Raw genomic sequence first — 52,791 nt, forward strand, 5'->3', positions numbered from 1 at the left:
AGCTGCTGGTGGAGATGGACGGCTTCGGTGCAAACGAGGGCGTTATCGTTATCGCGGCCACAAACCGCGCGGATATCCTGGATAAGGCGCTGCTGCGCCCGGGCCGGTTTGACCGCCAGGTATATGTGGGCCTGCCTGACATTAAAGGCCGTGAGGAGATCCTCAAGGTGCACACGCGCAACAAGCCGCTCGCGCCGGACGTGGTGCTCAAAACCATTGCGAAATCAACAGCTGGGTTCACAGGCGCAGACCTGGAGAACCTTGTCAACGAGGCGGCGCTGCTTGCAGCGAAGCGCGGGCGCAAAGCCATCACGGAGCAGGACATCGAGGAAGCCAGCATCAAGGTGGTGGCCGGCCCCGAAAAAAAGAGCCGCGTCGTTACCGAGCGGGAAAAGCGCCTGACATCCTACCACGAAGCAGGGCATGCCATCACGCATTATTACTGCGAGACGGCAGACCCCGTGCATGAAATTTCCATTATTCCCCGCGGTGCGGCGGGCGGCTATACCATGAGCCTGCCTGAAGAAGATAAGAACTACGTTACCAAAAAGCAGATGGAAGACAATATCGTTACGCTGCTGGGCGGACGCGTGGCCGAGAAGCTGGTTCTGGACGATATCTCCACAGGCGCGTCCAACGATTTGGAGCGCGCCACGGCCATTGCGCGCAGTATGGTGATGCGTTATGGCTTTTCAGAGCGGCTGGGACCCGTCGTATATGGGAACGAGCCGAGCGAGACGTTCCTGGGCCGAGACCTGAGTGCAGGCCGCGGTTATTCCGAAACAGTTGCTTCTGAGATAGACGCCGAGATCCGCGAGATGCTGGACGAGGCCTATGAGGCGGCGCGTGTGATGCTCAGCGAGCACATCGATAAGCTGCACACCGTGGCCAAAGCGCTGATGGAGCGTGAGAAGCTTTCCGGTGAGGAATTCCGCATACTGATGGAAGGCGGCACACTGCCGCCCTTGGACAAGGACGACGCGCCCCGCGCAGACGCCGAAAAGGCGGAGGACGAAAAAAGCTCCGCACCGCGCCGCAGGGTTTCTGTGCACGTGAAGGAACCGGCTGTGCAGGAGCCTGCCTCTGTGCAGAGCGAAACGCCTTCTGCCGAAGAAGCGCCGAAAGAATAAGTATTCGGTCTGTCCGGTGGAAAAGCAGAGAAAAGCCCGGCCCCGCTGAACACGGGGCCGGGCTTTTCTCTGCGGGGAAGGAACGGGCGAAAGCCGGGGCGCGCAATGAGGCTCACAGCGCTGCAAAGATTTTTATGATCTCAGGCTCCTCCAGTGCGATGGTTCGCCCGGCAAGGTAAGAGAGCGTATTTTCCGCAGGAATGTCGCGGAACGTCACGCTGGCCGCGCACAGCGCCTGGGTTTTAAAGCCGCAGCGGTCGTTCATCCTGCGGCTGCCGTATTTGACGTCGCCCAGAATGGGTGCGCCCAAAAAAGCGAGGTGTGCGCGGATCTGGTGCGTGCGCCCTGTCACGAGCCCGATGCGGCACAGCGCACACGGCCCTTTTGTCTGCAATATGGCGACGTCGGTAATGATCTCTTTGTAACCCGGCGCGGTTTCGGCACGCACGTCCACCTTATTGTTTTTTTCAAAGTGACGCAGATAAGCTGTGTGGCGGCCCTTGGGCGGCACGCCTGCGGTGATGCAGTAATATTCCTTTTGAAGGAGGTCGCGCCGGATGAGCTCGTTCATATCCCGCAGCGCGGCGTGGTTTTTGGCGGCCAGAACGAGGCCCTCGGTGCCGCGGTCGATGCGATTGCACAGCGCGGGAGAAAAGGCGGCTTCCGCCGCGGCGTCGTATTCACCTTTTTGCGCCAGATAGTCGGTGAACAGCTCCACAAGGCTCACGTCACCCGTGCGGTCGGAATGGCACAGCAGATGGGCGGGCTTGTAGAGCGCGGCGATGTTTTCGTCCTCGTACACTGTGCGCAGAGGCGGGCGTTTTTTATGGGGAAGGGGCCTGCCCGTGGGCGGCGCTGCGGAAAAAAATTCATCGTTGATGTAAAGTTCCACCAAGTCGCCCGGACAAAGGCGCGTGTCCGGCGCGCCTTTTTTGCCGTTGACCTTGATGCGTTTGTTGCGGAACGCTTTGTAGAGCAGCGATTTCGGCATGCCGGAGGTGACGTTTTCGACAAACCGCGAGAGCCGTGCTCCGTCCTCGTTTTTTCCGGCTGTGAAACTTTTCATGCGCCTTTTCCTCCCGTGCTTTCAAAATTCGTCCTTTTAGTATATAATAATCTCAACCGTTCGTAAAGGAGGAACTGCTTTGGGCGTACATGACGACCACCGCCGGCGTGTATACGAGCGTTTCCTGCGGGAGGGACTGGCCGGGTTTGAGGAGCATAACGCCATGGAGTTTTTACTCTTTCTTGCGCGCCCCCGGGGCGATACGAATCCGTTGGCGCATGCGCTGATCGACCGGTTCGGCAGCCTTTCGGCTGTGTTGGACGCGCCCATCGAAGAACTGGAGCGTGTGCCCGGCGTGGGGCATTCCAGCGCCGTCGTGCTCAAATTTATCCCGCAGATGTGCGCATATTATCTGGAGAACAAGACGTCCCACAAAGTGCCGCTTACAAGCGTAGAAGAAGCCAGCGCATTTTTCATGCCGAAATTCTTCGCCCGCACGCAGGAAGCTTTTTATATGGCGGCTGTGGATGACCGCCGCGTGCTGCTGCGCTGCGTGCTCATCTCCGAGGGCAGCGCCAACGCCACGGCGGTTTCCGTGGCGAAAGTGGTCTCCGAAGCACTCAAATGCGGGGCGACGGGCGTGATGCTGGCTCACAACCATCCGCGCGGCATCACACTGCCTTCCAGCAGTGATATGGCTGTCACACGGGAGATCTACCGCGCGCTCCGGCTGGTAAACATCCAGCTTGTGGAGCATCTCATTTTTGCGGACAATGAATTTCTTTCCTTTGTGCAGAGCAATTATATGGACAGTATCCGCCAGAGCGTGCAGGACTGAGCGCCCGTGCTCCGGTATTCGGATAAAAATGGACCGCGCCCCGGGTTTGCTGCCCGGGGCGCGGTTTTGGCATGCGGAGGGCGGGACCGTCAACGCGCAGGCAGACCGTCCAGAAAAGCGTCGATGTTGCGTACGGTGCGCACGTCTATGTAATGCTCGATGCGTTCGGTTTGTTCCAGCTCATCCGCGCTGCCGTTGATGCGGCGCAGCAGGCGGTTGAGCACGTCGTGCCGGTATAAAAGGTATGCGCCCGCCTGAGAGCCCTTTTCCGTCAGGCGCAGGCAGCCGTACCGCTCGTTGGTCAGATAGCCTCCGGAACGCAGCAGCGCGGCCATTTTGGAGGCCGACGAAGGCTGGACATGCAGCTCACGCGCCAGCGCGGAGATGCGCGTATAGCCGCCGGTCCGCGTCAGACGGCAGATCATTTCAAGATAATCCTCCATGGCTGTCGTCAGCGGACCGGTGTCCGCGCGGTCGTACCCGTTCTGCGTGTAAAACAGCTGTTCTGTATCCATGCTCCGCCCCCCTGTAACGCCTTCGGAAGAAACGCCATATATTGTCAACAGGGAAACAAAGTTTCCCCGGCCTAACGGCTACGGTATATGCTTATGAAAAGAGGCGTCTGGATATGACACAGGAAGGAACGCTCACCGCGCTGCGGGAGGGCGAACGCGCGCGGGTGGCCGCGCTGCTGACGGAGGGCGGCATGCGCCGCCGTATGCAGGACATCGGCCTGATCGAGGGCACGGAGGTGGAATGCGTGCAAAAGAGCCCCGCGGGAGACCCGGTGGCCTACCGCATCCGCGGCGCGCTCATAGCGCTGCGGGCCGAGGACTCCGCACGCGTGCTGGTCACGGGCTGCTGAAGGGATGGGGGGGAGAGAGGATGGGACTGACAAACCGTTCCACGGGCGCGCACGCGGCGGACGGCATGCTGGCCGTCGTCAAGCGGCGGGAGACGGATTCCGTCGTCGCGCTGGCAGGCAATCCGAATGTGGGCAAATCAACGGTGTTCAACGAGTTGACGGGTATGAACCAGCACACGGGCAACTGGCCCGGCAAAACGGTGGCCAGCGCGCAGGGATACTGCGAGACGGGCGGCTGGGGCTGCGTGCTGGTGGATATCCCGGGCTGCTATTCTCTGATGGCACATTCCGCGGAGGAAGCGGTGGCGCGGGATTTCATCTGCTTTGGCGGTGCAAACGCCGTTGTGGTGGTGTGCGACGCTTCCTGCCTGGAACGCAATTTAAATCTGGCGTTGCAGGCAATGGAAATTACGGATAATGTGGTACTGTGTGTGAACCTGATGGACGAGGCGCGGCGCAAAGGCGTAGAAGTGGACGCGGCCCTGCTGGGGCAAAGGCTGGGCGTGCCGGTCGTTCCGGCGGCGGCCCGCAGCGGCGAAGGCCTGCCGGAGCTGATGTGCGCCGTGGAGCGTGTGGCCCGGGGAGAATGTGCGGGACACGTGTGCCGGGTGCGTTACGCACAGCCTGTGGAGGCTGCGCTGGCGCTGCTGACGCCCGCCGTGGCCAACGCCGCGGGAACAGGCGGCCCGGCTCCGCGGTGGCTGGCGCTGCGCCTTTTGGAAGGGGACACGGAGCTGAATGCCGGAATTGTGCGGTATCTGGGCTTTTCGCTGGCGCAGCATCCGGATGTGGCGGAAATACTGGCGCGGGCAAGGCGCCTTCTTGCGGAAGGGGGCGTCACGCAGGAGGCGCTGCACGATGAAGTCGTGCGCAGCCTTGTGCGCACAGCGGAGACCGTGTGCATCGGCGCGGTGCGCTGCACGCCCACGCCGCAGGAGTTGCGTGACCGGAGGCTGGACCGGATTCTGACGAGCCGCCGCACGGGTTTTCCGCTCATGCTCCTGCTGCTTCTGGGAGTGTTCTGGCTGACGATCACCGGCGCGAACGTGCCGTCCCAGCTTTTGGCGGACGGTTTGTTTTGGGTGGGAGACCGGCTGGGCGGAGCGATGGCTTGGGCCGGCGCGCCTGTGTGGGTGAAAGGCCTGCTGGTGGATGGCGTATACCGCGTGCTGGCGTGGGTGGTATCTGTAATGCTTCCGCCCATGGCTATCTTTTTTCCTCTGTTTACGCTGCTGGAGGATCTGGGATATCTGCCGCGGGTGGCATTCAACCTGGATCGCACCTTCAAAAAATGCCGGGCCTGCGGCAAGCAGGCTCTCACCATGGCAATGGGCTTCGGCTGCAACGCGGCAGGGGTGGTGGGCTGCCGCATCATTGATTCCCCGCGGGAACGGCTCATTGCTATGCTCACCAACAATTTTGTGCCCTGCAACGGCCGGTTCCCCACGCTGATCGCGATCCTGACGATGTTTTTTGTGGGCGCCTCCGGCGGATTCGGCGCTTCGCGGGCTTCGGCGGCGCTGCTCACGGGGCTGGTGCTGCTGGGCGTGGGGGCCACTTTTCTTGCATCACGGCTGTTGTCCGGCACGGTGCTCAAAGGTGTGCCGTCCTCATTTACACTGGAGCTGCCGCCCTACCGCAGGCCGCAGATAGGTAAGGTGATCGTGCGTTCCATTTTCGACCGCACGCTGTTTGTTCTGGGCCGCGCGGCAATGGTGGCCGCGCCCGCGGGCATGCTTATATGGGTCATGGCGAATCTCACGCTGGACGGCCAAACGCTCCTGACGCGCAGCGCGGCGTTTTTGGACCCGGCGGCCCGCTTTTTCGGCCTGGACGGCGTAATCCTGCTGGCGTTTATTCTGGGCTTCCCAGCCAACGAGATCGTCGTGCCCATCATCATCATGGCGTATCTTTCAACAGGCAGTCTGGTGGAGATGAACGATCTTTCGGCGCTGCATACGCTGTTGGTACAGAACGGCTGGACATGGGTGACGGCGGTGTGCACGATGCTGTTTTCGCTGATGCACTGGCCGTGTTCGACAACATGTATCACCATTCGCAAGGAATCGCAGAGCTGGAAGTGGACGGCAGCCGCGTTTGCGCTTCCCACCGCCGCCGGTCTTGCGTCCTGTGCTCTGGTGGCGAACGGCGCGCGGCTGGTTGGGCGGCTGTTGGGCGGATAGCACGTCCGCGCAAGCATGCTCCGGCGTTTCGAAAGGCAGGGCGCCGGACGGGTATGACCTGCACGTGCGGGGCAAAATAACCAAAAGAGCGGATGGCGTACGAGGGAAAATAGGAGGGTATAAGATTGCAGTTTTCTACCAAAATTGGTATAATAGAACCTCTAGGAAGATTCTCTGGAGAATGACGTTTTACCCGCGGCTGCATTGTATTTTGAGGGATGGAAATGGAAGAAGAACACAAGGACAGATTTATTCTCAAGGCGCCTTACAAGCCCACGGGCGACCAGCCTGAGGCCATCGCACAGCTGACGGACGGGCTGCTGAAGGGCGATAAATGTCAGACGCTCCTGGGTGTGACAGGCAGCGGCAAAACGTTTACGATGGCAAACGTCATTGCGAACCTCAACCGCCCCACGCTGGTGCTGGCGCACAACAAAACGCTGGCTGCGCAGCTTTGTACAGAGTTCAAGGAGTTTTTTCCGGACAACGCGGTGGAGTATTTCGTAAGCTACTACGATTACTACCAGCCGGAGGCGTATATACCAAGCACTGACACCTATATTGAGAAGGACAGCGCCATCAATGAGGAGATCGACCGTCTGCGCCATTCGGCCACAGCCACGCTGTCGGAACGGCGCGACGTTATCATCGTGGCCAGCGTGTCGTGTATTTACTCTTTGGGCGACCCCATTGATTACCGCAGCATGGTCATCAGCGTGCGGCAGGGCATGCACATGAGCCGCGATGAGCTGATGCACCGCCTGGTGGCGCTGCAGTACGAGCGCAACGACCTCAACTTCGTGCGAAACAAATTCCGCGTGCGGGGCGACATTGTTGAGATCAACCTCGCCTATATGAACGATGTGGCCATCCGCATCGAGTTTTTCGGCGACGAGGTGGACCGCATCAGCGAAGTGAACGCGCTGACGGGCGAGCGCCACGCGGTGATTCGGCACATCGCCATTTTCCCGGCCAGTCATTACATCGTTTCAGGTGATAAAATGCGCGCGGGCCTTGCAAATATCCGCGACGAGCTGGACCGGCAGGTGAAGGCCTTCACCGGGGAGGGGAAGCTGCTGGAAGCCCAGCGCATTGCCCAGCGCACCAATTATGACATTGAGATGCTTACCGAAGTGGGCACCTGCAAGGGCATTGAGAACTACTCCGCTGTTTTGTCGGGCCGCGCGCCCGGCTCCACGCCGACAACATTGCTGGATTATTTCCCCGAGGATTTCCTGTTGTTTGTGGACGAGAGCCATGTGATGCTGCCCCAGCTGCGCGCCATGTACGGCGGCGATTACGCCCGCAAAAAAAGCCTTGTGGACTTCGGCTTCCGCCTGCCGTCGGCATTTGACAACCGCCCGCTCAAATTCGAGGAGTTTGAGTCGAAGCTGAACCAAACGGTGTTCGTTTCGGCCACGCCCGGCGATTTTGAACGCGCACAGTCCACACAGATCGTGGAACAGGTCATCCGCCCCACGGGCCTGCTGGACCCGCGTGTCATCGTCAAGCCTGTGGAAGGGCAGATCGAGGACCTGCTGGGCGAGATCAACACCCGCAGTGGCCGGGGCGAGCGCGTGCTGGTCACAACGCTGACGAAGAAGATGGCCGAGGACCTGACGGATTATCTCTCCGACCATGGCGTTAAGGTAAAATATATGCATCACGAGGTGGATACCTTCGAGCGTGTGGAGCTGATGCGTGATCTGCGCAAGGGCACTATTGATGTGATCGTGGGCATCAACCTGCTGCGCGAAGGGCTGGATCTGCCCGAGGTATCCCTTGTCGCCATCCTGGACGCGGACAAAGAAGGCTTTCTGCGCAGTGAAACGAGCCTCGTGCAGACCATTGGACGTGCCGCGCGCAATGCGGACGGCGTCGTTATCATGTATGCGGATTCCATCACGCCCTCAATGGAGCGCGCTATTATGGAGACCGAGCGCCGCCGCGGCATCCAGGAGGCCTACAACGCCGCCAACGGCATCACGCCCAGGACCATCGTCAAGGAAATCAGCGGTATGGGCGTGCTGGAGATATCCTCCAAGGACGACAGTGCGGACAAGCCCGCCAAACGCATGAGCCGCGCGGAGATCGAGCAGAAGATCAATCAGCTGACGCGGGAGATGCGGGAAGCGGCTAAAATACTGGAATTTGAACACGCGGCGTTTCTGCGCGACCGCATTGAAAAGCTGCGCAAGCAGGCGGAAAGGAAAACCAAGCTTTGAGTACAGACAAAATCGTGATAAAAGGCGCGCGGGAGCACAACCTCAAAAACGTGGACGTGACCATCCCGCGCGACAAGCTCATCGTTATGACGGGCCTTTCGGGCAGCGGCAAGTCTTCGCTGGCGTTCGATACCATCTACGCAGACGGTCAGCGCCGGTACATGGAAAGCCTGTCCAGCTATGCCCGCCAGTTTTTGGGCCAGATGGAGAAGCCTGATGTGGACGAGATACAGGGCTTGTCGCCGGCCATATCCATCGACCAGAAAACGACCTCCCGCAACCCGCGCTCCACAGTGGGCACGGTGACGGAAATCTACGATTACCTGCGCCTGATGTATGCGCGTATCGGGATTCCGCACTGCCCGGTGTGCGGCCGCGTCATCAGCCAGCAGACGGTGGACCAGATGGTGGACGAGGTGCTGCGCCTGCCCGAGGGCACGCGGTTCCAGGTGCTGGCCCCCGTTGTGCGCGGGCGCAAGGGCACCCAGCAGAAGGAGTTCGAGGCCGCGCGCCGTTCCGGCTTTGCCCGTGTGCGCGTGGATGGCAATATGTACGAGCTGGACGAGGAGATCGCCCTTGAAAAGAACAAGAAGCACACGGTGGAGGTCGTGGTGGACCGCCTCGTCGTCAATGATGAGGTGCGCAGCCGCCTGGCGGATTCCATCGAGACGGCCATCGGTTTGACGGGCGGCCTTGTGGGCATCGACGTCATCGGAGGCGATGAGATGCTGTTCAGCCAGAGCTATGCCTGCCCGGAGCACGGCATTTCCATCGACGAGCTTGCGCCGCGCATGTTCTCGTTCAACAATCCCTTCGGCGCGTGCGAGACATGCACGGGCCTCGGTACCTTTATGAAGGTGGACCCGGCGCTCGTTATTCCGAACCGCAGCCTTTCCATCCGCGAGGGCGCGATCAAGGCAAGCGGCTGGTATTATGCGGACGGTTCTGTGAGCGAGATGTACTACAAGGGCCTGGGCAAAAAATACGGTTTTACGCTGGACACCAAAATCAAGGACATGCCGCCTGAAGGCGTGCATGCGCTTTTGTACGGTACCGGCGGCGAAAAGCTGGAGATGACCCGCGAGACGGACCGGGGCACCGGGACATACAGCACCGAGTTTGAAGGCATCATCAACAATCTGGAGCGCCGCTTCCGCGAAACAAATTCCGAGTGGATGAAAGAGGAGATACAAGGCGTGATGACGGGTGTGGAATGCCCGGACTGCCACGGAGACCGCCTGAAGCCGACCAGCCTGGCTGTTACGGTGGGCGGCGTCAACATCAGTAAATTTACACAGATGAGCGTACGCGAGGAGCTGGATTTCATCAACGGCCTTCAGCTCACCGAGCGGGAGCATATGATCGCGGATGGGATTTTAAAAGAGATCCGCGAGCGGCTGGGCTTTTTGCAGAACGTGGGCTTGGACTACCTGACGCTGGCGCGCAACGCGGCCACGCTGTCCGGCGGCGAAAGCCAGCGCATCCGCCTCGCTACACAGATCGGTTCGGCGCTGACGGGTGTTTTGTATGTGCTGGACGAGCCGAGCATCGGTCTGCACCAGAGGGACAACTCAAAGCTCATCGCTACGCTCAAGCGCCTGCGCGACCTGGGCAATACGCTCATCGTGGTGGAGCACGACGAAGAGACCATGCGTGAGGCGGACTGGATCGTGGACATCGGCCCGGGCGCGGGCATACACGGCGGCGAGCTGGTGGCGGAAGGTACGGTGGAGGATATCTGCAAGGCGCCACGCAGCATTACGGGGCAGTATCTCTCCGGCCGGAAAAAAATCAAGGTGCCGGAACACCGCCGTGAGGGCAACGGCCATTTCATCGAGATCAAAGGCGCCACGCAGAACAATCTGCGGGATGTGGACGTAAAAATACCGCTGGGCGTAATGACATGCATCACGGGTATCTCGGGCAGCGGAAAATCGTCGCTGATCAACGAAATTCTGTACAAACGCCTGGCGGCGGACCTGAACGGCGCGCGCATCAAGCCGGGCGCGCACAAAGACATGCTTGGCCTTGAATATGTGGATAAGGTCATCGGCATCGACCAGTCGCCCATCGGGCGCACACCGCGCTCGAACCCGGCCACCTACACAGGTGTATTCACGGATATCCGCACGGTGTTTTCACAGACGCAGGAGGCGAAGATGCGCGGCTACGGGCCGGGCCGCTTCAGCTTCAATGTCAAGGGCGGCCGCTGCGAGGCCTGCGAGGGCGACGGCATTATCCAGATCGCCATGCACTTTCTGCCGGACATCTATGTGCCCTGCGAGGTGTGCAAGGGCGCGCGCTACAACCGTGAAACGCTTGAGGTAAAGTATAAGGGGAAGACCATCACCGATGTTCTGAACATGACAGTGGAGGAGGCCTGCACCTTTTTCGAAAACATCCCCAAGATCCATCGTAAAATCAAGACGCTTGTGGATGTAGGCCTGGGCTACATCCAGATGGGCCAGAGCGCAACGACGCTTTCCGGCGGTGAGGCGCAGCGGGTGAAGCTGGCGCTGGAACTGGCCAAGCCCGGCACGGGCAAGACTGTCTATATTATGGACGAGCCTACCACAGGCCTGCATGTGGATGATGTGCATAAACTGGTAAAGGTCATCGACCGGTTGGTGGAGGCGGGCAACACTGTCATCATCATCGAGCATAACCTGGACGTCATCAAACGGGCGGACCACATCATCGATCTTGGGCCGGAGGGCGGCAATGCGGGCGGCATGATCGTAGCGCAGGGCACGCCGGAGGAGGTGGCGCTGTGCGAGGCCTCGTATACGGGTCAGTATCTGCGGCCCATGCTGCCAAGACCGGAAAGCGGCGCGGCGGCTCCTGTGGAAAAAAAACGGACACGGCGCAAAAAGACGGAATGACACGGCAGGCGTCCCCGATATAAAAATGCGGACAGGCCGCGCCCGGAAGGGCGCGGCCTGTTTTGCGTTTGAAAACGGATGTTATTCCTCGCAGCCGCAGTGGTGGCAGCCCGCTTCGATGAGGCAGGCGAGGAAGCAGTACAGGCTGAAGAAGGTATAAGCGATCAGCGTGTAGAGGATGAACGTAAGGATGGGATAGACGAGGAAGGCGGCGATGCCCAGCGCAAAGAAGATGAACGCCAGCATGGAGGCTGCCAGAAGGATGAGCGCGGGGATCAGCAGCCGTTTGCCCGTAGCGCAGATACAGTTATTCAGACGTTTGTCCTGGCGCAGCAGGCTGGAAGCGGTGATCGTCATGAGCAGCAGCGCGGTCAGACTGAGCAGAAAGCCGAACAGGAACCCCAGAGGATAAAAAGTGGGAAAGAAAAAAACGAGAATGGCAAAGACGATGCCAAGGATAAGGCTGACGACAATCGAGATGACGTCATAGCATTTCGAGTTGCACATAATATAGCTCCTTTATCATGATGGGTGAATGCGCGCTTACAGCCCCGCGGTAGCGGAGTTGAAATCGATGTAATGCGCAACGACCCTGGCGGTAAAATGGCGGCGGTTGCCGCAGGAATCGGACGTTCCGCTCACGCTGATATCCTCAGGAAGGATAAAACGCATGGCTTCCACGGGAATATCCGCGCAGTAGCTGTGATGATGGGCGGGTACGGTGAAGGTTTTCATGCCGCGGGGATATTCGTTGCCGCGGGGGTCCAGCTCGCTCAGCGAAATGCCGACAGCCACGCGCTTGCCGGGACAAACATTCTTCAGGCACATGGTAAGGTCCAGAATGCGGCCCTGTCCCTCCATGACGGTGTCTCCAATGTGACAGACCTTGTGGTCCTCGCATTTTTCGAAATAGATGTCGTCGTTGCAGGGACGGGAAGCGCCGCATTCTTCGCAGTATTCTTCGGTAGGGCGGGTGCGGGGCGTTTCCCGGGAAACCGGTTCGCGGGCGGTTGGCGCAGAACAGGCGGGTTCACGTACAGCGGGCTCGCGGATGACTGGCGCGGGCGGTGCGACGGGGGCGGCGGGACGCGATGCCTCCCGCGTGGGGAACGGGGAACGGGGAGCCTGCGTGGGTTCCGGACGTTTGGGCGCCCCCAGATCTTCCCCGCCGATGGAAATGGTGCCAAGATCGATGGTCTGCATAATATGCCTCCTAAACTTCGGGAGCGCGGGCTATTCCCCGCACGATACCCGGTGCCATATGATGAGAAGGATCCTTCGCGTGCACACTCCATTCTATGTGATGGGGGGCTGTTGTGACACCGGGCGGGGAAATTTGTTTTTTACAAAATGTAAAAAACGGTTGACAACCGCTTGGCGGGGTGTGTATTATAGTATTAACGACATGTTGTAAAAAATGATTTGGAAAGGACTTTCTGCAATGAAGCTTTCTGCTGCCGAATATGAGATCATGGAGTGCGTATGGACGCTGGGACGTCCTGTTTCCGGCATGGACATTATGCGGGCGCTGGGGCAGGAGAAGGGCTGGAAACAGCCCACAGTGCTTACTTTTTTGTCACGCCTAGTGGAAAAAGGCCTGCTGGAGACCGAAAAGCGCGGAAAACTGCGCAGCTATACTGCCGCAATGACGCGGGAAGCATACAAAAACAGCGAGACACGGGATTTTCTGGCACAGCTCTACGGCGGCAGCGTACAAAATCTGGTTGCGTGCATGGCGGACGGCGGAGGTATCCCGCCGGAAGAACTGGAGGCCCTGCGCGTGTGGCTGAAAGAGAGGGAACCCCAATGATGCGTTTTTTCTGGACGACCTTTTTGCCTTTGAGCGCGGCGGGCGGGGCGGCGGCTTTACTGCTGTGCCTGGCACGCCCGGCGCTGCGGCGCTTTGCAAAAATTCAATGGAACGTGCCCGTTTTAACGGCGGCACTGTGTCTGTTTGTATTGCCGCTTCCCGCATTTGCGCTGCCCGGCGCGTGGAATGCTCCCGCGCAGGCGGTGCAAAGCTCTGTGGGGGCGGTTCTGCCCGCCGAGACGGCTGCATCGGAACCGCTGTCCGTTGCGACGGAACTGCCCACGGCGGCGGACAAGCTGCTTCGCGCTGCGCCGCAGGAACATATATCCATGCTGTGGGGGCTGGTCCCGGCGTTTTGGCTGGCAGGAGTATTGTGTGCGGCGCTGGCTTTGTGGGCGGAATACAGGCGTTTCACACGTCATCTGGCGCGTGAAGCGCGCCCGGTGGAGGACGCCGCAGTGTGGCGGTGCATGGCACATGCCGCAAAGGCCGGTGGCTTTTCCCGGCGCGTGGGGCTGTATGCATGCGGCGCCTTGGCAACGCCTGTTGCGGTAGGAGTGCTGCGCCCGCGCATTTACCTGCCCGCGGACTGGGCCGCGGGTGAAACGCTGGAGTACGCTCTGCGACATGAATGCATGCATCTGCGCCGGGGTCATCTTGTGTACAAGCTGGCGGCGCAGGCTGTGTGTGTTGTACATTGGTTCAATCCGGCCGCGTGGCTGCTGCGGCGTATGATGAGCGAGGCCTGCGAGTTCGGCTGTGACCGTGCGGTGGCGCGGAGGCTGGACGGCGCGCAGCGCAAGGAATATTGCGCTGCAATGCTGTGCGCCGCCGCCGATGTGCGCGCCGCCGGGCTGGCCAGTGCTTTTGCAAGCCCGGCCGGGCTGCTGCGCAGCCGGATGGAAGCGGTGCTGGCGCCGCAGAAGCGCACGGCGCGGCAATTTATGGCCGTGGCGCTGTGCACGGCGGCGGCTGTTTTGGCGGCGGGCCTGACGGCATGCGCGGCAGATGGAGCGGCGGAGCGAGTGAGCGGCAGCTTGCCGAAGCCGCAAACGGCGGAGCCTGCCGGAACAGGGGAGGAAGCTTTAAAGATGCGGACTGCTCTGCCTGAAAGCAGCGCGCCGGAACCGTCCGAAGGCGTATTGACGTTTGAGACGTCGCGGCCGCCGGTCTGGCCCGTGCCGGAGTATGAATACATCGGCACACAGTTCGGTGCGAGCCACCGTGGAATAGACATTGGCGCGCGGGAGGGAGCGGAAATTGTGGCCGTTTGGGGCGGTACGGTGTTGGAAGCGGAGGAAGATTGGAATTACGGCCAATATGTGCGGCTGGACAACGGCGGCGGGCTTACCACACTGTATGCCCATTGCAGCGAGCTTTTGGTGCAGCCCGGCGACACGGTGAAAGCGGGCGAGGCGGTTGCCCGGGTGGGAAACACCGGAGTTGCCAGCGGCAACCACTGCCATTTGGAGCTGGAGCGAAACGGCGTGCTGCTGGACCCCATGCAGGAGCTTTCGGCCCCGCGCGATGCAACGCCCCGGACGCAGGCCCGGCAGCCTGAGCCGCAAAACACGGAAACCTGGCTTCCGCCGGACAACGAATTGATAAAAGAGCGGCTGGCGGGTACAACAGGCGTGTGGCCCGTGCCGGAGTATACATTTGTTTCCCGTTCGGTGGGCAGATATCACCGGGGAATGGATATTGCGGCCAAGAAAGGCGCGGATATTGTCGCTCCGTTCAGCGGCACGGTGACACGCGCGGAGGACGGCGAGGAAACGCAGTACTGGGTATATGGGAAATATGTGGAGATCGCGCTGGACGGCGACCCCGGCGTGCGCGTGCGCCTGACGCATTGCAGCGGGCTGCTGGTGCAGCCGGGCGATACGGTGCGGGCAGGGCAGCTTGTGGCGCGTGTGGGCAGCACAGGCAATTCCACCGGGAACCACTGTCATCTGGAGCTGCTGGCAGATGAATATTACACCGATCCGGAGCTGATTCTGACGCGTCCGGAGCCGTGATTAAAACGGAAAAAACACACAGCAGAGGGCCGTCCCGGAAGGGGCGGCCCTCTGCTGTGTGTTCCAGAGAATTTTTCTCTCCGGCGGGGATGCTTTTGTTATTGTAATAATGTATAAAAAGTAGTATACTAAATTAGTATGTTAGCATAAAGCCGCCCGGCGGGGCGCGCGGGCGGTTTGCCGCTCCGGGTGCTTTTACCGCGGCTAAAATAATATTTGAGGTGACTCATGGAGACCATCCGCTTTACCAAAAACGAGGCGGCGGCGCGCACGATCGCGGCGTATTACGATACGCCCCCCATGCTGTATGTACATTCGTTCGGATGTCAGCAAAACGTGAACGACGGCGAAAAAATCAAGGGCGTTTTAACGGATATCGGCTTCGGCCTGGCCGCACGGCCCGAGGACGCGGACCTGATCGTGTTCAACACCTGCGCGGTGCGCGAGCACGCCGAGCAGCGCGTTTTCGGCAACGTCGGCGCGCTTAAGGGCCTGAAAGAGGCGAACCCCAAGCTGTTGATCGCGGTATCCGGATGCATGGCCCAGCAGAAGGAGATCGTGGAAAAATTCAAAAAGCACTATCCGTTCGTGGACATTGTGTTCGGCGTCAACGGCATCGATACGCTGCCCGACATCCTGTGTGAAAAGCTGGCCACGCGCAAACGCGTGCTGCGCATGCCGGCCGAGCGCGGCGAGATCATAGAGGATATGCCCATCCGGCGGGATTCCACGTTCCGCGCCTGGCTTCCCATCATGTACGGCTGCGATAATTTCTGTTCTTACTGTATCGTGCCGTATGTGCGCGGACGAGAGCGCAGCCGTGCCAGCGCGGATATTTTGCGGGAGTTCCGGCAGCTTGTGGCCGAGGGCTACAAGGACATCACTCTGCTGGGCCAGAATGTGAACTCCTACGGCAAGGGCCTGCCGGAAGACATCACCTTTGCCGCGCTGCTGCGTATGCTGGACGCTGTTCCCGGCGATTACCGCATCCGGTTTATGACGAGCCATCCCAAGGACGCCACGCGCGAGCTTATCGACATCATTGCAAACAGCGCGCACATCAGCCGCCATTTGCATTTGCCGGTGCAATCCGGCTCGAACAGCATTTTGGCGCAGATGAACCGCAAATACACAGTGGAGGACTACCTCTCGCTTATCGCGTACGCCAAACGCCGCATGCCGGAGATGACGTATTCCAGCGATATCATCGTCGGCTTTCCCGGCGAGACGGAAGAGGACTTCTGCGCCACAGAGGCGCTCATCCGCGAGGTCGAGTACATGCAGCTGTTTACGTTCATCTACTCCAAACGCACGGGTACGGCAGCGGCAAGCATGCCGGACCCCACACCCCACAAGGAAAAAACGCAGCGCATTGCCCGGGTGCTTGCCATTCAGGAACAGGTGGTGGCAAAACTGGGCGGCGCAATGGTGGGCAAGACCGTCCGCGCCCTGGTGGAAGGCCCGGGCAGGGAGGAGGGAACTCTTACCGCCCGTCTGGACAACAATATGACTGTGGATTTTGCAGGCGGCGCGCCTGTGGGCGAGTTCGCCGATGTCCGCGTGACGGGCGTGCGCGGCGCGATGCTGAAAGGCGAGCTTGCATGAACCCGCCCGCCGCAGGGCAAAATAACGCGACCCCATCGGAAATGCTTCAAAAATAAAGGGAATAAAAGGAGAATTTTATCATGGCGAAAGACGCGATCACGATGTTTAAGGAGGCTGCCGCACAGCTGCAGCGGGAAGAGGCTTATCAGGCGCTGGAGGGCACCCGCAAAAAAAATGACGAGGATGAGGCGCTTCAGCAGCTGATCGGAGACTTTAATCTTGCCCGCATCGACCTGAACAGCGAGCTTTCCAAAAGCGCGGACAAGGACCAGGATAAGGTCAACGAGCTGAATGTGAAGGTGAACCAGCTGTACAACGACATCATGGCAAACGAGAGCATGGCTGCCTACAACGAGGCAAAGGCTGAACTGGAGTCTGTGATGAATTATGTGAACGCCATCATCAACACGGCTGTCAACGGCGGCGACCCGATGACGGTGGAGGAGCCGCAGCAGGGCGGATGCTCGGGCAGCTGCGCTTCTTGTTCGGGCTGCCACTGATGGCGGCCCCGCGCTCCGCGCGTTTTGAATCTTAATAGGACGGTGCAGAATATGGCAGCGCTTTCCCCCATGATGCAGCAGTATTTCGACATCAAAAAACAGCATCCCGACAAGATATTGTTTTTCCGTCTTGGGGATTTTTACGAGATGTTTTACGACGACGCCATTCTTGCGTCAAAGGAGCTGGAGCTCACCCTGACGGGCCGGGACTGCGGCCAGGAGGAGCGTGCGCCCATGTGCGGTGTGCCGTTCCATTCCTATGAAAACTATGTGGCAAGGCTCATTGCCAAAGGTTATAAGGTCGCCATCTGTGAACAGATGGAGGACCCCGCTCTGGCGAAAGGCCTCGTCAAGCGGGATATCATCCGTGTGGTGACACCCGGCACTGTGATCGAAAGCAGTATGCTGCAGGATGATAAAAACAACTACATCGCCAGCATCTATATCACGGAGAAAAAAGCGGGCGTATGCTTTGCAGACGTCTCCACAGGCACGGCTCACGCCACGGTGCTCACGGGCGAAAAGCTGGGGCCGGAGATCATCTCCGAATTGTGCCGCTATTCTCCCAGCGAGGTGCTGTTCAACGCAGCTATTCTGGACTACAAGGAAGTAACGGCGTATATCAAGCAGCAGCTTGCCTGCAGTGTGGAGCTGCTGGATGAAGCGGCTTTCGCGCCCGACGCCTGCATGGAAGAGATGCGCGCCCAGTTTGGGGATGCCCCGGAAAAAACGGCCGGCCTTGCGCCGGAAAGTCCGGCGTTCACGGCCCTGGCCGTGCTGCTGGGATACTTAAAGGAAACACAGAAAAAGGGCGTGGAGCGGTTAAAGACCGTACACAATTACGCCGAAGCGCAGTATATGCAGCTTTCGCCCGTCACGCGCGCCAACCTGGAGCTGACGGAAACGATGCGCGGGCGCGAGAAAAAAGGTACGCTGCTGTGGGTGCTGGATAAAACGCAGACGGCTATGGGCAAGCGGCTGATGCGCGCGTGGATCGAGCAGCCTCTGGTGAACGTGGCGGCCATCAATGCGCGTCTGGACGGCGTGGAGGAGCTGGTGGGCGATTCCGTAGCCCGCGCCGATATCGCGGCCGCGCTCTCAAAGATATTTGACATCGAGCGCCTGATGACGCGCACGGTGTACGGTTCGGCCTCTCCGCGGGAAATCTACGCGCTTGCCGCCACCTGTGAGCAGCTGCCCCGCTTGAAGGCGCTGGCCCGGCCCTTCGGCAGCGCCGAGATCACCGCGCTGCTGGCTGATATCGACGAATTGTCCGATATCAAGGAGCTGATCTTCGCAGCGGTCGACGAGAATGCGCCTGCCATGCTCAAGGACGGAGGCGTCATTCGCCCGGGCTACAACACCGAGGTGGACGAGCTGCGGGACATCGTCCACGGCGGCAAAGGTTACCTTGCCACGCTGGAGGCAAAGCTCAAGGAGGAAACGGGCATCCGCACGCTGAAGATCGGCTACAACCGGGTGTTCGGTTATTACATCGAGGTGAGCCGTTCCTTTTCGAACCAGGTGCCTGCAAATTTTGTCCGCAAGCAGACGCTGGCCAACGCGGAGCGGTACATCACCGAGGACCTGAAGGTGCTGGAGAACAAGATCCTGGGCGCAAACGAGCGTCTGGCTGTCCTGGAACGCCAGCTCTTTGACGATCTGCTGCATAAAATTTCGGCCGAACTGCCGCGTATCCAGAAAACCGCGTCCGGCGTGGCCCGTCTGGACGTCCTGACGGCGCTGGCGGAGGTGGCTGTGAAAAACGGCTATACAAAGCCGGTTGTGGATGAAGGCGACGAGCTCATCATCGAGGAGGGCCGCCATCCTGTCATCGAGCAGATGCTCAAGGGTGCGCTGTTCGTGCCCAACGACACTGTGCTGGACTGCGGCGATAACCGTATGCTCATCATCACCGGCCCGAATATGGCCGGCAAATCTACCTATATGCGCCAGACGGCGCTCATTGCGCTGATGGCGCAGATCGGCAGCTTCGTGCCGGCCCGGGCGTGCCGCATGGGTGTTGTGGATGCTATTTTCACCCGCGTGGGCGCTTCAGACGATTTGGCTGCGGGGCAATCCACCTTTATGGTGGAGATGACCGAGGTGGCCGAAATCCTCCAGTACGCAACGGCAAAAAGCCTTGTGATTTTAGACGAAATCGGCCGGGGGACTTCCACATTCGACGGCATGAGCATCGCCCGCGCCGTAGTGGAACACATTGCGGACAAGGATGGCGGCATGGGCTGCAAAACGCTGTTTGCCACCCATTATCACGAGCTGACGGATTTGGAAAACGCCATTGACGGCGTGAAGAATTATAACATCGCTGTAAAAAAGCGCGGCGACGACATTACGTTTCTGCGGCGCATCGTGCGCGGCCCGGCGGACGACAGCTACGGCATTGAGGTTGCAAAGCTGGCGGGTCTGCCCGGCGAGGTGACAAAGCGCGCGAAGGAAGTGCTCAAGGTGCTGGAGGCCACCGCGCCCAACGCCGATAAGGTGACGCAGCTGGACTTCGGCAATTTTGAAAAATTCGCGGCAGCGCCCGTGCCCAGCGAGCTGGTGGACAAGCTGACAGCGGTGGATGTGGAAACGCTCACGCCGCTGGAAGCGTTGAATTTTTTGTATGAACTGAAACAGACACTGGTAAAATAAGCGCGCCCGGCGCGCGGGAAAGGGCGGTGCTGCGCATTGGCAGTTATTCATGTGTTGGACAAGCATACCGCGGAACTCATCGCGGCAGGCGAGGTGGTGGAGCGCCCCGCCTCGGTTGTAAAGGAGCTGACGGAGAACGCCATTGACGCGGGCGCCACCGCAGTTTCCGTTTCCGTTGAACGCGGCGGCATCGCAATGATCAAAATCGCGGACAATGGCTGCGGCATCGAGGCCGAGTACATCCCGACGGCGTTTATCCGCCACGCAACGAGCAAGATCGAGAAAGAGGGAGACCTGGAGAGCATTCATACCCTGGGCTTCCGCGGCGAAGCGTTGGCCTCCGTGGCCAGTGTGTCCCGCATTGAGCTTCTCACAAAGACGGATGCGGACGAGTATGCGTATCTGTACCGCATCAGCGGGGGAGAAGAACAGGGCATTGAGCCGGCCGCACGTCCTGTCGGAACAACGATCACTGTGCGGGATCTGTTTTACAACACGCCCGCACGTATGAAGTTTTTGAAAAAGGACACCAGTGAAGGCAACTATGTGGCAGATGTTGTCACACAGCTTGCGCTCTCCCACCCGGAGGTTTCGTTCAAGTTCGTGCGGGACGGAAAACCGCAGTTCCAGACGCCCGGCGACGGAAAACTGCTGGGGGCGGCGTATGCCGTGCTTTCCCGTGATTTTGCAAAGGACCTTGTGCCTGTGGAGCACACGGCGGGCAGCTACACGGTGCGCGGCCTTGTTACGCCGCCGAAAAGCGCCCGTGCAAGCCGCGCCATGCAGTATTTTTTTATCAATGGACGCTTTGTCAAGAACCGCACGATGATGGCGGCGCTGGAGGCCGCCTATAAAGGCGTGATGATGCAGGGAAAATTCCCGGGCTGCGTGCTTTCCATCGAGATGCCGCCGCAGTTGGTGGATGTGAACGTCCACCCGGCCAAAACAGAGGTGCGTTTCGCCCGGGAAAAAGATGTGTTCGATGCGGTATATCAAAGCGTTAAATGCGTACTCATCACGCCGCAGAGCACGGAAAAGGTGTTTTCTTTCGGCGGTGCGGAAAGGGCGTTCCCGGCGGATGAAAAGGCGCCGGATGCAGCTGCGAAGAAGGAGCCGTCCGAGAGCGCCCCGGCCGAAGAGCCCGCGCGCGGCCCGGGCGCATTGCGCCCGGCGTCCCGTGCCGTTCTGGACGCACCGGTGAGGCCCGTCCCGGCACGTCCGGAGCCGTCCGCCGTACCGCTGCCCGGCCAGGTGAAAGCGTACAGTGAAATGATCACTGCTCTCTCAAGTGAATCTGCTGTTCCGTACCGTTCGGCAAAGGCGCCGGATATATGGGCTGATGAGGACGCGGCGGAGGATGTCGGCTTTATGCCGCACACTGTCTGCCGGCGGCAGGAGGGAACGCCGGGCGTGCAGACCCTGCCGGAGGACCGGGCCCTGAACAGCTTTGCGGCGGGAGAAACAGCCGGGACGGAAAATACCGCCGCGCCGCAGATGGAGGCTGAAACGCCCCATCAGACTGCTTTTGCGCCTGTGGAAGAAGAACAGCGGCGCGATTCGCTTCGTTTTGTGGGCGAGGTGTTTGACACGTACATTGTCACCCAACGGGGAAACGACATGTGCCTTTTGGATAAGCACGCCGCCCACGAGCGCATTATCTATGAATCTTTGGCGGCATCGTATGGGAAGGTGAGCAGCCAGATGCTGCTGGTGCCCGTAACGGTGCAGCTTTCCGCGGAAGAAAAGGATGCACTGGTGCAAAGTGAAATGCTTTTACAGGACAGCGGTCTGGAAGTGGAGGACTTCGGCGGCAATTCTGTCGTGGTGCGCGCCGTCCCGGCGGACGTCGTGCCCGAGGATGTGGAGGATCTTGTGGTGGAGCTGGCCAGCAGGCTGGTCTCCAACCCGCGGTATACCACCAGCGAAAAAACAGAATGGGTGCTGCACTCCATCGCGTGCCGCGCGGCCATCAAGGCGGGAGATAAAACGCACGCTGCACAGCTGCTGCGCTTGGCGGAGGATGTGCTGGACGGCAGAGTGCCTCCGTTCTGTCCCCACGGACGGCCCATCGTGCTGAAGATCACCAAAAAGGAGCTGGAAAAGCAGTTTGGCAGACAAGGCTGATATCATCGTGATCTGCGGTCCCACGGCTACGGGGAAAACAGCGCTCTCTGTTGCGCTGGCAAAGCTGCTGGACGGCGAGGTCGTTTCGGCGGATTCGATGCAGATCTATAAAGGGCTTCGTGTGGGAACTGCACAGGCGACGCCGGAGGAGATGAAAGGTGTGCCGCACCATCTGGTGGGATTTCTTCCGCCGGAAGAACGGTTCTCTGTTGCGGACTATGTCAGGCACGCAGGCGAGTGTATCGCGCAGATCACGGCACGCGGACGCGTTCCAATCGTGGCCGGCGGCACCGGATTGTATATTTCCAGCCTTGTAAATGGAATAGACTTTACACCGGATAAGGCGGACCCGGCCGTGCGGGCACGGCTGGAAACCGAGCTGATGGAGCAGGGCGTCGGCCCGCTTTATGCGCGGCTGCAGCAGGTGGACCCGGAGTGTGCGGCGAAGCTGCACCCCAACAACCACGGGCGAGTGTTGCGTGCACTGGAGCTGTATGAGCAAACGGGCGAGACGATGTCCTGCCGGCTCGCGCGCTCCCGTCCGGCGCAGCAGCCGTATCGCGCTTTGCTGATAGGGCTGAATATGCCGGAGCGCGCACAGCTTTATGCGCGCATTGATGCGCGGGTAGACGCGATGCTTGCACATGGATTGCTGGAAGAGGCGCGCCTGGTGTATGCCAACAGAGATGCCTACCATACCGCGGCGCAGGCCATTGGCTACAAAGAATTTTTTCCTTATTTTGAAGGAAAGGAACCGTTGGAAGTATGCACGGCGGCGCTCAAACAGGCGTCCCGTAATTACGCCAAGCGGCAGCTTACCTGGTTCCGGCGGATGGACGGCCTGATTTGGCTGCCCGCAGGGGAGCCGGAAGCGGCGGAGGCGGCCGCCCGGCTTTGGGCAGGGCATGTGAAGAAAAATTGCGGCGATCAAATATAAGGAATAACGGATATATGGAAAACTGGCCGGTAAGAAAAAAGAAAAAACGGTACAGAGGACTGATTTTGGCTCTGCTGATGCTCGTGCCCGCCGGATATATCGGCGTTCAGATGGTACAGGTGCTGCGTACGAATTATCAAACGCAGACCGCGGTGGCATATTCAATGTCCGACGTCGTCCGCTGCGACGGGATGCTCGCCATGGATGAGACGGTCATCCCTTATGAGGGAGCGGGCGTCCTGGGCTATCAGGTGAACAACGGCGAGCGTGTCTCGGCAGGCACGCAGGTAGCGCGATTGTTCGCCGACGAAGCGAGCGCACAGAACCGGACGCTCTCCGAAAAGCTGACGGAGGAGCTTTCGGTGCTGGAAAAGTCCCAGGCGGGCGCGGCTGCCGACGTTGAGGCGCTGATGAATCAGAACCAGCAGGGTATCTATTCGGCGCTGGATCTGCTGGAGAGCGGCAATTACACAGGATTATCGGATGCGCGGGCTTCCATCCAGCTTGCGCAGAATAAGATGCAGCTCACGATGGGGGTCGTATCGGATTTCAGCGCCCGCATTGCGGACCTGACGGCGCGGCGCGACGCGGCGGATGCCGCCAGCGTATACACACCGATAACAGCTCCGGCGGCCGGATATTTTGTCTCCGCGCAGGACAGCGAGAAGCAGATGTATACGCCTGAGGCGCTGGCGGCCATGTCTCCGGCAGAATTGAAGGATGCGCTGGCACAGCCTTCCCAAACGAACGACGCAAACGTAGCGGGCAAGCTGATTTTGGACTACCGCTGGCGTTATTATGGCCTTGTGACGCAGAAACAGGCGGAAAAGTTCGTGGAGGGAACGCGCGTCGAGATCTCGTTCCCAAACGTATCGGCCGAATCGGTGCCCGCCACCGTGGTGAATGTTACGGTGGATGAGGAGAACGGTACTGCCAAGGTGGAATTGCTTTGTGATTACATCAACGAGACAGTTGTGACGCTGGAGCATGAAAAAGCAGATATAACGTTCGCCACCTATGAGGGAATCCGTATCGACCGACAGGCACTGCACATCGTTGAAGGGCAAAACTGCGTGTTTGTCAAATACGGAAACCTGGTGTACCAGAAAAATATTACGATCCTGTTTGAAAACGAGGATTACATTCTGGTGCCGTCGAAAACAACGACGGGCGAAAATGAGGTAAAACTGTTCGATGAGATTGTTGTGCGCGGTACAGATCTGTACGACGGAAAAATATTGTAGCTTTTTTGTGTGCCTTTTTACACAAATTTGCAACTGTTTATTGACATCCGCCACAAAAACAAGGATAATAACGATGATAGTATCCAATTTGTTGTGCCGGTGCGGATACAAAACCGTTACAATCGTGGCGCGGCGGCGCATGCGTCTGCGCGCGGCCAGCTTGCCATAAAAAGGAGATTTCAGAGATGAGTATGTTCGATAAGATCAAAGGTATGATGGGCGTGCCCGACGACGACGATTACGATGACGACGATATGGATTTCGTGAATGAGAATACAGGCTATGCGGCGCAGGACGATTATGTCCCCGAAGAACAGGATGTTACGCCCAAACGCAATAAGGTCGTGAATATCAACTCCACCATGCAGCTGCAGGTAGTGCTTGTGAAGCCTGAGCGTTTTGATGATGCCAGCGCCATCGCGGACCATCTGAACGCCAAGCGCACCGTGGTTTTGAACCTGGAATCCACAAATAAGGAGGTCTCCCGCCGTCTGGTGGATTTTCTCTCCGGCGTGGCGTATGCAAACAACGGCCAGATCAAGCGCGTTGCCAACAGCACTTTTATCATCACCCCGTATAATGTGGATATCATGGGGGATCTGCTGGACGAGCTTGAAAGCAACGGCGTGTTCTTCTGATTTTGAGAGGCTACATACCGCCCGCGGACGACGATGAGCGCTTGTTCGTCCGCCGCCTGGGGGACCTTGTGCAGGTCGTGCGCCAGCGCGGGACGTCCCGCAGCACCCCGTTTTTAAGCGATCGCCAGCAGGAACTGGCCCGCGCCGCTCTTGCGGGGTTGGGCTTTGAGGGATATGCTTTCGACGGCGGCTATCCGGATGCCGAACGGCGGATTCTGCGCCTTTTCGGTGAATATGGGGCGCAGGAGCCGCTGCCCGCCGTATGTCTGTTTGCGCAGACCCTGCGGGCTGACAGAGCACTCACTCACCGGGATTATCTGGGCGCACTGATGTCGCTGGGAATCAGGCGCGAATGCATCGGCGATATCCTTTTGTCGGAAGACGGAGCATATCTGTTCGTTCTGGATACGGTCGCGCCGCTGGTGTGCGACGAGCTTTCCAGCGTGGGGCGCTGCAGCGTATGTGTGCGCGCGGGCCGGGCGGAGGAACTGCCCGGCCGGGAAGAGCGCCCGGCACAGACGGCGACGGTGGCCTCGCTGAGGCTGGACGCTGTGCTGGCCGCCATGCTGCATATCAGCCGTGGGGATGCGGTGCAGCTTGTGAAAAGCGGCATGGTGGAAGTGAACCACGTTTCCACGGTGTCCGCGCATTATGAAGTGTTTGAAAACGACGTGTTCAGCATCCGCGGACGCGGCAAGTACAAGCTGTGCGGCGTGGGTGCCAAAAGCCGGAAGGGCCGCACCTTCGTGTCCTATATTGAATATTAACAGGGGGAACAATCTCTATGAACGCTGAAGATATCCGCAACGTTACCTTTGACAAGGTCATGCGCGGCTACCGGCCCGAGGAAGTGGACGCTTATCTGGACCAGGTGGCGGCAGAACTGGAACGCCTGCAGACGGAAAAAGCGGATGCGGAGAAAAAAATGTACATCCTTGCGGAAAAGGTGGACCAGTACCGCAATGATGAAGAAACGCTGAAGACAGCGCTCCTCAATGCCCAGCGTATGGGTGAGAGCGTCATCCATGAGGCGCGCCAGAAGGCTGAGACCATCATTTACGATGCAACGAGCAAGGCAAGCCAGGCGCGGGAAGAAGCCGTGGAAAAGGTAGCTGAAGAGGAGATGCTGCTGGCCCGCCTGAAAGCGGAGGTGGCGCATTTCAAGGGCGAAGTGCTGAACCTGTATAAGCAGCATATCGAATCGCTGAGCATGATCCCGGGCGCGGAAGAAAAAAAGAAAAAGGCGCCGGAGGCGCCCAAGGCTGAAGAACAGCCCGAGCCTGCCCCGGAGGAAGCGCCGAAGGAAGAGCCTGCGGCGGAGGCGCAGCCTGCCGCAGCCCCGGCCGAACCGGGACAGGAGGCTTCGTTCGAGGAGTATCAGGACATTACTTTTGAGGACTAACTGAACATGTGTGGCATAGCGGCGTTTGTTTTAAGCGCCGCTATGTTATGGTTTACGGCATTTTTGCATTTTTCGGCATTTGCAGACCATTTTCTGTGGATTTGCCTGCAAAAACGGAGAGAGTCTGGCTTTTCAAAGTGCCAATCAAAGAAAGGAACGTACCATTGCTGATATCTGTAATCATTATCATTGCACTGACAGGGCTGGATCAGCTCACAAAGCATCTTGCCACGGTTTATCTTGCGCCGGTAGGGGCGATGCCGTTCATTCCCGGCGTCATGGAGCTGCGCTATGTGCTGAACGACGGCGCAGCCTTCAGCATGCTGGCAGACGCCGAGTGGGGGCGCGTGTTCCTCATCGTCGTAACGGGCCTTGCGCTGGCGGCGCTGGCGGTGTATTTTTTCTGGAAGAAGCCGTCTTCCTGGTTGGAGCGCTGGGTGTTTATCCTGATTTTTTCCGGCGGTTTGGGCAATCTGATCGACCGTGTGCTCAACGGGTATGTGGTCGATTTCTTTGCTACCACATTCATGAATTTCGCTGTATTCAATGTGGCGGATTGCTTTGTGTGCGTCGGCGCCGCGTTGTTTGTCATCGCCGTGCTGCGTCAGGAGCTGAACGCCAAAAAGGAGCAGAAGGCCGGGACGGATGAAAACGCTTGAATATACCGCCGGTGCCGAAGATACGGGCCGCCGCATCGATGCCGCGTTGGCAGCGGCGTTCCCGGAACTGACGCGAAGCTTCGCACAGCAGCTTCTGGCAGAGGGCCGTGTACTGTGCAACGGACGTTCCGTCGCCAAAAGTGCGCGCCTTACACAAGGAGATGCGTTGTGTGTTTCGCTGCCGGACGCCCAGCCGGTGGAAATCATTCCGCAGGATATCCCGCTGGATATCGTTTACGAAGACAGCTCGCTGCTGGTTGTCAATAAACCCAAGGGAATGGTGGTCCACCCGGCGGCGGGAAACCCGGACGGCACACTGGTGAACGCACTGCTGTACCACTGCGCGGGCAGGCTCTCCGGCATCAACGGCGAAGTGCGTCCCGGCATCGTGCACCGCATCGACAAGGACACCAGCGGCCTGCTTGTAGTGGCAAAAGACAACGAGACGCATCTTTCGTTGTCGCAGCAGTTCGCCGTGCACAGCATCGCCCGGGTATACCATACTGTGGTATACGGCGGTTTTGCTGCGGACGACGGATTTGTGGAGGGGAACATCGGTCGTCATCCTGTGGACCGAAAGCGTATGGCCGTCGTGCCAAAGGGCGGCAAAGCCGCTTATACGGCCTACCATGTGGAGGAGCGCTTTCCCGCCTTTACACATCTTTCCGTAAGGCTCCGGACTGGGCGAACCCATCAGATCCGCGTACATCTTGCGAGCATCGGCCATCCGGTTGCCGGGGATGCGGTTTACGGCCCGCGTAAGGTGATCACCCAGCTGGAGGGCCAGTGCCTGCATGCAAAAACGCTCGGCTTCATTCATCCCGCAACAGGCGCGTACGTCGAGTTCGACAGCCCGCTGCCCGAATATTTCACGGCCTTTACCGGCCGTCTGCAAAAGGAAATGTAACGCTATGATCCGCTCCCTCAAGGATATCCTCGTCGTTTCGGACATGGACAACACGCTGCTCACACCAGAGGACGGCGTGCCCTTTGTGAACCAGGTGACCATGCGGCTGTTCTGCGCGCTGGGCGGCCATTTTACCGTGGCCACGGGCCGCACGATGGAATCAGCCGGACGGCATCTGGACTCGATGACGCTTTCTGCACCCGCTATCCTGTATGGCGGGGGCGTTATTTACGATTTCGAACACGATATCCGCATCCGAAATACACTGCTGTCCAAGCCGTCGGCGCGCCGGGCGGTGTGCGATGTATTGGCACGTTTCCCGGGAGTGGGCGTGGAGATTATGACCGAGGACGGCGGCATCTGCGTGGTGCGGGCCAATGAATATACCTACCGCCACACGGTCCATGAAGGGCTCACTTACCGCATGGCGCCGCTGGAGGAGCTGGATGGCGGTTGGAATAAGGTGCTGTTTGCCTGCTCCCATGAAATGCTGATGCAGATCCAGGATTTTCTGGACGCACGCAAATATCCCGGCGTCTACTTCATTGCGACCAACCGCAACTATTTTGAGATCATGCCGGAGGGCGCGGCCAAGGGGGCGGCGCTGGGAGAACTTTGCACCTATATGGGCATCCCGATAGAAAACACGGTGGCCATCGGAGATTATTTCAATGACATTGAGCTGATGCGCGCGGCCGGGCATTCCGTGGCGATGGGGAACGCGCCCAAGGAGGTGCAGCTCGCGGCGGACACCGTAACAGGCAGATGCCTGGACGGCGGCGTGGCCGAGGTGCTTTACGGGTTGATTCGTAAATACGGATGATTGTAAAAAGCGTGTAAAATGGAGCGTGCCTTGGGCGGGATATGGTATAATAACCTCAAGTCCGCCGCTTGCGCGGCCGCGCGCTCTTCGTGCGCTGATGCGCTTTCGCGCATGGACTTGAGAACATTGAACCATGCAAAACCGCAGTGAATGCGGTTTTGTCGAGGCCGCTTCGCGGCGCCATGGTATAATAACCTCAAAGCCGCCGCTTGCGCGGCTGCGCGCACTTCGTGCGCTGATGCGCTTCCGCACATGGGCTTTGAGAACATTGAACCATGCAAAACCGCGGCAGGCGCGGTTTTGTTGGGGCCGCAGCACGGCGCCACGGTATAATGACCTTGGATATTGCCGCCTGCGCGTTGTCCCGGATGAATGCTTCAGAATAGGGGATGATAGAATGGGACGCCGCTTTGCCGCGGCTTGGTGGGCGGCGTTGTGTGCCGTCCTTGTGTGCCTTTGCGCAACGGCGCCGCCCGTGCGGCAGGCTGAATATCCGCCCTGGGACGGAGCGCCGTATTTTGACGCGGGGCCGGACAGGGTGGATGTCAATACTGCGCCCGCCGCGGAACTGGAGACGCTGCCCGGCATCGGGGAGAAAAAGGCGCTGGCAATCGTGGAATACCGCGAGGCGAACGGACCTTTCCGCGCGGTGGAAGAACTGGAACGGGTAAAAGGCATCTCGGAGCGCACCGTAGACGGCATGCGGGCGTATGTCCGGGTTTCCTGAGCCGTGGGAGCACGGCGGCGCGGTGCCGGCTGAAAGGACCGTGCGTTTATTTAAAGGGGAGTTTTTTATGGAACAGCCGCATACGAGGGAGATATTCATCAACCGGGAGCTGAGCTGGCTTGAATTCAACCGGCGCGTCCTGGACCTTGCGAAGGACAAGACGGTCCCGGTTGGCGAGCAGCTGAAGTTTGCCGCCATTTACGCGAGCAATCTGGATGAATTTTTCATGGTACGCGTGGGGTCATTGTACGACCGTACGCTGGTGGGCGGCGATGAAAAAGAGAACAAGACGGGCATGACGCCCGCTCAACAGCTGGACGCCATTATGCCTAAGGTCGCGGAGCTGCAGCAGCACTGCGATAAAATTGTGGCGAAGCTGTATGAGAATGTGGGTGTGTTGGGCTACCGCAGGGTAGATTTTGCGCACCTGAGCAAAGAAGCGGAGCATTTCTGGCGTAAATATTTCATGCAGGAGATATTTCCCGTCCTTTCTCCGCAGATCATCGACCGGCGGCATCCCTTTCCGTTTCTGCGCAACAATGAGGTGTATGTCGGCACCATTCTGAAGGGAAAGGGAGACGCGCAGTCTTCCTTTGGTTTGGTACCCATCAGCACGCAGTTCCAGCGTATCATATTTGTGCCGTCGGGCGACTCTGTCGCTTTTGCGCTGGTGGAAGAGATGGTGGAACATTTCGCGGGCCTGATCTTCGGCAAGAACACCGTGCAGAGCCGGTGCATTTTCCGCGTGACGCGCAATGCGGATATCACAGTGGATGAAGGCATGTTCGACCACGACGTGGACTATCGCGAGATTATGAGCGATCTTTTGAAAAAGCGCCGCAAGCTGGCGGCCGTGCGCTTGCAGACAACGCCGCGTGCTCCGGCGGAGATCGTCGGGTTCCTGCGCGAAAAGCTGATGCTGCCCGCAAAACAGGTGTTTGAGCAGACGACGCCGCTGGATATGTCCATTGGCTTCAAGATATCCGCGCGCATCGCGCAGGACGGCCATACCGAGCTGTTTTACCCGGTGAAGCGTCCCATGCTGCCGCCGCCGGATTTTAATCTTGCCCGTGTGGTGGAAACGCAGGACGTACTGCTTTCTTATCCGTACCAGAGCATCCGGCCCTTCATCCGCATGCTCAACGAGGCTGCGCAGGACCCGGACGTGCTTTCCATCAAAATGACGCTGTACCGCGTGGCACATGAATCCAAGATCATCGAGGCGCTTATCTCCGCGGCCGAAAACGGCAAGGAGGTCGTTGCCATTGTGGAGCTGCGCGCGCGCTTCGACGAACAGAACAACATCGACTTTTCCAAGCAGCTGGAGGAGGCGGGCTGCACGGTCATCTACGGCTTTGAGGCATACAAGATCCATTCAAAGTTGACGCTCATCACAAAGAAAAAGGGCAATCAGCTGCACTATATTGCCCAGATCGGCACAGGCAATTACAATGAAAAGACCTCCGAGCAGTATACGGACCTTTCGTTTATCACGACCGATCTTGGCATCGGCTCCGAGCTGGCAACCGTGTTCAATAATCTTGCGATCGAACGCCTGACAGAGCACGCAGGCAACCTTCTGGTCGCGCCGCTGTGCTTCAAAAGCGTGCTGATGCAGGAGATGGACGCGGAGATCGAGGCGAAACGCATGGGGAAGGACGCACGCATCATTCTTAAGTGTAATTCCATCAGCGATAAGGATATCATTGAAAAAATATCCGAAGCGTCCTGCGCGGGGGTATCTGTGCAGATGATCGTGCGCGGCATCTGCTGCATCAAAGCCGGGGTACCCGGCCTGACGGAAAATGTCACGGTGCGCAGCATCGTGGGCCGCTATCTGGAGCACGAGCGTGTGTATGCTTTTGGCTGCGGGCAGGATACACGGGTGTATATCGCGTCGGGCGATTTTCTTACCCGCAACACCGAACGACGTGTCGAGGTGGGCGTGCGTATTCAGGACAGACGCATTGCGGGTGAGCTGCTGCAGATGCTGGATCTGCAGCTGCGCGACAATGTGAATGCCCGGGAAATGCAGCCGGACGGCACCTATCCCAAGGTGAAGCCTGCGCCGGACGCGTCCCGCGTTGACAGCCAGCTCGGCATGTATGATATGCTGGCCGGCACGTGGCCCGCCATGCCTGCGCCGCGCCCGGCGGGGGAACCGGTACGCCGTGCGCCGACAGCACGCCGCCATGCTGCCGCTTTGCAGCAGCCTCAGCGCCGCCCGGCAGCGCCGCGCCCGCAAACGCTGCTGGGCAGGCTCAGGAACCTGCTGGGACGCTGACCCTTCCCAAATTACCGGCCCGGACAATCTGTTGTACACAGGCTGTCCGGGTTCTTTTTTTGGCGTTCGCCGCATAGCCTTTTTAAAGGAATGAGCGTTCCGAAAAACCGGGATAAAAAGGTGCGTGACGTTGATGTGGGAAAAGGACAGCGGGCGGCAGGAGGAATGGATGCGGCTGAATGAGGACCCTCCGGAGGAAATTGGCACACCAGAAGCGGGATGGGACGGAAAGGCGCGCCGGACACAGCGGCCGCAGGGGGAACGGGCCGAGCGGTTTGAGCTGCCCGAGCCGGTTCCGGGAACATTTTCGGCGGCTGCGGGAGACCGGGAGGACATGCCGGAGGGGCAGCGGGACGCGGGAACAGCGCCGGTGGAACAGCTCTACCCCACAGCAAAGATGAAGCCGGAGCCGTTCACGGTGCCTCAGGTAAACTCGGGCGAAGAGCATGTCCTGTTCGTGCAGGTTCTGCTGTGCGCGCTGTTGGTGGCGTTTGTGTTTTTTGCGCGCAGCGCCGGCGCGCCGTTTCTGGAGGACATGAGGGCTGAGTATCACGAGATGATGACAGCGGGCGTGGAATTTTCCACGGATAACGCATTTGCGCGGTTTGCAAATGGCGTGGTGGAGGATCTGCGTATGGGCGCGGAGCGGCTGGTCCAGCAGTTGGAAGATCCGGAGGCGTTGGACGGGCAGGGCGGCTTTTGGCCCGGTATCGAAAAACGTGAGGTGCCTGACGGCGCTTCCATGGACGATTATACGCTGCCGCAGGAGCTTCTGCTGCCGGTGGCGGGGCCGGTCACTTCGGGGTACGGTTTCCGGGATAACCCGGTGAACGGTGCGGATGATTTCCATGCGGGTGTCGACATCGCGGCGGCAGAGGGCACGCCTGTGGCAGCGGCACAGTCCGGCCAGGTGGTGCGCACGGGCTACAACCGTCTGCGGGGCTATTATATCATTATCCGCCATGAGGGCAGTGTCCAGACGCTGTACCAGCATCTCTCTTACATCTTTGTGCGCGGAGGGGAGACGGTCACGCAGGGGCAGACTGTTGCAGCGGTGGGAAGCACAGGCCTTGTGACCGGCCCGCACCTGCATCTGGAGATCATTCTCGACGGCGTGCGGGTGGACCCGATGCCCAGTTTTCCGCAGCTGGCCGCATGAGCGGGCCGTCGGTGCAGCCTGTACTGCTGTGCGCCTGCCTGGCGGCGGGGCTTTTGTTCGACCCTATGGGCTTTCTTCGCATGACACTGGTGTGCGCTTTCGTTCATGAAAGCGGGCATGTGCTGGCATATATGCTGTGTGCGCATAAATTGCCCGGTCTCCATTTCAGCGCGGGAGGCATCGGGCTTTCGGGAGCGGAGCAGTTGCCCCGCACACAAGAGCTATGGGTGCTGGCTGCGGGGCCGCTGGCGAATTTTATCATGGCGGCGCTGCTTTTTTTGCAGCTTCACCGGCAGGCGAGCTACGCACTGTATTTTCTCGCTGCCGTCAGTTTGTGTACGGGCGTTTACAACCTGATGCCGTTCGGCGTGTTAGACGGCGCGCGCCTGCTGCAGAATTTGCTGCCTGTGGAAAAGCAGGATGCGCTGCGCCGTGCCCAGCGGCTGCTGTTGTGCCTGTTTTGCGCGGCGGCGCTCGGCTTTGCGCTGTTGGGCGGGATGCCGCGCGGCGCTCGTGCGGCGGCTTTCCTGGGGCCGGGTTATCTGCTGGCAAAGGAGTTCAGGCAAAAATAAAGAAGAAAGGCCTGCGCAGCGCGTGAATGGCACCGTGCACAGGCCTTTTCTGTTTGCATTCTGCGCGCAAATACGGTATAATGACCCCAAAACTGCCGCTTGCGCGGCCGGGCGTGTGCGCGGCACACGCCCTGTGCTGGCGCACAGAGCTTTGAGAACATTGAACCATGCAAAACCGCAGCAGATGCGGTTTTGTTGAGGCCGCTTCGCGGCGTCATGGTATAATATGCCCGCTTAGTGAATGCGGGCCGCGGGCGGGGCGTGAGTTTGGCGGCATAGATGTCATGTTTTTTAAGTGAATGCCAAGCGGAACGTGAAGTGTGAGCTTGGGGTATGGTGAAACAACGCGGGGGTATAAGCCCGAAAAAGGGAAAGGATGTTTGAACGCTTGGATGAAAAGCTGAAAGCTGCGCTTGCCGCAGTGCAGAAACCGGGCCGCTATACCGGCGGCGAACCGGGCTGCGTATATAAGGAGAAGGAGAAGCTGGACCTTCGGTTCGCTTTCTGCTTTCCGGATACCTACGAGGTGGGCATGTCCTTTCTGGGCATGAAAATATTGTATGAGATCCTCAACAAACGGGACAACATCTGGTGTGAACGTGTGTTCATGCCTTGGGTGGACATGAAGGAGCAGATGCAGCAGCGGGATATTCCGCTGTATGCGCTGGAGAGCAAAGACCCGCTGGGGATGTTCGACGTAGTGGGTTTTACACTCCAGTATGAACTTTCCTACACCAATATTCTTGCCATGCTCGACCTGGCGCACATTCCGTTTTATGCAAAGGACAGAGGAGAGGATGCGCCGTTCATTGTGGCGGGCGGCCCGTGCGTGTGCAACGCTGAGCCGCTGGCGGATTTTTTTGACCTGATGATGCTGGGCGAGGGCGAGGTGCAGCTGCCTGATGTGTGCGACACCATCATTCAGGGGCGCAGAGAGGGGCTCACCAAACGGGAGATATTAAAGCGCCTGTGCCATATCGAAGGCGTTTACGTGCCCGCGTTTTACGATGTGTCCTATCGGTCCGACGGCCGCGTGGAAGCCATCACGGCGAAAGAAGGCGCGCCGGCCGTGGTGCGCAAGGCCATCATTCAGGATATGAACAGCCAGCCGCTGCCGGAGAATTTTGTGGTGCCGATGATCGGTGCGGTGCACGACCGCGCGCAGATCGAAGTGCTGCGCGGCTGCGTGCGGGGCTGCCGTTTTTGTCAGGCGGGCTTCATCTATCGTCCCATGCGTGAGCGGGATGCGGATATGCTCTCCAAGGCGGGGCGCAGCCTGTGCGGGAATACAGGTTACGATGAGATCTCTCTGACGTCGCTTTCCACCAGTGATCACAGCCAACTGGAAACACTGCTGGACGATATGCTGGAATGGACGCCCAAAGAGCATGTGAGTATGTCGCTGCCGTCGCTGCGCATCGACAACTTTTCGGAGTCTCTGGTTCGCAAAACCACCAAGGTGCGGAAAAGCGGCCTTACCTTTGCGCCTGAAGCCGGAACACAGCGTCTGCGGGACGTCATCAATAAAAACGTTACCGAGGAAGAGATCGAGCGCACCTGCAACCTTGCCTTCAGCGCCGGCTACACCTCCGTGAAGCTCTACTTCATGCTGGGCCTGCCCACAGAGACGATGGAGGACGTTGAGGGAATTGCCGACACGGCGCAGCGCATTGTGGACCTCTATTATAAAAACGAAAACAAACCCAAGGGCCGCGGCGTGCAGGTCTCCATCAGCGTGGCGTGTTTTGTGCCGAAGCCTATGACGCCGTTCCAGTTCGTGGGCCAGAATACCGAGGATGAGCTGCGTGAAAAACAGCAGCATCTGCTGCGCAGCGTCAAAAGCCGGAAAATCAGTGTGAGCTACCACGACAGTCATACCAGTTTTCTGGAGGCGGTCTTTGCGAAGGGCGACCGGCGGCTCTCCCGGGTTCTGGTGGAGGCTTACCGCCGGGGCTGCTGCTTTGACGGCTGGGACGAGCAGTTTCGCTATGATACATGGCTGGAGGTGTTTCGCGACCTTGGCTTTGATACTGCTTTTTACGCGAACCGCACCATCGGTCTGGACGAGGTTACACCCTGGAGCCACCTGGACTACGGCGTGAGCAGGGAGTACCTGGTGCGGGAATACCAAAAGGCGCTGGGCGCGCAGACCACGCCGCCGTGCAACCGCGCGTGCAGCGGCTGCGGCGCAAATAAGCTGCTGGGAGGTGCCTGTTTTGACTACGATTAGAGTCTGGTTCACCAAAACGGGAGAGGCGTCTTATATTTCGCTGCTGGATCTGCAGCGGGTGATGCAGCGCGCGCTCAAGCGTTCGGGCTTGCCTGTCTGGTATACACTGGGGTTCAACCCTCACATTTATATGACGTTTGCCGCGCCGCTGTCTCTGGGGCAGGAGAGCTTGGCCGAGACGGTGGACTTCAAGTCCGAGGCGGAGGGGTACGACTGGGACGCCGCGGCTCCGGCGCTTTCTGCGTGCCTGCCCCGGGGCATTAAGGTGACGCGCATTGCGCCCGCCGTGCTGGATGCGGGCGATATTGCGTGCGCCGCTTATGAGGTGCGCTACGCGGAAAAAGACGCGCAGGCGGCATGCGCAGCATGGGAGGCCTATAACGCGGCGCCCGCGGCCGAGGTAGTGAAGGAGGGCAAGCGCGGAAAGAAAAAAACAGTGGATCTGAAAGCGCATTTGCCGGAGGTACAGCTTATGCGGAAAAACGGCGGCCTTGTGGTGTGTATGCGTTTGCCTGCGGGCAGTGTGCTGAATGTAAACCCGGTTCTGGTGCTGGGGTGGCTGGAGCAGCAGCACGGCCTGCCCGCCGCATCGGGAGATATCCTGCGCACCGGGATCTACACCCGAAACGGCGAAAAATTTTCCTGAAATGCTTGCATTCGGAATTGCCATGTGGTATTATATTTAGGCGTTATATCCACTGTGCCAACAGCGGGGTTAATGTCACACATTAAACGGACAGTCCTCTGCCGGCGCTCCGCCGGGTATGAATGTCTAAATAAACATGGAGGATTGTACAACAATGGACGCAATGAAAATCATTACCGAAGGCATGATCAAAGAGGATCGTCCCGAGTTCAACGTGGGCGATACCGTGCGTGTTTCCGTTCGTATCAAAGAAGGCGAGCGTGAGCGTATCCAGGCGTTTGAAGGCACTGTCATCGCGAAGAAGCACGGCGGTGTTGCCGAGACCTTTACTGTGCGCCGCACTGCTTACGGCGTGGGCATCGAGCGTGTGTTCCCCGTGAACTCTCCGTTCGTTGAAAAAGTGGAAGTTGTGCGCAAGGGCCGTGTACGCCGCGCGAAGCTCTTCTATCTGCGTGAACGCACCGGCAAGGCCGCCAAGGTCAAAGAACAGCTTCGATAAGTTCACAAAAAGGGACAATGTACATTGTCCCTTTTTTGTTATATTATTGATGAAAAGAAGGTGTGTGCATGGAACCGAAACAGTCTAAGGAAAACGCGCTGTTCGAGTGGTATGATTCACTGGTGTTCGCGCTGGCGGTGATCGTACTGTTTTTTGTGTTTGCCGTGCGCATCATCACCGTTTCCGGCGTTTCCATGCAGCCTACACTTTACGGCGGGGACCGCGTGGCGGTACAGAGCATGCTGTATACGCCCCAGCGCGGCGATGTGGTGGTGGTGGACGGCTACATCAATTACGGAGACCCGTTGGTCAAGCGCATCATCGCTCTGGGCGGCGATACGGTTGATATCAATTTCGAGACAGGCGCTGTGACGCTGAACGGCGCGGTGCTGGAAGAACCTTATATTTCTGCGCCGACGACAACCGGGTACGATGTAGAGTTTCCCGTCACGGTTCCGGAGGGCTGCGTGTTTGTGATGGGCGATAACCGCCCGCGCTCGCTGGACGGCCGCAGCACGGAAGTGGGTTTCATCGACGAGCGGGATATTTTGGGAAAGGTGCTGCTGCGGGTGTTCCCGCTGAGCAGCTTTGGGAAAATCGCATGAAAGAGAGTCTGAGCGCACGCCCCATCCAGTGGTTTCCGGGGCATATGACAAAAACGCTGCGCCTGATGGAAAAGGATATCCGCAATGTGGACGCTGTGCTCCAGCTTTTGGACGCACGCATCCCGCGCAGCAGCCTGAACCCGGAGATTGCGCGCATCACGGCGGGCAAGCCCCACCTGTATGTACTGAATAAAGCAGACCTGGCCGACCCGGACGTGACCGCCCGCTGGGTGGCGTATTTTCGCCGCGGCGGCGACGGCTGCCTTGCCGTTACCAGCAAAAACCGCGGCGGCGTACAGGGCGTAAAAAATGCGATTGAGACGGAATTGGCAGAGCTTCTGGAGCGCCGTGCCGTCAAGGGCATGGCGGGTGCGAAGATCCGCGTGATGGTCGTGGGCATCCCCAATGTGGGAAAATCAACGTTTATCAACAGCTTCGCGGGCGCGGCGCGCGCGAAGGCTGCCGACAGGCCCGGCGTTACGCGGGGCAAGCAGTGGGTGACCGTGGGCAATTATGACCTTCTGGATATGCCCGGCGTGCTATGGAAAAAATTCGACTCCATGGAGGTGGCGGGCAACCTGGCCTTCATCGGTTCCATCAAGGACGATGTGCTGGACATCGAGGCGCTGGCAACGGCGCTGCTGGGTGAAATGCAGCGGATGTATCCGGAGCGTTTGGCGGAGCGTTACCGACTGACAGCGGAGGAGCTGGGGCAGGACGCCTACGACCTGCTGGAGACTGTGGGCCGCAAGCGGGGCATGCTGATGTCCGGCGGTGTGGTGAATACCGAGCGCGCGGCCATTACGCTGGTGGATGAATTCCGAGGCGCAAAGCTGGGCCGCGTTTCGCTGGAAAGGCCGGAGGAAGCATGACGGAGGAACTGTATGCATTCGACGCAGAATACCGCGCCCGTGCGGGTGTCGTGTGCGGCGTGGACGAGGCGGGCCGCGGCCCGTTGTGCGGCCCGGTGTGCGTGGCTGCTGTTATTCTGGACCCCGCAGCTCCGGTGGACGGTGTAAACGATTCCAAAAAGCTTTCGGAAAAAAAGAGGGAGCTGCTGTATCCGCAGATCATTGAAAAGGCGCTTGCCTACAAGATCGTGATGGTGGGGCCTCAGACCATCGACGAGCTGAATATACTGAACGCTACGCTTCTGGGCATGCGGCAGGCTGTGGAGGGCCTTGCGGTGCGTCCGGGGCTGGCGCTCATCGATGGCAACCGGTGCCCGGAGATGGAGATTCCCGCGCAAAGCGTCGTCAAGGGTGACGCCCGTTCGGCGAGTATTTCAGCCGCCTCTATTTTGGCCAAAGTCTCGCGGGACCGGTACATGGAGCAGCTCGCGAAGGAATATCCTCAATACCAGCTGGAAAAGCACAAGGGATATCCGACCAAGCTGCATTACGCGCTGCTGGACGAATACGGCATTCAGCCGTTTTACCGCAGGTCCTTTTTGAAAAAACGCGGTTATGTGTGAGCGGAAGAGTGCCCGCAGGGGCGCCATGGGCGAAAGGCTGGCCGCCGCGTATTACCGGCGCAGAGGATGCCGGGTGCTGGAGATGAATTTTCGCACGCGCCGGGGTGAGATCGACGTCATTGCACAAAAAGGAGACATGCTGATCTTTGCCGAGGTGAAGACGCGGGACGAGGCTGCCGCCGCGCAGCCCGCAGAGGCTGTAACGGCGCAAAAGCGGCGGCGGATCGTTTTGGCGGCACAGGGATATCTGCTGCTTCACCCGGAGCTGGCGGAGAATTTTATGCGCTTCGATGTGGTGGAGGTCACGGTGCCCCGCTTGGGGACGCCGCGGCTGAATTGTATTGAAAATGCGTTTACCTTGTAGAAAAGAAGGCTGTGAAGTTGGACTTTTTTGATTTGCACTGTGACACGGTGTCCCGCCTGACGGAGGGCGGCGGCATCGCGGATGCGGATGCGCACATCAATCTGGAAAAGGCGCGGACACTGGGCCGGTGGGCGCAGGTGTTCGCCGTATTCGTGCAGGACAATGCGCCGGGCGCGGACACGGCTTATGCTTCGTACCGCCGTCAGACCGCCTGTTTTCGGGCGCAGCTCGCCGCGAACAGAGAGCGGATCGTTCAGTGCCGCACAGCGCAGGAGACGGAAGACGCATTTGAAGAGGGCAGGCGCGCGGCCATTCTTTCCGTGGAAAACGGTGCGGCGCTGGGTGGGAGCCTTGAGCGTTTGGCCGAATTCCAGCGCGACGGCGTGCGCTTTCTGACGTTGACCTGGATGGGCGAAAACGAGCTTGGCTGCGGCGGTGAAGCGGGCGGCCCGCTTACGGAGTTCGGCCGTGCAGTGGTGCGTGCGCTGCCGCAGTATGGTATTGTACCGGATGTTTCTCACCTCTCCGACGAGGGTGTGGCGGAGGTGTTTGAATGTTACGGTGGTCCGGTGGTGGCCACGCATTCCAACGTGCGCCGTGTCACGGGGCACCACCGCAACCTGACGGAAAAGCAGATCCGGGAGATCGTACGGCGCGGCGGGTTGATCGGCATCAATCTGTGCAGTGCGTTTTTAAGCAGCGACCGCATGCGGGCATGCAGCGACGACGTATACCGTCATCTGGATGTGTTCCTTTCGCTGGGAGCGCAGGATACGGTGTGCTTTGGAACGGACTTTGACGGCGCACATGTGCCGGAGGATATCCGGGATATCGGGGGCATCCCGCGCTTATACGGGTACCTTCTGGCGCGCGGGCTGCCGGAGACGGTTTTGAACAAGGTGTTTTTTGAAAACGCCTGGGTTTTTTGGAAGCGCACTTTTTAGAAAGGGCTGGGCAGAGCCGCTCTGTCCCACGGAAAAAGAGCAGGCCTTGCAGGGCTGCGGAAAACGGCGGAACAGCCGGATAGCGGCTGTGGCTATAATTGGAGGGGTAAAGTATGAACTACACAAGCACGCGCGACAGTGCTCTCTGCACCGGTGCGTCCACGGCCATTCTCACGGGCATTGCGCCGGGAGGCGGGCTGTTTGTCCCGCAGCAGTTCCCACAGGTGGACATGCGGGAGTTTTACGGCCTGACGTATCCGCAGACGGCGCAGAAGGTGCTGGGCATGTTTCTGACGGATTATGACCCGGATTTTTTAAAAACCGCCACAGAGCAGACATACAGCACCGAAAACTTCGGCGGCAAGGCAGGCTTTGCGGCGCATGTGGCCGGGAATACCTATGCATTGGAGTTGTGGCACGGCCCGACCTGCGCGTTTAAGGATTATGCATTGCAGCTTATGCCGCGTCTGCTGGTAGAGGCCAAAAAAAATCTGGGAGAAACAGGCGTGACAAAGATCCTTGTAGCGACCTCCGGCGATACGGGAAAGGCCGCGCTCGCGGGCTATGCGGGCCTGCCGGGCATCCGTATCGCGGTGTTTTATCCCAACGCGGGCACCAGTGAGGTGCAGCGCCTGCAGATGGCCACGCAGGAGGGAGATAACGTGGCGGTGTATGCTGTCAACGGAAACTTCGACGACGCGCAGACAGGTGTAAAGCGCGTGTTTGCGGACGAGGACCTCGCGCAGGAGCTGGCTGCCAAAAACGAAAAGCTTTCCAGCGCAAACTCCATCAACTGGGGCCGCCTTGTACCGCAGATCGTTTACTATTTTTACAGCTATGCGCAGCTTGCGGAGCGGGGGGATATCGCACCGGGCGCGCCCGTCAGCTTCTGTGTGCCCACAGGCAATTTCGGCGATATCCTTGCGGGTTATTACGCCAAACGTATGGGCCTGCCTGTGGAAAAGCTGATCTGCGCGTCCAATAAAAACAACGTTCTCACGGACTTTCTCACCACGGGTGTTTACGACGCCCGCCGCACGTTCTACAAAACGTCCTCGCCGTCCATGGACATTCTTGTGTCCTCGAACCTGGAGCGCCTTTTGTACCATGTAACACAGGATGCGGCAGCGGTGGCGGGATGGATGCGTGAGCTGGCGGAGCATGGGCATTACACCGTGCCCGCCGAAGTGCTTTCCGCCATCCGGGAGACCTTTGCCTGCGGCTGTGCCAATGACGCGCAGGTGCGGGAGGAGATCCGCGCGCGGTATGAAGCGGACGGATACCTGTGCGACACGCACACGGCGGTGGCGTTCCGTGTGGCACGGCAGCAGGCGGCCGGCGAAACGCCTTGCGTTGTACTTTCCACGGCAAGCCCGTACAAGTTCCCGTGCGATGTGCTGGGCGCGCTGGGGGCGGATGTGCCGGAGGATGAGTTTGAGGCCATGCGCCTGCTGCAGGAAAAGACCGGGGTCCCGGCGCCTGCGAGCCTTGCGGGCCTGCGGGAAAAGCCCGTACGCTTCACGCAGGTGGTGGAAAAGGACGGCATCCGGGCTGCGGCGCTTGCTTTGTAGAGAAAAATGGTGCAATGAAAACGGCCCGTGCATATCACACGAGCCGTTTTTGCGGACATTTTTCGACGAAGCCTAAACTTCCTCAAAGGTCTCGCACATGGTCTCTTCACCGAGGACGGCCATGCGGTTTTTCACTTTGATCTCCTGCGCGGTGCAGCAGCAGTTGCCGTTGTTGTGCACACAGTTCTCTACTTCGCAGCAAATGCCTTCCAGAATCTTTTCGTCCTGCATTTTTATTGCCTCCTTAAAATCAGTTCGCAAAACGCCGCTTCATAGGGCGCGGCGCTTCCTTTTCTTAGTATGGCCGGCCTGCGGCCAGTCATTCGGAGGATGCTATGGCAATTTTTACAATCGGGGATCTTCATCTGTCGCTGGGAACGTCCAAGCCCATGGACATTTTCAGCGGCTGGGAGAACTATGTGGAGCGTCTGCGGGAAAACTGGCTGGCGGCTGTGGGTCCGCAGGATACCGTGGTACTGGCGGGGGACATCTCCTGGGCGATGAAGCTGGAGGACTGCAGTGCGGATTTTGCGTTCCTTCAGAATCTTCCGGGCAGGAAACTGCTCTTGAAGGGGAACCACGATTACTGGTGGACGACCATGGCGAAAATGAACGCCTATCTAGCGGCGAATGGGTTTGACAGCCTGTCTTTTCTGCATAACAATTGTGTTTTTGCAGAAGGGCTTGCACTGTGCGGCACGCGGAGCTGGCTGTTCGACGCGGGCCAGCCTCACGATGAAAAGGTAATGAGCCGCGAATGCGGACGGCTGCGGGCTTCGTTGGAAGCGGCGGGAGATACGGAAAAGGCAGTGTTCCTGCATTATCCTCCGGTCTATCCCCAGGCGGACGCCGGGGAAGTGGTGGCGCTCCTGCGGGAATACGGCGTGAAACGCTGCTTTTACGGCCATTTGCACGGCCCGTCCATTCCGCGGGCGGTGCAGGGGGAGCTGGACGGCATCGAGTATAAACTCATCAGTGCCGACGCACTGCGGTTTTTTCCATATAAAATTTGAATTTGTATAGAAATATTCATAAACGTATGCTATAATTGTACTCTGTAAGTTCAGTATTGGAGGAAATACAATGAATCTCGTCAAAAACGAAAAACTTGAAAACAACAGCCATGAACTGCAATTCTCCATTGACGCCGAAGCGTTCAACGCCGCAATTGCCAAAGCGTTCAAACGCGAGGCCGGTAAATACAACATTCCGGGCTTCCGCAAGGGCAAAGCCCCTCGCCATATGATTGAAAAGATGTTCGGCGCCGATGTGTTCCACTACGATGCCATCAATGACCTGTTCCCCGAGGCGTATGAAGCTGCCGTTGCCGAGAGCGGCATCGAGCCGGTGGACCGCCCCGAGGTGGACATCGTTTCCGCCAGCACCGAAGACGGCGTCGTGCTCAAGGCTGTCGTCACTGTCAAGCCCGAGATGAAGGTGGGCGAATACAAGGGTTTAAAAGCCACAAAGAAAGTCAATACTGTCGAGGACGCCGCTGTGGAGGCCGAGATCGAGCGCATGCGTGAGCGCAACGCCCGCATCATTACCCGTGAGGGCAAGGCTCAGGACGGCGACGTCACGGATATCGACTTCGAGGGCTTTGTGGACGGCGTGGCTTTCGAGGGCGGCAAGGGTGAGCATTTTTCCCTGACGCTGGGCTCCGGCCAGTTCATTCCGGGCTTTGAGGAGCAGGTTGCCGGCCATGAGGCCGGCGAGGAGTTCGAGGTGAACGTCACGTTCCCCGAGCAGTATCAGGCCGAGGAACTGGCGGGCAAGGCCGCTACGTTTAAGGTCAAGCTGCACGAAGTGAAGACCAAGGAGCTGCCCGCCGCGGATGACGAATTCGCGAAGGATGTGTCTGAATACGACACACTGGACGAGCTGAAAGCCAGCATTCGCAAGGGCATGGAAGAGCAGAACGAGAAGAATGCCGAGCTGGAAGTGGAGAACGATCTGGTCGAGCAGATCGTTGCGACGCTGGAGGGCGATATCCCGCCCGTTATGTTCGAGACCCGCATTGACGAAATGGTGCGCGATTTCGAGTACCGCCTGCAGCAGCAGGGCCTGCGCCTGGAGGATTACATCAAGTATATGGGCGGCGACACGGCCAAGTTCCGCGAAGGCTTCAAGGAGCAGGCTGAGAAGCAGGTGAAGATCCGTCTGGCGCTGGAGGCTGTGGCTGCAGCGGAAGGCATCGCGGCCAGCGAGGAGGACTTCGAGAACGAAGTCAAGCGCATTGCCGACGCCTACAAGATGGAAGTGGAGAAGGTGCGCGGCATCGTGCCCGAGGCCGAAGTGAAGAAGGACCTTGCCGTGAACAAGGCCATTGACTTCATCAAGCAGAACGCGGACGTCACCGTTGAGAATGTGGCGCCCCAGAAGGACGAGAAGGCGGAGTAAAGCGGGCCTTTTTGTCGGATAGTGACGACGCGTGACCGATACCCGCATTTTATGCGCGTATCGGTCATCTGTTACCCTGCTGCGGCGGCCGGTTTTACGGCCCGCCTGCGGCGGGCCGCGCGGCCGGGTACAGCGGGCTGCCGCGGCCATGCGATTTCCCATAAAGACTGAACCGCTGTAAAACAGGGAGGCTAATTTATGAGTTTGGTTCCTTACGTTGTAGAGCAGACCGCGCGCGGCGAACGCTCTTACGATATCTTTTCCCGCCTGTTGAACGACCGCATCATCATGCTCAGCGAGGATGTGAACAGCACGACGGCCAGCCTTGTGGTGGCGCAGCTGCTGTATCTGGAAGGTCAGGACCCGGAGAAGGATATCAATTTCTACATCAACAGCCCGGGCGGGTCCATCACGGACGGCATGGCGATTTATGACACCATGCGGTATATCAAATGCGACGTTTCCACCATCTGTGTGGGTATGGCGGCCTCCATGGCTTCCGTACTGCTTGCGGCGGGCGCAAAGGGCAAACGTTTCGCGCTGCCCAACAGCGAAATACTCATCCACCAGCCGCTGATCGGCGGACAGGTGGGGCTGCAGGGGCAGACGACGGATATCAAGATCCACGCGGACCATATGGTGCGCACGCGCAATAAGATGAACGGTATCCTCTCCGCTTGCACCGGCCAGCCGCTGGAACGCATCGAGCAGGACACGGAGCGCGACAATTATATGACGGCCGAGGAAGCAAAGGCTTACGGCCTTATTGACGACGTGATCTCACAACGATAAAGGTGTTATATGGCAAATAAAGACAACAGCAAAGACAAAAATCTCATCTGCAACTTCTGCGGCAAAAGCCAGGACGAAGTGGAGCGGATGATCATTGGGCCGGGTGTGAACATCTGCAACGAGTGCATCGAGCTGTGCCACTCGCTGCTGGATGAGGAAGGCAAGGCTCCGGCTCAGGCCCCGCGCCGCGGCAAGGCTGCCCCGGCCCATGCCGCGCCGCAGGATATCAATATCCTCACGCCGGCGGAGATAAAGGAAGGGCTGGACCAGTATGTCATCGGGCAGGACAATGCCAAGGTGGTACTGGCTGTTTCTGTGTACAACCACTATAAGCGTATCCTGAACATGGAAAAGACGGATGTGGACCTGCAAAAGAGCAATGTTCTGCTGCTTGGCCCCTCCGGCGTGGGTAAAACGCTGCTGGCACAGACGCTGGCGCGCATGCTCAATGTGCCCTTTGCCATCGCGGACGCGACTACGCTCACCGAGGCAGGCTATGTGGGCGAAGATGTGGAAAACATTCTGCTCAAGCTCATTCAGGCTGCGGATTTCGATATTGAGCGGGCAGAGCGGGGCATCATTTACATCGACGAGATCGACAAGATCACGCGGAAAAGCGAGAATCCCTCCATCACACGCGACGTGGGCGGCGAGGGCGTGCAGCAGGCGCTGTTGAAGATCCTGGAGGGCACTGTCAGCAATGTGCCGCCCCAAGGCGGACGGAAGCATCCACAGCAGGAGTTCATTCAAATCAACACGAAAAACATCCTGTTTATCTGCGGCGGCGCGTTCGACGGGCTGGAAAAGCATATCCAGAAGCGCACGGACACCTCTGCGCTGGGCTTTGGCGGCAAGCTGAAGGAGGACCCCGAAAAGGCGAAGCAGAACCTGCTGCGTCTGGTGGAGCCGCACGACCTGGTGCGCTTTGGCCTGATTCCGGAGCTGGTGGGCCGTATCCCTGTTGTGACAGTGCTGGACCCGCTGGATGAAGATGCGCTGGTGCGTGTGCTGAAAGAGCCGAAAAACAGCCTTGTGAAGCAGTACCAGACGCTGATGAAGCTGGACAGCGTGGAGTTGGATATCACGGACGAGGCGCTGCATGCCATCGCAAAAAAGACCATTGCGCTGAAGAGCGGCGCGCGCGGCCTGCGCAGCGTGATGGAGCAGTCGCTCATCGGCATCATGTACGAGATCCCCAGCGACCCAACCATCATCAAAGTGACGGTGGACGAGGAAACGGTGAACGGCGCGAAGCCGAAGCTGGAATACGGCGCGGTGCGCAAGCGGTATAAGGCGCTGGCGTCGGGCCGTGTGAACTGAGACGGCGGACGGATAAGTGAAAAAATGGCGGAACATGGGCGTTTTACCAATGTTCCGCTTTTCTTTTTGTTGAAAAGTTCACAAATTTCGTATATAATAAAGTTCCATAGAGCATTCATGGGGCTAAAGCCCTTTCAGATATGCATACAAAGGGGAGATACACGTATGTCGGAACGAGTAAAAATCATTTTGGATAAGAACGCGGATATCCTGCGCCTGCCGGCCATTGCACTGCGGGGCCTGGTGGTATTCCCGGGAAATATCATCCACTTCGAGGTGGGCCGCAAAAAGTCCATCGCGGCCATCGAATGGGCCATGAGCAATAACAACGCTGTCTTTTTGACTGCCCAGCAGGATATGGACGTGGAGGATCCCGGCTTTAAGGATCTGTATGCGTACGGCGTTGTGGCCGAGGTAAAGCAGGTGCTGCGTGTCTCGGACGAGCTTGTCAAGGTGCTGGTGGAAGGCAAATACCGTGCCAAGCTGCTGACGCTGGATTCAAGCGGGCGTTTTCTGCTGGCGTCTACCAAGGCCGCCGCGCTGCGCGGGACAAAATCGGTCGATTCCGCACGCGTGGAGGCGCTGGTGCGCAGTGTGAAAGAAGCCTTTGAGGAATATCTTTCGCTGAACCCGCGCCTTTCCAAAGACGTGGTGTATACCATCATCACCAATGAGGATGCAGCATTGCTGTGTGATTATATCCCGGCAAACCTGCTGCTGAAATATACCGACAAACAGGCGCTGCTCAATGAGGGCACTGTGTCCGGCCGCCTGGAAAAGCTGCTGGAGATCCTGCGCCGGGAGACGAAGATACTGCACATTGAAAAGGACATCCAGAGCAAGGTCAACGAGCAGATGGACAAAAATCAGCGGGATTATTACCTGCGTGAGCAAATGCGGGCGATTTCCAACGAGCTGGACGATTTCGACGACACCCGCGAGGAGGCCGAGGAATACAAGGCGAAGATCGAAAAAACAAAGCTGCCCGAAGAGGCGCGGGAGAAACTGCTCAAGGAAGCGGACCGCATGTTCAAAATGCAGGGCAATTCCCAGGAGGCTTCGGTCATCCGCACTTATCTGGACACATGTCTGGATCTTCCGTGGGATACGCGCACCGAGGATAATCTGGACGTCAATAAGGCTGCTGCGCTTCTGGATAAGGAGCATTACGGCCTGAAAAAGGTGAAGGAACGCATCCTTGAGATTCTGGCCGTGCGCAAGCTGGCGCCCGAAGTCAAAGGACAGATCATTTGCCTGGTCGGCCCTCCGGGCGTGGGTAAAACGTCCATTGCACGGTCCATCGCTGAATGCCTGGGCCGCAAGTATGCGCGAATGTCTCTGGGCGGCGTGCGGGATGAGGCCGAAATCCGCGGCCATCGGCGCACCTATATCGGGGCGATGCCCGGCAAGATCATCAGCGCCATCCTCACGGCAAAGAGCGCGAATCCGCTGCTCCTGCTGGACGAGGTGGACAAAATGGCCAGCGATTTTCGGGGCGACCCGGCCGCCGCCCTGCTGGAAGCGCTGGACCCGGAGCAGAACGTCGCGTTCAAGGATCACTATCTGGATATCCCGTTTGACTTGAGCGATGTGTTGTTTATCACCACGGCCAATACTACGGATACCATTCCGCGTCCGCTGCTGGACCGTATGGATGTTATTGAGCTTTCCAGCTATACGCGCGTGGAAAAGTTCGAGATCGCCAAGCGTCACCTGCTGCCCAAGCAGCTCGCTGCCACGGGCCTGAAAGGCCGTGTGAAGCTGACGAACTCCGCGCTGTACGGCCTGATCGACGGATATACGCAGGAAGCGGGTGTGCGCAACCTGGAGCGCGCCGTCACCGAACTGCTGCGCAAGTGCGCCAAGCGCATCGCGGCGGGAGAGGTGGAGACGCTTTCTGTAAGTGATAAAAACCTGGAAGAGATTTTGGGGCCGAAACGCGTGAAACCGGCTTTTCTCAGCCGTAAGGACGCCGTGGGCGTGGCCAATGGCCTTGCGTGGACCAGCGTGGGCGGCGAGATACTGCCCATCGAGGTGCAGACAGTGCCCGGCGGAGCAGGACGGCTGGAACTGACGGGTTCTTTGGGCGAGGTAATGAAAGAGAGCGCCAAGCTTGCCATCACCTACGCAAAAGCCCATGCGGAGGCTTACGGCTATGATGTTTCCGTTTTTAAAGATATCGATATCCACATACACGCGCCGGAAGGAGCCATTCCAAAGGACGGTCCGTCTGCGGGCGTAACGCTGACAACGGCGCTGGTGTCGTGCCTGTCCGGCCGCCCGGTGCGTTCTGATGTGGCCATGACGGGTGAGATTACACTCCACGGGCAGGTGCTGCCCATAGGCGGCCTCAAAGAAAAAAGCATGGCCGCCTACCGGGAGGGGATGAAGCTGGTGCTGATCCCGAAAGACAATGCTCCCGATTTGTATGAGGTGGACGACGCCGTGAAAAACGGTTTGACGTTCCGTCCGGTGAGCACGTTGGAGGAAGTTCTGCGCACGGTGCTGCTGCCCGCTAAAAAGCCTGCAAAGGCCGCGAAAGCGCCCAAGGCAGGCGGGGAAAAGCATACGCGACCGGTACCGCCGGAAAAAGCGGAACCGCAGCTCAGCATCCGCCAGTAAGGAGGCACGCATGGATACGACGAAAGCCGAGTTCAAGGCGTCCTACGGCCTTTCTTCTCAGCTGCCGGAACGGGACCGCGCGGAGATCGTTTTTTCCGGGCGCTCGAATGTGGGAAAGTCCTCTCTGATCAATAAGCTGTGCAACCGTAAAAGCCTGGCGCGTGTGAGCAGCACGCCGGGCAAGACGGCTACCATCAACTTTTATACGGTGGGCGGCGTCTATTTGGTCGATTTGCCGGGTTACGGCTACGCCAAGGTGGCGCAGGGCGAACGGCAGCGCTGGGATAAACTCATCAACAGCTATTTCGAGCGCGGACGGCGATGTGTGCTGCTGGTGCAGCTGCTGGACAGCCGCCATGCCCCCAGCGCCGACGATGAAATGATGCTGGAGTATCTGGCGCACCACGAGGTACCCTTCGTTGCGGCACTGACGAAGGCTGACAAGCTGAAAAAAAGCCAATATGCCGAGACGGCGGCACGTTTTGCGGAAATCTGTGCGCCCTATGGGTGCAGGGGCGTGGTGCTCACCAGCGCGGATAACGGATACGGCATTCCGGAATTGCGGGATGTCCTGGACCAATTTTTAGCGGAGGGGTAAAGAAGTATGGAAACAAAAGTGACGGCTGTCAACGGGCATGGACATTTGACGATCGGCGGGTTGGATACCGTAGCGCTGGCCTCGAAATACGGTACGCCGTTGTATGTGATGGACGAGGATGCCATCCGGGCCAACTGCCGCGCGCTGAAAAATTCCATGGACGCGCATTATCATAAAAAGGGTCTGGTACTGTATGCCAGCAAAGCGTTCTGCTGCAAGCGGATGTACCGTATCCTGAACGAAGAAGGCCTTGGTGCGGATGTGGTGTCCGGCGGCGAGCTGTACACGGCGCTGCAGGCGGGGTTCCCGGCTGAGCGAATTTATTTCCACGGAAACAATAAGACGGCTGATGAGCTGACCATGGCGCTGGAGAGCGGTGTGGGGCGTATCGTGGTGGATAACATCGCTGAGTTGGAGCTGCTGGGCGCGCTGGCAAAGGCAGCGGGCAAAACGGCCAGCGTGCTGTTCCGCATCAAGCCGGGTATCGACGCGCATACGCATAATTTCATCCGCACCGGCCAGATCGACTCCAAATTCGGCTTTGCGCTGGAGACGGGCGAAGCGCTGCAGGCTGTGGCTGCGGCGCTCAAGACACCGGGCATCCGTGTGGCGGGCATTCACTGTCACATCGGCTCGCAGATCTTTGATATCGATCCTTTCTGCCATGCAGCCGAAGTAATGCTGGGCTTTGCACAGCAGGTGCGCGCAGAGCTGGGATATACCATTGAAGAGCTGAATCTGGGCGGCGGCTTCGGCATCCGCTATGTGGCGCAGGATGATCCCAAGGCGCTGGAAAGCTATATGGAGGCGGTCTCCAAGGTGGTGCTGGGTTTCTGCGAAACAAACAGCTTTCCGGTGCCGTTTATCTGCATTGAGCCGGGACGTTCCATTGTAGGGGATACGGGCATCACGCTGTATACCATCGGCAGCGTCAAAACCATTCCGGGCTACCGTACATATGTTTCCATCGACGGCGGCATGACGGACAACCCGCGCTATGCGCTTTACCAGTCTGCTTATGAGGCGGTCGTTGCAAACAAGGCTGCACAGCAAAAAGACTTTACAGCGACGATCGCAGGGCGCTGCTGTGAGAGCGGCGACCTGATTCAGGAAAACACGCAGCTCCAGACGCCTGCTGTGGGAGATATCCTGGCTGTGCTGTCCACGGGCGCGTACAATTATTCCATGGCGTCCAATTATAACCGTGTGCCCCGTCTGCCCGTGGTGATGGTGCGCGGCGGAGAGGACAGCCTTGCCGTCCGGCGCGAAACGTACGAGGACCTCGTGCGCAACGACGTATAATGGCTTACGAAGCATTTGCAGGGGTATATGACGCGTTCAACGAGGACGCGGACTATGACGCCCTGTTCCGGTATGTATGCGGCGTGCTCCGCGCTCACGGTGTGGAGGACGGCATCGTGGCGGACCTGGGGTGCGGTACGGGAGAACTGACGCTCCGCCTGGCGGCCGCGGGATATGATATGATCGGCGTAGACCTCTCGCCGGAGATGCTCAGCGTCCTGAGGGAGAAGGCTTGGGAAACGGGGCAGGAAGGCCTGTTGCTGCTGTGCCAGGACATTGCAGAGCTGGACCTTTACGGTACGGTGCGCGCTGCCGTGTCCACATTCGATACGTTCAATCACATCGGGCCTGCCGAAAAATTCCGGCGGGCCTTGTGCCGCACTGCTCTGTTTGTGGAGCCGGGCGGACTGGTGCTTTTTGATATGAACACGCCTTACAAGCACGCACATATTTTGAGCGACAATGTCTATGAGATTGAGGCGGACGACGCGTATTGTGTCTGGCGCAACCGTTATGACGCGGCTGCGGGCTGCACGTATATCGCGGTGGAGATCACTTATCCCGATATGGATGAATGCGACAAGGAGGCCTTCACGGAGTATGCCTATTCTCTGGAAGAGATAACCCGTGCCTGCAGGCAGGCGGGGCTGCGCGTGGAGCATGTGGCGGACGGCGAGGATTTCGGCCCGCTGCGCCCGGACAGCGTGCGCTATTTTATTACGGCGGTGAAACAGGCCGCAGGGGAGAATGAATGATGTCAAGATTGATACGCGCCATTTCCGAAAATGGCGGGGTGCTTTTTTGCGCCGTGGATTCCACAGATATCGTCCGTGAAGCCGAGCGCATTCATAAGACGTCCGCGGTGACCTCGGCAGCTCTGGGGCGGCTGCTTACAGCCGCGTCGATGATGGGTGCAATGCTCAAGAGCGAAAAGGATTCTCTGACGCTGCGTATCAAAGGCGGCGGTCCGTCGGGTACTGTTCTGGCAGTTTCGGACGGGGCGGGCAATGTACGCGGTTATGTAGAGCAGCCTGTGGTGGAGCTGCCGCCTCGGGCAGACGGCAAACTGGATGTAGGCGGCGCTGTAGGCCGTGATGGCACGCTGAGCGTTGTGAAAGACCTTGGAATGAAAGAGCCGTATGTGGGCCAGGTGCCGCTGGTGAGCGGAGAGATCGCGGAGGATATTACGGCATACTACGCTGTCAGCGAACAGACGCCCACAGTGTGTGCGCTGGGGGTGCTGGTGGACAGGGACCTTTCCATCCTGACGGCGGGCGGCTATCTGCTGCAGTTGCTGCCGGGAGCCAGCGACGCGGAGATCACACATTTGGAACAAAATGTGGCGGCGCTGCCCTCTGTGACAGAGCTGCTGCGCAGCGGCGCGTCTTTGGAACAGATTATGGAGCAGGCTCTGGCGGGCTTCGCCCCGAATGTGTTGGACGAGCAGCAGGTGCGGTATCAATGCGACTGCAGCCAGGCGCGTGTGGAACGCGCGCTGCTTTCGCTTGGGCGGGATGAGCTTGCGGAAATGGCGGCGGAGGGCAAGCCTGTTGAGGTTTCGTGCCATTTCTGCGACAAAAAATATTATGTAGACGCCGGCGCGCTTTTGGGCGAAACGAAAGGATAAAGGCGTTTTTTTGAAAAAATTGCCGGATTCCTATTGACAAATATACGGCAATAAGATAAAATAAATATCGCCGCTCAGAGAGCAGCGGCGGTTACGCGGATTTAGCTCATCTGGTAGAGCGCCACCTTGCCAAGGTGGAGGTAGCGAGTTCGAGCCTCGTAATCCGCTCCATTTTCCGGTATGCGCCAAACCGAATACCGGATTTTTATTATCGCAAAACTGCTTGACAAATAAGTAGTTGATGTGATAAAATAGCATGCGTCGGTTTGGTTTCGGAAGTTTAGCTCAGCTGGGAGAGCATCTGCCTTACAAGCAGAGGGTCAGCGGTTCGAGCCCGTTAACTTCCACCAGGATGGCCCGGTAGTTCAGTTGGTTAGAACGCTAGCCTGTCACGCTAGAGGTCGTGAGTTCGAGCCTCATCCGGGTCGCCATTTGCCTCTGTAGCTCAGTCGGTAGAGCAGGGGACTGAAAATCCCCGTGTCATTGGTTCGATTCCGATCGGAGGCACCAAGCGCGGATGTACTGTCGTACATCCGCAAAAATATGCGGAATTAGCTCATCTGGTAGAGCGCCACCTTGCCAAGGTGGAGGTAGCGAGTTC

General features: G+C 58.8%; 47 protein-coding genes and 4 tRNA genes. 46 read left to right on the forward strand and 5 right to left on the reverse strand.

Features of this window, described 5'->3' with window-relative positions:
- On the forward strand, positions 1-1,130 hold a 1,130-nt coding region (locus IIY41_RS05780), incomplete at its 5' end, for an ATP-dependent metallopeptidase FtsH/Yme1/Tma family protein (RefSeq protein ID WP_287400120.1).
- A gap of 112 nt (positions 1,131-1,242) precedes the next feature.
- On the opposite strand, the gene IIY41_RS05785 is transcribed toward IIY41_RS05780, so the two are convergent.
- Positions 1,243-2,196 (reverse strand): RluA family pseudouridine synthase, encoded by a 954-nt coding sequence (locus tag IIY41_RS05785; RefSeq protein ID WP_287400121.1) that lies wholly within the window; start codon positions 2,194-2,196, stop codon positions 1,243-1,245.
- A gap of 79 nt (positions 2,197-2,275) precedes the next feature.
- Between IIY41_RS05785 and IIY41_RS05790 the strand changes: the two genes are divergently transcribed.
- The gene (locus tag IIY41_RS05790) at positions 2,276-2,974 is read left to right on the forward strand and encodes a JAB domain-containing protein (protein WP_055080914.1); all 699 of its coding nucleotides are present in this window, start codon (positions 2,276-2,278) and stop codon (positions 2,972-2,974) included.
- Between the two features lie 89 nt (positions 2,975-3,063).
- On the opposite strand, the gene IIY41_RS05795 is transcribed toward IIY41_RS05790, so the two are convergent.
- The gene (locus IIY41_RS05795; protein WP_009325893.1) at positions 3,064-3,489 is read right to left on the reverse strand and encodes a metal-dependent transcriptional regulator; all 426 of its coding nucleotides are present in this window, start codon (positions 3,487-3,489) and stop codon (positions 3,064-3,066) included.
- Between the two features lie 113 nt (positions 3,490-3,602).
- On the opposite strand from IIY41_RS05795, the gene IIY41_RS05800 reads away from it, so the two are divergent.
- The 4 genes from IIY41_RS05800 (at position 3,603) to uvrA (ending at position 11,129) form a co-directional block, all read left to right on the forward strand.
- Positions 3,603-3,839 (forward strand): FeoA family protein, encoded by a 237-nt coding sequence (locus tag IIY41_RS05800; RefSeq protein ID WP_050004337.1) that lies wholly within the window; start codon positions 3,603-3,605, stop codon positions 3,837-3,839.
- A 20-nt stretch (positions 3,840-3,859) separates the two neighbouring features.
- Complete coding sequence (gene feoB, locus IIY41_RS05805) at positions 3,860-6,022, forward strand: ferrous iron transport protein B (protein WP_287400122.1); 2,163 nt, start codon at positions 3,860-3,862, stop codon at positions 6,020-6,022.
- Positions 6,023-6,246: 224 nt separating this feature from the next.
- Positions 6,247-8,247: an excinuclease ABC subunit UvrB gene (uvrB, locus tag IIY41_RS05810; RefSeq protein WP_287400123.1), complete on the forward strand. Its 2,001-nt coding sequence runs from the start codon at positions 6,247-6,249 to the stop codon at positions 8,245-8,247.
- Positions 8,244-11,129, forward strand: coding sequence for an excinuclease ABC subunit UvrA (gene uvrA / locus IIY41_RS05815; protein WP_287400124.1), 2,886 nt, complete (start codon positions 8,244-8,246; stop codon positions 11,127-11,129). Before uvrB ends, uvrA begins: the two co-directional genes overlap by 4 nt.
- Positions 11,130-11,210: 81 nt before the next feature.
- On the opposite strand, the gene IIY41_RS05820 is transcribed toward uvrA, so the two are convergent.
- A complete protein-coding gene (locus tag IIY41_RS05820; RefSeq protein ID WP_009325888.1) occupies positions 11,211-11,636 on the reverse strand; it encodes a hypothetical protein in 426 nt (141 codons plus the stop codon).
- Between the two features lie 36 nt (positions 11,637-11,672).
- The gene (locus IIY41_RS05825) at positions 11,673-12,332 is read right to left on the reverse strand and encodes a hypothetical protein (protein ID WP_117472131.1); all 660 of its coding nucleotides are present in this window, start codon (positions 12,330-12,332) and stop codon (positions 11,673-11,675) included.
- Between the two features lie 238 nt (positions 12,333-12,570).
- Between IIY41_RS05825 and IIY41_RS05830 the strand changes: the two genes are divergently transcribed.
- From IIY41_RS05830 to thrC, 27 genes are all read left to right on the forward strand, one after another.
- The gene (locus tag IIY41_RS05830) at positions 12,571-12,939 is read left to right on the forward strand and encodes a BlaI/MecI/CopY family transcriptional regulator (RefSeq protein ID WP_158557610.1); all 369 of its coding nucleotides are present in this window, start codon (positions 12,571-12,573) and stop codon (positions 12,937-12,939) included.
- On the forward strand, positions 12,936-14,957 hold the full coding sequence (locus tag IIY41_RS05835; protein WP_287400125.1) for a peptidoglycan DD-metalloendopeptidase family protein: 2,022 nt from the start codon (positions 12,936-12,938) through the stop codon (positions 14,955-14,957). Before IIY41_RS05830 ends, IIY41_RS05835 begins: the two co-directional genes overlap by 4 nt.
- A 228-nt stretch (positions 14,958-15,185) precedes the next feature.
- Positions 15,186-16,562, forward strand: coding sequence for a tRNA (N6-isopentenyl adenosine(37)-C2)-methylthiotransferase MiaB (miaB, locus tag IIY41_RS05840; RefSeq protein WP_287400126.1), 1,377 nt, complete (start codon positions 15,186-15,188; stop codon positions 16,560-16,562).
- Between the two features lie 80 nt (positions 16,563-16,642).
- Positions 16,643-17,062, forward strand: a complete 420-nt coding sequence (locus IIY41_RS05845) for a YlbF/YmcA family competence regulator (RefSeq protein WP_287400127.1) — start codon at positions 16,643-16,645, stop codon at positions 17,060-17,062.
- A gap of 51 nt (positions 17,063-17,113) precedes the next feature.
- Positions 17,114-19,720 carry a DNA mismatch repair protein MutS gene (gene mutS, locus IIY41_RS05850; protein WP_119980409.1) on the forward strand — a complete coding sequence of 869 codons (2,607 nt, stop codon included), beginning with the start codon at positions 17,114-17,116 and terminating at the stop codon, positions 19,718-19,720.
- A gap of 36 nt (positions 19,721-19,756) precedes the next feature.
- The gene (gene mutL / locus IIY41_RS05855; RefSeq protein ID WP_287400128.1) at positions 19,757-21,844 is read left to right on the forward strand and encodes a DNA mismatch repair endonuclease MutL; all 2,088 of its coding nucleotides are present in this window, start codon (positions 19,757-19,759) and stop codon (positions 21,842-21,844) included.
- A complete protein-coding gene (gene miaA, locus IIY41_RS05860) occupies positions 21,828-22,781 on the forward strand; it encodes a tRNA (adenosine(37)-N6)-dimethylallyltransferase MiaA (RefSeq protein WP_154522512.1) in 954 nt (317 codons plus the stop codon). Before mutL ends, miaA begins: the two co-directional genes overlap by 17 nt.
- A 14-nt stretch (positions 22,782-22,795) precedes the next feature.
- Positions 22,796-24,025: a biotin/lipoyl attachment domain-containing protein gene (locus tag IIY41_RS05865; RefSeq protein ID WP_055080906.1), complete on the forward strand. Its 1,230-nt coding sequence runs from the start codon at positions 22,796-22,798 to the stop codon at positions 24,023-24,025.
- Between the two features lie 185 nt (positions 24,026-24,210).
- On the forward strand, positions 24,211-24,663 hold the full coding sequence (locus IIY41_RS05870) for a cell division protein SepF (RefSeq protein WP_009325878.1): 453 nt from the start codon (positions 24,211-24,213) through the stop codon (positions 24,661-24,663).
- A gap of 2 nt (positions 24,664-24,665) precedes the next feature.
- Complete coding sequence (locus IIY41_RS05875; RefSeq protein ID WP_009325877.1) at positions 24,666-25,430, forward strand: YlmH family RNA-binding protein; 765 nt, start codon at positions 24,666-24,668, stop codon at positions 25,428-25,430.
- Positions 25,431-25,447: 17 nt separating this feature from the next.
- The gene (locus IIY41_RS05880; protein ID WP_009325876.1) at positions 25,448-26,065 is read left to right on the forward strand and encodes a DivIVA domain-containing protein; all 618 of its coding nucleotides are present in this window, start codon (positions 25,448-25,450) and stop codon (positions 26,063-26,065) included.
- 164 nt (positions 26,066-26,229) lie between these two features.
- The gene (lspA, locus tag IIY41_RS05885; protein WP_009325875.1) at positions 26,230-26,724 is read left to right on the forward strand and encodes a signal peptidase II; all 495 of its coding nucleotides are present in this window, start codon (positions 26,230-26,232) and stop codon (positions 26,722-26,724) included.
- Positions 26,711-27,631 (forward strand): RluA family pseudouridine synthase, encoded by a 921-nt coding sequence (locus IIY41_RS05890; protein WP_009325874.1) that lies wholly within the window; start codon positions 26,711-26,713, stop codon positions 27,629-27,631. Before lspA ends, IIY41_RS05890 begins: the two co-directional genes overlap by 14 nt.
- Positions 27,632-27,635: 4 nt before the next feature.
- Entirely contained in the window at positions 27,636-28,454 is an 819-nt protein-coding gene (locus tag IIY41_RS05895) for a Cof-type HAD-IIB family hydrolase (protein WP_009325873.1), read from the forward strand.
- Between the two features lie 397 nt (positions 28,455-28,851).
- Complete coding sequence (locus tag IIY41_RS05900; RefSeq protein WP_082052075.1) at positions 28,852-29,181, forward strand: ComEA family DNA-binding protein; 330 nt, start codon at positions 28,852-28,854, stop codon at positions 29,179-29,181.
- A gap of 67 nt (positions 29,182-29,248) precedes the next feature.
- The gene (gene ppk1 / locus IIY41_RS05905; protein WP_154522506.1) at positions 29,249-31,465 is read left to right on the forward strand and encodes a polyphosphate kinase 1; all 2,217 of its coding nucleotides are present in this window, start codon (positions 29,249-29,251) and stop codon (positions 31,463-31,465) included.
- Between the two features lie 133 nt (positions 31,466-31,598).
- Positions 31,599-32,624 (forward strand): M23 family metallopeptidase, encoded by a 1,026-nt coding sequence (locus IIY41_RS05910; protein ID WP_243134052.1) that lies wholly within the window; start codon positions 31,599-31,601, stop codon positions 32,622-32,624.
- Positions 32,625-32,635: 11 nt separating this feature from the next.
- Positions 32,636-33,196, forward strand: coding sequence for a M50 family metallopeptidase (locus IIY41_RS05915; protein ID WP_050004323.1), 561 nt, complete (start codon positions 32,636-32,638; stop codon positions 33,194-33,196).
- Positions 33,197-33,572: 376 nt separating this feature from the next.
- Positions 33,573-35,426: a TIGR03960 family B12-binding radical SAM protein gene (locus IIY41_RS05920; protein ID WP_154522500.1), complete on the forward strand. Its 1,854-nt coding sequence runs from the start codon at positions 33,573-33,575 to the stop codon at positions 35,424-35,426.
- Positions 35,404-36,072, forward strand: coding sequence for a TIGR03936 family radical SAM-associated protein (locus IIY41_RS05925; protein WP_412432588.1), 669 nt, complete (start codon positions 35,404-35,406; stop codon positions 36,070-36,072). Before IIY41_RS05920 ends, IIY41_RS05925 begins: the two co-directional genes overlap by 23 nt.
- 154 nt (positions 36,073-36,226) lie before the next feature.
- Complete coding sequence (gene rplS, locus IIY41_RS05930) at positions 36,227-36,571, forward strand: 50S ribosomal protein L19 (RefSeq protein ID WP_009325866.1); 345 nt, start codon at positions 36,227-36,229, stop codon at positions 36,569-36,571.
- Positions 36,572-36,639: 68 nt separating this feature from the next.
- The gene (lepB, locus tag IIY41_RS05935) at positions 36,640-37,176 is read left to right on the forward strand and encodes a signal peptidase I (protein ID WP_009325865.1); all 537 of its coding nucleotides are present in this window, start codon (positions 36,640-36,642) and stop codon (positions 37,174-37,176) included.
- Positions 37,173-38,048 carry a ribosome biogenesis GTPase YlqF gene (gene ylqF / locus IIY41_RS05940; RefSeq protein WP_055080898.1) on the forward strand — a complete coding sequence of 292 codons (876 nt, stop codon included), beginning with the start codon at positions 37,173-37,175 and terminating at the stop codon, positions 38,046-38,048. The genes lepB and ylqF overlap by 4 nt, the downstream gene beginning before the upstream one ends.
- Complete coding sequence (gene rnhB, locus IIY41_RS05945) at positions 38,045-38,650, forward strand: ribonuclease HII (protein WP_009325863.1); 606 nt, start codon at positions 38,045-38,047, stop codon at positions 38,648-38,650. Before ylqF ends, rnhB begins: the two co-directional genes overlap by 4 nt.
- A gap of 25 nt (positions 38,651-38,675) precedes the next feature.
- A complete protein-coding gene (locus IIY41_RS05950; protein WP_055080897.1) occupies positions 38,676-39,014 on the forward strand; it encodes a YraN family protein in 339 nt (112 codons plus the stop codon).
- Positions 39,015-39,031: 17 nt separating this feature from the next.
- Complete coding sequence (locus IIY41_RS05955; RefSeq protein ID WP_055080896.1) at positions 39,032-39,958, forward strand: dipeptidase; 927 nt, start codon at positions 39,032-39,034, stop codon at positions 39,956-39,958.
- 113 nt (positions 39,959-40,071) lie between these two features.
- On the forward strand, positions 40,072-41,529 hold the full coding sequence (gene thrC, locus IIY41_RS05960; protein WP_055080895.1) for a threonine synthase: 1,458 nt from the start codon (positions 40,072-40,074) through the stop codon (positions 41,527-41,529).
- Positions 41,530-41,601: 72 nt separating this feature from the next.
- Here thrC and IIY41_RS05965 read toward each other — a convergent pair whose 3' ends face one another.
- A complete protein-coding gene (locus IIY41_RS05965; protein ID WP_009325859.1) occupies positions 41,602-41,760 on the reverse strand; it encodes a DUF1540 domain-containing protein in 159 nt (52 codons plus the stop codon).
- Between the two features lie 104 nt (positions 41,761-41,864).
- Here IIY41_RS05965 and IIY41_RS05970 point away from each other — a divergent pair, with 104 nt between their 5' ends.
- The 13 genes from IIY41_RS05970 to IIY41_RS06030 all read left to right on the forward strand — a co-directional run bounded on the left by IIY41_RS05970 (position 41,865) and on the right by IIY41_RS06030 (position 52,700).
- Positions 41,865-42,542, forward strand: coding sequence for a metallophosphoesterase (locus IIY41_RS05970; RefSeq protein ID WP_287400129.1), 678 nt, complete (start codon positions 41,865-41,867; stop codon positions 42,540-42,542).
- Between the two features lie 70 nt (positions 42,543-42,612).
- Positions 42,613-43,929 carry a trigger factor gene (tig, locus tag IIY41_RS05975; RefSeq protein ID WP_009325857.1) on the forward strand — a complete coding sequence of 439 codons (1,317 nt, stop codon included), beginning with the start codon at positions 42,613-42,615 and terminating at the stop codon, positions 43,927-43,929.
- A gap of 198 nt (positions 43,930-44,127) precedes the next feature.
- Entirely contained in the window at positions 44,128-44,721 is a 594-nt protein-coding gene (locus tag IIY41_RS05980) for an ATP-dependent Clp protease proteolytic subunit (RefSeq protein ID WP_009325856.1), read from the forward strand.
- A gap of 9 nt (positions 44,722-44,730) precedes the next feature.
- Complete coding sequence (gene clpX / locus IIY41_RS05985) at positions 44,731-46,041, forward strand: ATP-dependent Clp protease ATP-binding subunit ClpX (RefSeq protein ID WP_009325855.1); 1,311 nt, start codon at positions 44,731-44,733, stop codon at positions 46,039-46,041.
- Between the two features lie 165 nt (positions 46,042-46,206).
- Positions 46,207-48,663, forward strand: coding sequence for an endopeptidase La (gene lon / locus IIY41_RS05990; RefSeq protein WP_117460211.1), 2,457 nt, complete (start codon positions 46,207-46,209; stop codon positions 48,661-48,663).
- Positions 48,664-48,673: 10 nt separating this feature from the next.
- Positions 48,674-49,261 (forward strand): ribosome biogenesis GTP-binding protein YihA/YsxC, encoded by a 588-nt coding sequence (gene yihA, locus IIY41_RS05995; protein WP_287400130.1) that lies wholly within the window; start codon positions 48,674-48,676, stop codon positions 49,259-49,261.
- Between the two features lie 6 nt (positions 49,262-49,267).
- Positions 49,268-50,563: a diaminopimelate decarboxylase gene (lysA, locus tag IIY41_RS06000; RefSeq protein WP_009325852.1), complete on the forward strand. Its 1,296-nt coding sequence runs from the start codon at positions 49,268-49,270 to the stop codon at positions 50,561-50,563.
- Positions 50,563-51,318 carry a class I SAM-dependent DNA methyltransferase gene (locus tag IIY41_RS06005; protein WP_287400131.1) on the forward strand — a complete coding sequence of 252 codons (756 nt, stop codon included), beginning with the start codon at positions 50,563-50,565 and terminating at the stop codon, positions 51,316-51,318. The genes lysA and IIY41_RS06005 overlap by 1 nt, the downstream gene beginning before the upstream one ends.
- A complete protein-coding gene (gene hslO, locus IIY41_RS06010; RefSeq protein ID WP_287400132.1) occupies positions 51,318-52,190 on the forward strand; it encodes an Hsp33 family molecular chaperone HslO in 873 nt (290 codons plus the stop codon). Before IIY41_RS06005 ends, hslO begins: the two co-directional genes overlap by 1 nt.
- A gap of 95 nt (positions 52,191-52,285) precedes the next feature.
- A tRNA-Gly gene (locus tag IIY41_RS06015) sits at positions 52,286-52,361 on the forward strand.
- Between the two features lie 103 nt (positions 52,362-52,464).
- A tRNA-Val gene (locus IIY41_RS06020) sits at positions 52,465-52,540 on the forward strand.
- A 4-nt stretch (positions 52,541-52,544) separates the two neighbouring features.
- Positions 52,545-52,621, forward strand: a tRNA-Asp gene (locus IIY41_RS06025).
- 3 nt (positions 52,622-52,624) lie between these two features.
- Positions 52,625-52,700, forward strand: a tRNA-Phe gene (locus IIY41_RS06030).
- The last annotated feature ends 91 nt before the right edge of the window (positions 52,701-52,791 follow it).

Source organism: Ruthenibacterium sp. (assembly GCF_017421385.1).
In the GTDB taxonomy this organism is placed as follows: Bacteria; Bacillota; Clostridia; order Oscillospirales; family Ruminococcaceae; genus Ruthenibacterium; species Ruthenibacterium lactatiformans.

Bases quoted from the DNA above. Each gene is read 5' to 3' on its own strand.
- IIY41_RS05785 (WP_287400121.1), bottom strand. From the start codon at position 2,196: ATGAAAAGTTTCACAGCCGGAAAAAACGAGGACGGAGCACGGCTCTCG.
- IIY41_RS05795 (WP_009325893.1), bottom strand. From the start codon at position 3,489: ATGGATACAGAACAGCTGTTTTACACGCAGAACGGGTACGACCGCGCG.
- IIY41_RS05800 (WP_050004337.1), top strand. From the start codon at position 3,603: ATGACACAGGAAGGAACGCTCACCGCGCTGCGGGAGGGCGAACGCGCG.
- feoB (WP_287400122.1), top strand. From the start codon at position 3,860: ATGGGACTGACAAACCGTTCCACGGGCGCGCACGCGGCGGACGGCATG.
- uvrB (WP_287400123.1), top strand. From the start codon at position 6,247: ATGGAAGAAGAACACAAGGACAGATTTATTCTCAAGGCGCCTTACAAG.
- IIY41_RS05820 (WP_009325888.1), bottom strand. From the start codon at position 11,636: ATGTGCAACTCGAAATGCTATGACGTCATCTCGATTGTCGTCAGCCTT.
- IIY41_RS05825 (WP_117472131.1), bottom strand. From the start codon at position 12,332: ATGCAGACCATCGATCTTGGCACCATTTCCATCGGCGGGGAAGATCTG.
- IIY41_RS05830 (WP_158557610.1), top strand. From the start codon at position 12,571: ATGAAGCTTTCTGCTGCCGAATATGAGATCATGGAGTGCGTATGGACG.
- IIY41_RS05835 (WP_287400125.1), top strand. From the start codon at position 12,936: ATGATGCGTTTTTTCTGGACGACCTTTTTGCCTTTGAGCGCGGCGGGC.
- miaB (WP_287400126.1), top strand. From the start codon at position 15,186: ATGGAGACCATCCGCTTTACCAAAAACGAGGCGGCGGCGCGCACGATC.
- IIY41_RS05845 (WP_287400127.1), top strand. From the start codon at position 16,643: ATGGCGAAAGACGCGATCACGATGTTTAAGGAGGCTGCCGCACAGCTG.
- mutS (WP_119980409.1), top strand. From the start codon at position 17,114: ATGGCAGCGCTTTCCCCCATGATGCAGCAGTATTTCGACATCAAAAAA.
- IIY41_RS05865 (WP_055080906.1), top strand. From the start codon at position 22,796: ATGGAAAACTGGCCGGTAAGAAAAAAGAAAAAACGGTACAGAGGACTG.
- IIY41_RS05870 (WP_009325878.1), top strand. From the start codon at position 24,211: ATGAGTATGTTCGATAAGATCAAAGGTATGATGGGCGTGCCCGACGAC.
- IIY41_RS05880 (WP_009325876.1), top strand. From the start codon at position 25,448: ATGAACGCTGAAGATATCCGCAACGTTACCTTTGACAAGGTCATGCGC.
- IIY41_RS05890 (WP_009325874.1), top strand. From the start codon at position 26,711: ATGAAAACGCTTGAATATACCGCCGGTGCCGAAGATACGGGCCGCCGC.
- IIY41_RS05895 (WP_009325873.1), top strand. From the start codon at position 27,636: ATGATCCGCTCCCTCAAGGATATCCTCGTCGTTTCGGACATGGACAAC.
- IIY41_RS05900 (WP_082052075.1), top strand. From the start codon at position 28,852: ATGGGACGCCGCTTTGCCGCGGCTTGGTGGGCGGCGTTGTGTGCCGTC.
- ppk1 (WP_154522506.1), top strand. From the start codon at position 29,249: ATGGAACAGCCGCATACGAGGGAGATATTCATCAACCGGGAGCTGAGC.
- IIY41_RS05910 (WP_243134052.1), top strand. From the start codon at position 31,599: ATGTGGGAAAAGGACAGCGGGCGGCAGGAGGAATGGATGCGGCTGAAT.
- IIY41_RS05920 (WP_154522500.1), top strand. From the start codon at position 33,573: ATGTTTGAACGCTTGGATGAAAAGCTGAAAGCTGCGCTTGCCGCAGTG.
- rplS (WP_009325866.1), top strand. From the start codon at position 36,227: ATGGACGCAATGAAAATCATTACCGAAGGCATGATCAAAGAGGATCGT.
- lepB (WP_009325865.1), top strand. From the start codon at position 36,640: ATGGAACCGAAACAGTCTAAGGAAAACGCGCTGTTCGAGTGGTATGAT.
- ylqF (WP_055080898.1), top strand. From the start codon at position 37,173: ATGAAAGAGAGTCTGAGCGCACGCCCCATCCAGTGGTTTCCGGGGCAT.
- rnhB (WP_009325863.1), top strand. From the start codon at position 38,045: ATGACGGAGGAACTGTATGCATTCGACGCAGAATACCGCGCCCGTGCG.
- IIY41_RS05950 (WP_055080897.1), top strand. From the start codon at position 38,676: ATGGGCGAAAGGCTGGCCGCCGCGTATTACCGGCGCAGAGGATGCCGG.
- thrC (WP_055080895.1), top strand. From the start codon at position 40,072: ATGAACTACACAAGCACGCGCGACAGTGCTCTCTGCACCGGTGCGTCC.
- IIY41_RS05965 (WP_009325859.1), bottom strand. From the start codon at position 41,760: ATGCAGGACGAAAAGATTCTGGAAGGCATTTGCTGCGAAGTAGAGAAC.
- IIY41_RS05970 (WP_287400129.1), top strand. From the start codon at position 41,865: ATGGCAATTTTTACAATCGGGGATCTTCATCTGTCGCTGGGAACGTCC.
- tig (WP_009325857.1), top strand. From the start codon at position 42,613: ATGAATCTCGTCAAAAACGAAAAACTTGAAAACAACAGCCATGAACTG.
- IIY41_RS05980 (WP_009325856.1), top strand. From the start codon at position 44,128: ATGAGTTTGGTTCCTTACGTTGTAGAGCAGACCGCGCGCGGCGAACGC.
- clpX (WP_009325855.1), top strand. From the start codon at position 44,731: ATGGCAAATAAAGACAACAGCAAAGACAAAAATCTCATCTGCAACTTC.
- lon (WP_117460211.1), top strand. From the start codon at position 46,207: ATGTCGGAACGAGTAAAAATCATTTTGGATAAGAACGCGGATATCCTG.
- yihA (WP_287400130.1), top strand. From the start codon at position 48,674: ATGGATACGACGAAAGCCGAGTTCAAGGCGTCCTACGGCCTTTCTTCT.
- lysA (WP_009325852.1), top strand. From the start codon at position 49,268: ATGGAAACAAAAGTGACGGCTGTCAACGGGCATGGACATTTGACGATC.
- IIY41_RS06005 (WP_287400131.1), top strand. From the start codon at position 50,563: ATGGCTTACGAAGCATTTGCAGGGGTATATGACGCGTTCAACGAGGAC.
- hslO (WP_287400132.1), top strand. From the start codon at position 51,318: ATGTCAAGATTGATACGCGCCATTTCCGAAAATGGCGGGGTGCTTTTT.